50 protein-coding genes and 1 pseudogene (2 of these 51 cut by a window edge) are annotated in these 57,051 nt (G+C 71.6%); 19 read left to right on the top strand and 32 right to left on the bottom strand.

Translation table 11 applies throughout. The features are described 5' to 3' along the window. On the top strand, positions 1–6 hold the 3' portion of the coding sequence (locus ABD208_RS01120; RefSeq protein ID WP_344098824.1) for a YceI family protein. Its footprint begins 552 nt before the window's first position; the window shows 6 of its 558 coding nt (coding positions 553–558); its start codon lies off the left edge, out of view; its stop codon occupies positions 4–6. A 34-nt stretch (positions 7–40) separates the two neighbouring features. On the opposite strand, the gene ABD208_RS01115 is transcribed toward ABD208_RS01120, so the two are convergent. Further along, positions 41–850 (bottom strand): HAD family hydrolase, encoded by an 810-nt coding sequence (locus ABD208_RS01115; RefSeq protein ID WP_344098823.1) that lies wholly within the window; start codon positions 848–850, stop codon positions 41–43. A gap of 126 nt (positions 851–976) precedes the next feature. Here ABD208_RS01115 and ABD208_RS01110 point away from each other — a divergent pair, with 126 nt between their 5' ends. Both ABD208_RS01110 and ABD208_RS01105 read left to right on the top strand, forming a co-directional pair. Continuing rightward, positions 977–1,231, top strand: a complete 255-nt coding sequence (locus ABD208_RS01110; protein WP_344098822.1) for a glutaredoxin family protein — start codon at positions 977–979, stop codon at positions 1,229–1,231. A 124-nt stretch (positions 1,232–1,355) separates the two neighbouring features. Beyond that, on the top strand, positions 1,356–2,006 hold the full coding sequence (locus ABD208_RS01105; protein WP_344098821.1) for a redox-sensing transcriptional repressor Rex: 651 nt from the start codon (positions 1,356–1,358) through the stop codon (positions 2,004–2,006). Between the two features lie 58 nt (positions 2,007–2,064). Here ABD208_RS01105 and ABD208_RS01100 read toward each other — a convergent pair whose 3' ends face one another. Then, on the bottom strand, positions 2,065–2,736 hold the full coding sequence (locus tag ABD208_RS01100) for a potassium channel family protein (RefSeq protein ID WP_344098820.1): 672 nt from the start codon (positions 2,734–2,736) through the stop codon (positions 2,065–2,067). Between the two features lie 66 nt (positions 2,737–2,802). Next, complete coding sequence (locus tag ABD208_RS01095; RefSeq protein ID WP_344098819.1) at positions 2,803–4,218, bottom strand: TrkH family potassium uptake protein; 1,416 nt, start codon at positions 4,216–4,218, stop codon at positions 2,803–2,805. Between the two features lie 228 nt (positions 4,219–4,446). Here ABD208_RS01095 and ABD208_RS01090 point away from each other — a divergent pair, with 228 nt between their 5' ends. After that, positions 4,447–5,625 (top strand): acetoin utilization protein AcuC, encoded by a 1,179-nt coding sequence (locus ABD208_RS01090; protein WP_344098818.1) that lies wholly within the window; start codon positions 4,447–4,449, stop codon positions 5,623–5,625. 199 nt (positions 5,626–5,824) lie between these two features. Continuing rightward, positions 5,825–5,923, top strand: coding sequence for a 30S ribosomal protein bS22 (locus tag ABD208_RS01085; RefSeq protein ID WP_003792170.1), 99 nt, complete (start codon positions 5,825–5,827; stop codon positions 5,921–5,923). Between the two features lie 170 nt (positions 5,924–6,093). On the opposite strand, the gene ABD208_RS01080 is transcribed toward ABD208_RS01085, so the two are convergent. Both ABD208_RS01080 and ABD208_RS20435 read right to left on the bottom strand, forming a co-directional pair. Further along, positions 6,094–6,819, bottom strand: coding sequence for an ABC transporter permease (locus ABD208_RS01080; protein WP_344098817.1), 726 nt, complete (start codon positions 6,817–6,819; stop codon positions 6,094–6,096). 335 nt (positions 6,820–7,154) lie between these two features. Then, a pseudogene (locus ABD208_RS20435) lies at positions 7,155–7,670 on the bottom strand (ABC transporter ATP-binding protein); the annotation flags it as partial. Between the two features lie 145 nt (positions 7,671–7,815). Here ABD208_RS20435 and ABD208_RS01070 point away from each other — a divergent pair. Continuing rightward, a complete protein-coding gene (locus ABD208_RS01070; RefSeq protein ID WP_344098815.1) occupies positions 7,816–8,523 on the top strand; it encodes a hypothetical protein in 708 nt (235 codons plus the stop codon). A gap of 160 nt (positions 8,524–8,683) precedes the next feature. Here ABD208_RS01070 and ABD208_RS01065 read toward each other — a convergent pair whose 3' ends face one another. The 6 genes from ABD208_RS01065 to arfA form a co-directional block, all read right to left on the bottom strand. Beyond that, positions 8,684–9,310: a TetR/AcrR family transcriptional regulator gene (locus tag ABD208_RS01065; RefSeq protein WP_344098814.1), complete on the bottom strand. Its 627-nt coding sequence runs from the start codon at positions 9,308–9,310 to the stop codon at positions 8,684–8,686. A 258-nt stretch (positions 9,311–9,568) separates the two neighbouring features. Continuing rightward, a complete protein-coding gene (gene mmsB / locus ABD208_RS01060; RefSeq protein WP_344098813.1) occupies positions 9,569–10,756 on the bottom strand; it encodes a multiple monosaccharide ABC transporter permease in 1,188 nt (395 codons plus the stop codon). Further along, positions 10,753–12,318, bottom strand: coding sequence for a multiple monosaccharide ABC transporter ATP-binding protein (gene mmsA, locus ABD208_RS01055; protein ID WP_344098812.1), 1,566 nt, complete (start codon positions 12,316–12,318; stop codon positions 10,753–10,755). Before mmsA ends, mmsB begins: the two co-directional genes overlap by 4 nt. Positions 12,319–12,406: 88 nt before the next feature. Beyond that, positions 12,407–13,576 (bottom strand): multiple monosaccharide ABC transporter substrate-binding protein, encoded by a 1,170-nt coding sequence (gene chvE, locus ABD208_RS01050; protein ID WP_344098811.1) that lies wholly within the window; start codon positions 13,574–13,576, stop codon positions 12,407–12,409. A 191-nt stretch (positions 13,577–13,767) separates the two neighbouring features. Further along, positions 13,768–14,847 carry an arabinan endo-1,5-alpha-L-arabinosidase gene (locus tag ABD208_RS01045; RefSeq protein ID WP_344098810.1) on the bottom strand — a complete coding sequence of 360 codons (1,080 nt, stop codon included), beginning with the start codon at positions 14,845–14,847 and terminating at the stop codon, positions 13,768–13,770. Beyond that, positions 14,844–16,355, bottom strand: a complete 1,512-nt coding sequence (arfA, locus tag ABD208_RS01040) for an arabinosylfuranosidase ArfA (protein ID WP_344098809.1) — start codon at positions 16,353–16,355, stop codon at positions 14,844–14,846. Before arfA ends, ABD208_RS01045 begins: the two co-directional genes overlap by 4 nt. 287 nt (positions 16,356–16,642) lie before the next feature. Here arfA and ABD208_RS01035 point away from each other — a divergent pair, with 287 nt between their 5' ends. From ABD208_RS01035 to ABD208_RS01020, 4 genes are read left to right on the top strand one after another with little or no spacing between them, the layout of a single operon-like run. Further along, positions 16,643–17,998, top strand: a complete 1,356-nt coding sequence (locus tag ABD208_RS01035) for an ABC transporter substrate-binding protein (RefSeq protein WP_344098808.1) — start codon at positions 16,643–16,645, stop codon at positions 17,996–17,998. Beyond that, entirely contained in the window at positions 17,998–18,888 is an 891-nt protein-coding gene (locus ABD208_RS01030; protein WP_344098807.1) for a carbohydrate ABC transporter permease, read from the top strand. The genes ABD208_RS01035 and ABD208_RS01030 overlap by 1 nt, the downstream gene beginning before the upstream one ends. 20 nt (positions 18,889–18,908) lie before the next feature. After that, complete coding sequence (locus ABD208_RS01025) at positions 18,909–19,775, top strand: carbohydrate ABC transporter permease (protein ID WP_344098806.1); 867 nt, start codon at positions 18,909–18,911, stop codon at positions 19,773–19,775. Position 19,776: 1 nt separating this feature from the next. Further along, positions 19,777–20,412 carry a YesL family protein gene (locus ABD208_RS01020; RefSeq protein WP_344098805.1) on the top strand — a complete coding sequence of 212 codons (636 nt, stop codon included), beginning with the start codon at positions 19,777–19,779 and terminating at the stop codon, positions 20,410–20,412. A 170-nt stretch (positions 20,413–20,582) separates the two neighbouring features. On the opposite strand, the gene ABD208_RS01015 is transcribed toward ABD208_RS01020, so the two are convergent. From ABD208_RS01015 to ABD208_RS00970, 10 genes are all read right to left on the bottom strand, one after another. Then, positions 20,583–21,677, bottom strand: a complete 1,095-nt coding sequence (locus ABD208_RS01015) for a LacI family DNA-binding transcriptional regulator (protein ID WP_344098804.1) — start codon at positions 21,675–21,677, stop codon at positions 20,583–20,585. 296 nt (positions 21,678–21,973) lie between these two features. Continuing rightward, positions 21,974–25,600, bottom strand: a complete 3,627-nt coding sequence (locus ABD208_RS01010; RefSeq protein ID WP_344098803.1) for an alpha-L-arabinofuranosidase C-terminal domain-containing protein — start codon at positions 25,598–25,600, stop codon at positions 21,974–21,976. A gap of 205 nt (positions 25,601–25,805) precedes the next feature. After that, positions 25,806–26,801, bottom strand: coding sequence for a galactofuranose ABC transporter, permease protein YjfF (gene yjfF / locus ABD208_RS01005; protein ID WP_344098802.1), 996 nt, complete (start codon positions 26,799–26,801; stop codon positions 25,806–25,808). Continuing rightward, positions 26,798–27,925, bottom strand: a complete 1,128-nt coding sequence (locus tag ABD208_RS01000; RefSeq protein WP_344098801.1) for an ABC transporter permease — start codon at positions 27,923–27,925, stop codon at positions 26,798–26,800. Before ABD208_RS01000 ends, yjfF begins: the two co-directional genes overlap by 4 nt. Then, entirely contained in the window at positions 27,922–29,442 is a 1,521-nt protein-coding gene (locus ABD208_RS00995) for a sugar ABC transporter ATP-binding protein (RefSeq protein WP_344098800.1), read from the bottom strand. Before ABD208_RS00995 ends, ABD208_RS01000 begins: the two co-directional genes overlap by 4 nt. A 70-nt stretch (positions 29,443–29,512) precedes the next feature. After that, a complete protein-coding gene (locus tag ABD208_RS00990; protein WP_344098799.1) occupies positions 29,513–30,511 on the bottom strand; it encodes an ABC transporter substrate-binding protein in 999 nt (332 codons plus the stop codon). A gap of 187 nt (positions 30,512–30,698) precedes the next feature. Beyond that, entirely contained in the window at positions 30,699–32,210 is a 1,512-nt protein-coding gene (araA, locus tag ABD208_RS00985; RefSeq protein ID WP_344098798.1) for an L-arabinose isomerase, read from the bottom strand. A gap of 138 nt (positions 32,211–32,348) precedes the next feature. After that, positions 32,349–33,080, bottom strand: coding sequence for an L-ribulose-5-phosphate 4-epimerase (locus ABD208_RS00980; RefSeq protein WP_344098797.1), 732 nt, complete (start codon positions 33,078–33,080; stop codon positions 32,349–32,351). Then, entirely contained in the window at positions 33,077–34,720 is a 1,644-nt protein-coding gene (locus ABD208_RS00975) for a xylulokinase (protein ID WP_344098796.1), read from the bottom strand. The genes ABD208_RS00980 and ABD208_RS00975 overlap by 4 nt, the downstream gene beginning before the upstream one ends. 86 nt (positions 34,721–34,806) lie before the next feature. Then, on the bottom strand, positions 34,807–35,931 hold the full coding sequence (locus tag ABD208_RS00970) for a LacI family DNA-binding transcriptional regulator (protein ID WP_344098795.1): 1,125 nt from the start codon (positions 35,929–35,931) through the stop codon (positions 34,807–34,809). Positions 35,932–36,017: 86 nt separating this feature from the next. Here ABD208_RS00970 and ABD208_RS00965 point away from each other — a divergent pair, with 86 nt between their 5' ends. Next, positions 36,018–37,361, top strand: a complete 1,344-nt coding sequence (locus ABD208_RS00965; RefSeq protein WP_344098794.1) for a hypothetical protein — start codon at positions 36,018–36,020, stop codon at positions 37,359–37,361. A 10-nt stretch (positions 37,362–37,371) separates the two neighbouring features. Here the strand turns inward: ABD208_RS00965 and ABD208_RS00960 are convergent, their stop codons facing one another. The 5 genes from ABD208_RS00960 to ABD208_RS00940 all read right to left on the bottom strand — a co-directional run bounded on the left by ABD208_RS00960 (position 37,372) and on the right by ABD208_RS00940 (position 40,894). Continuing rightward, on the bottom strand, positions 37,372–38,016 hold the full coding sequence (locus ABD208_RS00960; protein ID WP_344098793.1) for a hypothetical protein: 645 nt from the start codon (positions 38,014–38,016) through the stop codon (positions 37,372–37,374). Further along, a complete protein-coding gene (locus tag ABD208_RS00955; RefSeq protein ID WP_344098792.1) occupies positions 38,013–38,624 on the bottom strand; it encodes a hypothetical protein in 612 nt (203 codons plus the stop codon). Before ABD208_RS00955 ends, ABD208_RS00960 begins: the two co-directional genes overlap by 4 nt. Then, entirely contained in the window at positions 38,621–39,295 is a 675-nt protein-coding gene (locus ABD208_RS00950) for a hypothetical protein (RefSeq protein WP_344098791.1), read from the bottom strand. The genes ABD208_RS00955 and ABD208_RS00950 overlap by 4 nt, the downstream gene beginning before the upstream one ends. A 44-nt stretch (positions 39,296–39,339) precedes the next feature. Further along, positions 39,340–40,143: a pyrroline-5-carboxylate reductase gene (gene proC / locus ABD208_RS00945; protein WP_344098790.1), complete on the bottom strand. Its 804-nt coding sequence runs from the start codon at positions 40,141–40,143 to the stop codon at positions 39,340–39,342. 106 nt (positions 40,144–40,249) lie between these two features. Next, positions 40,250–40,894 (bottom strand): hypothetical protein, encoded by a 645-nt coding sequence (locus ABD208_RS00940; protein WP_344098789.1) that lies wholly within the window; start codon positions 40,892–40,894, stop codon positions 40,250–40,252. A 114-nt stretch (positions 40,895–41,008) separates the two neighbouring features. On the opposite strand from ABD208_RS00940, the gene radA reads away from it, so the two are divergent. Beyond that, the gene (radA, locus tag ABD208_RS00935) at positions 41,009–42,487 is read left to right on the top strand and encodes a DNA repair protein RadA (RefSeq protein ID WP_344098788.1); all 1,479 of its coding nucleotides are present in this window, start codon (positions 41,009–41,011) and stop codon (positions 42,485–42,487) included. Between the two features lie 94 nt (positions 42,488–42,581). After that, positions 42,582–43,658 carry a DNA integrity scanning diadenylate cyclase DisA gene (gene disA / locus ABD208_RS00930; protein ID WP_344098787.1) on the top strand — a complete coding sequence of 359 codons (1,077 nt, stop codon included), beginning with the start codon at positions 42,582–42,584 and terminating at the stop codon, positions 43,656–43,658. Between the two features lie 42 nt (positions 43,659–43,700). Here disA and ABD208_RS00925 read toward each other — a convergent pair whose 3' ends face one another. Further along, on the bottom strand, positions 43,701–44,468 hold the full coding sequence (locus ABD208_RS00925) for a DUF4232 domain-containing protein (protein WP_344098786.1): 768 nt from the start codon (positions 44,466–44,468) through the stop codon (positions 43,701–43,703). A gap of 211 nt (positions 44,469–44,679) precedes the next feature. Between ABD208_RS00925 and ABD208_RS00920 the strand changes: the two genes are divergently transcribed. Next, entirely contained in the window at positions 44,680–45,612 is a 933-nt protein-coding gene (locus ABD208_RS00920) for an HhH-GPD family protein (protein ID WP_344098785.1), read from the top strand. A gap of 70 nt (positions 45,613–45,682) precedes the next feature. Further along, entirely contained in the window at positions 45,683–46,888 is a 1,206-nt protein-coding gene (locus ABD208_RS00915; RefSeq protein WP_344098784.1) for a Fic family protein, read from the top strand. Positions 46,889–46,891: 3 nt separating this feature from the next. Here ABD208_RS00915 and ABD208_RS00910 read toward each other — a convergent pair whose 3' ends face one another. Beyond that, on the bottom strand, positions 46,892–47,488 hold the full coding sequence (locus ABD208_RS00910) for an amino-acid N-acetyltransferase (protein WP_344098783.1): 597 nt from the start codon (positions 47,486–47,488) through the stop codon (positions 46,892–46,894). Between the two features lie 61 nt (positions 47,489–47,549). On the opposite strand from ABD208_RS00910, the gene ABD208_RS00905 reads away from it, so the two are divergent. Beyond that, the gene (locus tag ABD208_RS00905; protein WP_344098782.1) at positions 47,550–49,310 is read left to right on the top strand and encodes a glycerol-3-phosphate dehydrogenase/oxidase; all 1,761 of its coding nucleotides are present in this window, start codon (positions 47,550–47,552) and stop codon (positions 49,308–49,310) included. A gap of 8 nt (positions 49,311–49,318) precedes the next feature. Here the strand turns inward: ABD208_RS00905 and ABD208_RS00900 are convergent, their stop codons facing one another. Together ABD208_RS00900 and ABD208_RS00895 are read right to left on the bottom strand one after the other, a co-directional pair. Next, positions 49,319–50,071, bottom strand: a complete 753-nt coding sequence (locus ABD208_RS00900) for a hypothetical protein (RefSeq protein ID WP_344098781.1) — start codon at positions 50,069–50,071, stop codon at positions 49,319–49,321. 17 nt (positions 50,072–50,088) lie between these two features. Further along, entirely contained in the window at positions 50,089–51,585 is a 1,497-nt protein-coding gene (locus ABD208_RS00895; protein WP_344098780.1) for a helix-turn-helix domain-containing protein, read from the bottom strand. Positions 51,586–51,856: 271 nt separating this feature from the next. On the opposite strand from ABD208_RS00895, the gene ABD208_RS00890 reads away from it, so the two are divergent. The 3 genes from ABD208_RS00890 (at position 51,857) to ABD208_RS00880 (ending at position 55,539) form a co-directional block, all read left to right on the top strand. Beyond that, positions 51,857–53,713, top strand: a complete 1,857-nt coding sequence (locus ABD208_RS00890) for a phosphoenolpyruvate carboxykinase (GTP) (RefSeq protein ID WP_425561066.1) — start codon at positions 51,857–51,859, stop codon at positions 53,711–53,713. Between the two features lie 297 nt (positions 53,714–54,010). Then, positions 54,011–54,490: a tRNA (cytidine(34)-2'-O)-methyltransferase gene (locus tag ABD208_RS00885; RefSeq protein WP_344099989.1), complete on the top strand. Its 480-nt coding sequence runs from the start codon at positions 54,011–54,013 to the stop codon at positions 54,488–54,490. A 56-nt stretch (positions 54,491–54,546) separates the two neighbouring features. Further along, positions 54,547–55,539 (top strand): DUF808 domain-containing protein, encoded by a 993-nt coding sequence (locus ABD208_RS00880; RefSeq protein ID WP_344098778.1) that lies wholly within the window; start codon positions 54,547–54,549, stop codon positions 55,537–55,539. Positions 55,540–55,627: 88 nt separating this feature from the next. Here the strand turns inward: ABD208_RS00880 and ABD208_RS00875 are convergent, their stop codons facing one another. Both ABD208_RS00875 and ABD208_RS00870 read right to left on the bottom strand, forming a co-directional pair. Beyond that, positions 55,628–56,440 carry a MerR family transcriptional regulator gene (locus ABD208_RS00875; RefSeq protein WP_344098777.1) on the bottom strand — a complete coding sequence of 271 codons (813 nt, stop codon included), beginning with the start codon at positions 56,438–56,440 and terminating at the stop codon, positions 55,628–55,630. 189 nt (positions 56,441–56,629) lie between these two features. After that, positions 56,630–57,051, bottom strand: partial view of an NAD(P)/FAD-dependent oxidoreductase gene (locus ABD208_RS00870; protein ID WP_344098776.1) — the end only. 910 nt of this gene lie beyond the right edge of the window; 422 of the gene's 1,332 nt are visible here — the last part of the coding sequence; the start codon falls outside the window, past its right edge; it ends in the stop codon at positions 56,630–56,632.

Genomic DNA, 57,051 nt, shown 5'->3' with positions numbered 1-57,051 from the left:
GGCTGACCCGGCCCCTTCGACGAGGGCTGGGCCGGCCGGCTCAGCCCTCGTCGAGGATCTTGCCCCGGATGCGGCGGCGCAGGGCCCGGATGACCAGGCCGAAGACCCACGCCGCACCGGCCCAGCTCGCCGTGCGGAAGCCGCGGCCCGCCAGCCGCTTCCGGCGGCCCCGGAACTCCCGGATGGGCCACCCCACCTCCTGCGCGTGCCGGCGCAGGCGGATGTCCGGGTTGATCGGGCACGGGTGACCCACCGCGTGCATCATCGGCAGATCGTTCATCGAGTCGCCGTACGCGTAGCTCGACGCCAGGTCGATCCCCTCGGTCTCCGCGAGCCCCTTGACCGCGTCCGCCTTGGCCGCCCCGTGCATGAGGTCGCCGACCAGACGTCCCGTGTAGAACCCGTCCTCGTGCGCGGTCACCGTGCCCAGCGCGCCGGTCGCGCCGAGGCGGCGCGCGATGAGCGAGGCGATCTCCATGGGCGTCGCCGTGATCAGCCAGACCTGGTGCCCCGCCGCGAGGTGCTCCTCCAGCAGGCGGCGCGTGCCGGGAAAGATGCGCAGCGAGAGAACCGTGTCGTAGACCTCCTCGCCGAGCGTCGTCAGCTCGGCGACCGTGCGCCCCGCGATCAGCTCCAGGGCGCGGTTGCGCACCTCGTTGATCTGCTCCCGGTCCTCGCCGAACATCAGGTAGCGGGCCTGGACCACGCCGAACCGCACGAGGTCCCGGGTCTTGAAGAACCCCCGCTGGTACGCCGCCCGCGCCAGGTGGAACGAGCTCGCGCCGCGGACGATCGTGTTGTCGACGTCGAAGAACGCCGCGGTAGCGGATCCGGGTTGCGTCGACGACATGCGCCTCACTCTATCCGCGCTCGCACCCTCCGACGCGCAGGTGCGCGCGCCCGCCGGAAGCGCGCGCGAGGCCGGCCGCCGGCCGCGGTCACCGCCCGCCGGCGGCCGCCGTCGTAGGCTCTGCTCGTGACCGGATCCGAACCACGCGTCGTCCTGTACACCCGCCCGGACTGCCACCTGTGCGCCACGGCCCGCGAGGTCGTGGAGTCGGTCGCGGGCCAGGCCGGCACCGGATGGACCGAGGTGGACATCACCGCCGGCCCGGGGGCGGCCGCGCTGACGGAGAAGTACGGGGAGTACGTGCCGGTCGTGGAGGTGGATGGTGTACAGCAGGGCTTCTGGCGCATAGACCCGGCGCGGCTGGCCCGTTTGCTGGCATGATCTGACACGACGACGACGCACGCGGTGCCCGCGGCCGAGCCCGAGCAACGGCAGCGATGGCGCTGACGACCGGAACAGCGAGCCCGCCGGACGATGCGGTCCGCGCGGGGAAGGAGCGAGCTGCATGGCCGAACCCAGTGAGAACGCGGTCCCTGCGGCGACGGTCGGTCGCCTGCCCTACTACCTGCGCGCCCTGCGGGACATGGCCGACGAGGGCGTCCTGCTCACGTCGTCGTCCGAGCTCGCGGAGCGCGCCGGCGTGGGGTCGGCGCAGCTGCGCAAGGACCTGTCGTTCCTGGGCTCGTTCGGCACGCGCGGCGTCGGGTACGACGTCGGGTCGCTCGCGGAGTACATCAAGGCCGCCCTCGGCCTGGAGTCGGAGCACCGGCTGGCGATCGTCGGCATCGGCAACCTCGGCCACGCCCTCGCCAACTACTCGGGCTACGCCCAGCGCGGCTTCACCGTGCGGGCGCTGCTGGACGCCTCGCCGGACGTCGTCGGCACCGAGGTCGCCGGTCTCGTCGTGGACGACGTCGCCGACCTCGAGCACGTGATCACCGCGCGCGACGTGTCCATGGTGGTCCTGGCGACCCCGGGCGCCGTCGCCCAGGGCATCGCGGAGCAGGTGGTCGCGGCGGGCGTCCGGGAGATCCTCAACTTCGCCCCGACGGCGCTGCAGGTCCCGGACGACGTCGTCGTGCGATCGGTCGACGTCGGCGGCGAGCTGCAGATCCTCGCCTTCCACGCCGCGGCCCGCGCCGCGGGCGCGTCCTGACGGGGCGCTTCCCGACCGGGCGCGTCCCGCCCCGGCGCGGCCCCGGCCGCGCGGCGGGTCAGGGGCGCGCCGCGAAGCGCTCCAGGAGTTCCGCGTGCCCGGAGCAGACCAGCAGGTCGTTCTGCGCGACGCGGGTCTCCGGCGTCGCGTACACGAACTCCTGGCCGGGGCTCTTGACGCCCATGACCGTGATGCCGTACTTCCGCCGGATGTTGGACTGCGCCAGCGTGAAGCCCTGCACCTCCTTCGGCGGGCGCATCTTGACGATGGTGAACCCGTCCTCGACCTCGATGTAGTCGAGCAGCTTGCCGCTGACCAGGTGCGCCACGCGCGCGCCGGCGTCGGCCTCGGGGAAGACGACGTGGTGGGCGCCGATCCGCGTGAGGATGCGGCCGTGCTCGGCCGAGACCGCCTTGGCCCAGATCTGCGGGGTGCCGAGGTCGACCAGGTTGCCGAGGATCAGCACCGACTGCTCGAGCGACGAGCCGACGCCCACCACCGCGGCGCCGAACTCCTTCGCGCCGAGCTGGTCGAGCGCGTCCGGGTTCGACGCGTCGGCCTCGACGAGCGGGATCCGGCCGGTCCACTGCGCCACGAGGGCGGGGTCCTTCTCCACGGCGAGCACGTCCTCGCCGAGCCGGTCCATCGTCGTCGCGAGCGCCGACCCGAACCGGCCCAGCCCGATCACGAGCACGCCGCCCTCGCGGCCCGGCTCCCTCTTCTCAGCCACTTTCTCTCCCTCGATGTCGCCGGGCACGATGCCGCCCGGCCGGATGTCCCGGCTGCCGCCCGGTGCTCATCCGATGATCGGACGTTCCTCCGGGAAGCGTACGATGCGGCGCCGGTCCCGGAGGGCCAGCGCCGCCGCGAACGTGATGCCGCCGGTGCGCCCCACGAACATGAGCGCGCTCAGCAGATACTTCGCCGCGTCCGGCAGGTCGGCCGTGATGCCGGTGGACAGACCCACCGTCGCGTACGCGGACAGCGACTCGAACAGGACCTGGCTCAGCGGGAAGTCGGTGATCTGCAGCAGCACCACGCTGGTCAGCATCACCACGGTCGCGCCGAAGAACGTCACGCCCAGGGCCAGCCGCAGCACGTCCGGCGGGATCCGGCGGCCGTACGCGTCGATGTCCTGGTCGCCGCGCGCCTCCGCGACGATCGCCAGGAGGATGACGGCGAGGGTGGTCACCTTGATGCCGCCCGCGGTCGACGCCGACCCGCCGCCCACGAACATCAGCGCGTCGGTGATCAGCCAGGTCGACTCCTCCATGGCCCCGATGTCCACCGTGCTGAACCCGCCCGACCGCGGGTTCACCCCGGCGAACAGCGCCGCGAGGATCTTGGCGGGCCAGTCCAGCGGGCCGAAGGTCTCGGGGTTGTCCCACTCCAGCAGGGCGATCGCCACGGAGCCGAGGAGCAGCAGCGCGGCGCTCGTCGCGAGCGTGAGCTTGGTGTGCAGCGTCAGCCGCAGGGACCACCGGCGCCCGACGCCGCGCTCGCGGCGCGAGCGGCCCTCCCGCAGCGCGCGGTACAGGTTGAGGATGACCGGGAAGCCGAGGGAGCCCAGGAACACGCCCAGCCCGATCGGCAGCACCAGGCCCCAGTCGCCGACGTGCGGGAGCAGGCCCTCGGTCGTCGGGACGAAACCCGCGTTGTTGAACGCCATGACGCCGTAGAACACCGAGTGCCAGGCCGCCGTGCCGGGGTCCCCCTCGAGCGCGAGGAACCGCGGGAACAGCATGGCCGCGATGGCCAGCTCGAGGGTCGTAGCGGCCACGATGACGGTGCGCACGAGGGAGCCGACGTCGCCGAGCCGGCCCGTCTTCTGCTCCGACGCCGTGAGGATGCGCTGGGTGAGGCCGATCTTGCGGGACACGATCATCCCGATGATCGAGGCGACGGTCATGATCCCGAACCCGCCGACCTTGACCCCGGCGAGGATCACGACCTGCCCGTACATCGACCAGTAGGTGGCGGTGTCCTGCACGGCCAGGCCGGTGACGCACACCGCGGACACCGCGGTGAAGACCGCGTCGACCAGGCGGGCCGAACCCTCCCCGGCCGTCGCCCAGGGTGCCATCAGCAGGAGGGTGAAGAGGGCGACCACCGCGGCGAACACCACGACCGCGAGCCGGGCCGGACTGCGCCGGGCGGCGGCGTCGGCCCACTCCCGGAACGCGAACGGCACGTCGCGAATCCGCCACCGCATCGTCCCGCCTCCTGTTCCGTCCGTCGTCCGAATGCCAGCAGGACTGTATCCCGCGCCGGCTCGTCCCGCGGACCGCCCCGCGGGCGGCCCCTGCGGTCAGCACGCGCGGTCGGCCCTCACGGGCGCCGGGCGCGGGCGCGGCGCGCGCCGCGCACATCCCGGGCCACCCAACGCACGGGAGCGAACACCCCGCTCGGCCCGTCGTCGATCTCCATTACGGTGTTGCCCGTGCATCATGCCCGCCTGGCCTGGAGCCCGGAGCTCCTGCGCTACGACTTCGGACCCGGCCATCCGATGGCTCCCGTCCGGCTCGACCTGACCATGCGGCTCATCCGGGCGTTCGGCCTCCCGGACCTGCCGGGGCTCGACGTCGTCGGCGCCGAGGAGGCCTCCGGCGCGATGCTGCGCACGGTGCACGACGCCGCGTACATCGAGGCGGTCCGGCGCGCCTCCACCGCCCTGGAACCCGATCCGGCGCGCGGCCTGGGCACCGACGACGACCCGATCTTCCCGGGCATGCACGATGCCGCCGCCCGCCAGGTGGGCGGCTCGGTGGCGCTCGCCGAGGCGATCTGGCGGGGCGAGGTCGCCCACGGCGTGAACGTCGCGGGCGGCATGCACCACGCGCAGCGCGGGGCGGCGTCGGGATTCTGCGTCTACAACGACGCCGCGATCGCGATCCAGCGCTTCCTGGACCTGGGCGCGGAACGCGTCGCGTACGTCGACCTGGACGCCCACCACGGCGACGGCGTCGAGGCGATCTTCTGGGACGACCCGCGGGTGCTGACCGTCTCGGTGCACCAGGACGGGCGCACCCTGTTCCCCGGGACGGGCTTCCCGGGCGACGTGGGCGGGCCGGGGGCCGCCGAGGGGACGGCGGTGAACGTGCCCCTGCCGCCCGGGACGGACGGCCCGAGGTGGCTGCGGGCGGTCGACGCGGTGGTCCCCGCCGTCGTGCGCGAGCACCGGCCGGACGTGATCGTCTCGCAGCACGGCTGCGACGCGCACGGCAACGACCCGCTGTCGCACCTGAACGTGGACGTCGACGCCCAGCGGACCGCGCAGCAGTGGGTGCACGCCCTGGCGCACGAGCTGAGCCAGGGCCGCTGGCTGGCGCTCGGGGGCGGCGGGTACGCGGTGGTCGACGTCGTCCCGCTGGCCTGGGCCTCCCTGACGGCCGAGGCCGCGCACGCGCCGCTGGCCGGCGGGATGCCGCTGCCCGCGGACTGGCGGGCGATCGCGCTGGAGATCTCGGAGATCGAGCCCGCGCAGACACTGGGTTCGGCGGTGCCGGTGGCGTGGCGGCCGTGGGCGGACGGGTGGGACCCGGAGGATCCGGTGGACCGTGCGGTGCAGGCCACGCGGCGCGCGGTGTTCCCGTTCCTGGGGCTGGACCCGTCCTACTGACCCTGGCGCCGACCCCCGGCCGCCGATCTCACACCGGTGCCGGACGGTCTCGATTACGGATGTGGCGGGATCTGCCGTTACCCTGGTGGGCAGACTCTTTCTCGTGTTGGTCGGCGCATGTCCGCGGAACCAACCGTGGATCATGTCAGCCGCGGTCCGTCGTCGGGCCGCCCGACCATCACAGACAAGCGAGGACCACATGGGCTCCGTGATCAAGAAGCGCCGCAAGCGCATGGCGAAGAAGAAGCACCGGAAGCTGCTTCGCAAGACGCGTCACCAGCGCCGCAACAAGAAGTGACTCGCGGGGCCCGGCCGGATCGGCCGGGCCCTCGTCGTTTCCCCGCACGGGGTCGTTTCCGCGCACGCGGTCGTCTCCGCGCACGCGGTCGTCTCCGCGCACGGCGTCGCGGGCGTCCGGCGTCGTCGTCCGCAGGCGGTACGACGCCGCCGTCGGGCCGTCCGACGCCGTCAGGCCGTCCGGCGACGCAGCGTCAGCACCCCCAGCACGACCGCGCCCACGATGAACAGGGCGATCACGCCCACCGAACCGCGCACGCCCGCCCACCCCTCGCCGGCGGCGAGATCCTGCATCGCCTCGACGGCGTAGGTCAGCGGCAGCACGTCCGAGATCCACTCCAGGACCTCCGGCATCTGGTCCCGCGGCATGAGCAGCCCGCACGTGATGAGCTGCGGCAGGATGATCGCGGGCATCATCTGCACGGCCTGGAACTCGGTCCGCGCGAGCGCCGACGCCGCGAGCCCCAGCGTGCACCCGAGGATCGCCACCAGCAGCGCGACGAGGAACACCAGCCACAGCGGGCCCTCGACGTCCATCCCGAGCCACAACGCCCAGCTGACGACGACGAGCGCCTGCAGCAGCGCCAGCACCGCGAACGCGAGCGCGTAGCCGGCCACGAGGTCGCCCTTGCGGATGGGCGTGGTCATCAGCCGTTCCAGCGTCCCGGACTGCCGCTCCCGCAGCGTCGCGACGCTGGTCACCAGGAACATCACGATCAGCGGGAAGATCCCCACGAGCACGGGCCCGAACGAGTCGAGCACGCCCGGGACGTCGTCGAACATCCACGCGATCAGCCCGATGAGCAGGCACGGCAGCACCACGATCAGCGCGATGGTCCGCTTGTCGGCGCGCAGCTGCGCGAGCACGCGCCCGGCGGTGGCGAAGGTCAGGTTCATCGCGGGCCCTCCTCCTCGGGGACGACGGCGGCCGGGGCGGGATCGGTCCGGGGCGCGGCGCCGGTGCTCGCCGGGGCGGCCGGGTCCGCGCCGCCGGCCCGGGCATCCGAACGCGCCTGCTCGATCAGGGCGAGGAACGCGCGCTCGGCGTCGGGCGCCCCGGTGGTCTCCAGCAGTTCGGCGGGCGTCGTGTCCGCCACGAGCCCGCCCTCGCGCATCAGGAGGAGCCGGTCGCACTGCGTCGCCTCGTCCATCACGTGCGACGACACGAGCAGCGACTTCCCCGACGCCGCGAGCTGCCGGAACGTCGCCCACAGGTCGCGCCGGAGCACGGGGTCCAGCCCGACGGTCGGCTCGTCGAGCACGAGCAGCTCCGGATCGCCGACGAGCGCCGCGGCCAGCGAGACCCGGGACCGCTCGCCGCCGGACAAGGTCCGTACCCGCTGTTTCTCGTGCCCGCCGAGATCGACGGTCGACACGGCCCCGGCGACAGCTTCCCTGCGCCGTCGCGGCGAGATCCCGGCAAGCGTGGCGAAGTAATCGAGGTTCTGCGCGACGGTGAGATCCGCGTACACACTCGCATCCTGGGTGACGTACCCGACCCGCCGCCGCAGCGGAGCGGACCCGGCGGGCTCACCGAGCACCTCGACGGTCCCGGACACCTTGTCCTGCACCCCGACGATGGCCCGCATCAGCGTCGTCTTGCCCGACCCGGACGGCCCGAGCAACCCGACGACGGACCCCGCGGGCACGTCGACATCGAACCCGGAGATGATCGCGCGGCCCCCGCGCACGACCCGCAACCCCGCAACCCTGACGGCCGCGGTCCCCGCCTCGGAGTTTTTCCCCATGCGATGAATTATGCGCCCAGCACGTCGGCACCACAAGCACCACCTGGGATACTTGCGCCGGTCGTCAAGATCCATCTAAGAGCATTTATTATTGCGTATGCGCACAGAAGATGCGATCTAGCTAGATTGCTATGAAAATCGTCTGGTGACGGCAACGGCAACAGACCTCCACGCTGCAGGCTCGCACCTCGAACAAGGCAACCAACCGCGGCAGCCAGGTGACAAGGGCTATCGCTCTCCCCGGCAACTTGCCGCGCTCGCCACTCTCGGCGATCCACCGGTCGACCCGCACAGGGCCCGAGCGCTCAAGAAGAGCGACAATCCAGCCCTTCACGCAGAGGCCGACGCCTACTGGCAGAGTCGGCGGAGGCTCCTTGGCGTCGAGTTCGTCGACGCGCTATGCCGACGAGCTGAACCGGAACGCCTCACACCACATGAGATCACGTTTCTGGAGCGCTTCCTTGACCTCGGCCACCGCGTGCGGTGGATCGTTCGCGACTCAGCATCTCTTCGCTCGACCAACGACTTCTTCTGGGGAGAAGAGGAACCCATCGCCTGCGAGCTGAAGACCACAGGCACAAAGCTCTCCACGATCACAGACCGGATCGTCGACGCTGTCAGCAAGGCAAGGGGCCACAACGTCACCAAAGAAAATTTCCTCATCGACCTCGGAGATCGGGACTTGACGCCAAGCGTCGCCGAGCGACTTACAAACTTCAATCGGAAGCGACTCGAGTTGTTCGAAAACGCGACCCATGATGAGCGCGCTCGCTACGTCGGCAGTGCGCCGTATGCAATCGCGCGCCTCTGGATCATGTCCCGAGGAATGCTGCGAGAGATCGACCTCGCGTGAGAATTGACGTAGGGCGCGATCCTCCGCGTTCAGTCGGCCTATTATTTCAAGGCTGGCGAGAGGTGCGCCCTACGAGTCCCACGGTAGCACCACCCGATGTCGTCGGCCACCGCGATAACGACTGCAGGGGTGCATGCCTCAGCGTTCAGTCGGCCTCTTTCTACAGCTTGCCGGTGAGGTATCGCTGCAGGTTGGGAGCCACTGCAGCGACGACGCCGTCCGCCGGTAGCGACGCGATCGGTTCCAGGCCGACGACGTAACGAGCCATGGCGAGGCCGATCATCTGGCTTCCCAGGAGGCTCGTGCGGAGCGCCGCATCTTCGGATGGCAGGTTGCGCGCAATCGGGCCGAGGACCTCGGCGAGCAAGAACTGCGGCATGAGCGATCGCAGCTCGGGACTGCCGAGCACTGCGGGTAGGGCGACGCGCATGAGGTCAGGTCCGGCGTCATCCCATACCTTCAGCGCCACGCGGACCAGCCGCTCCCCCAGGCGGTCGAGCGGACCGTCGACGACCTGCTTCACGATCTCGTGCGGCGAGACCTCGGCGAGACCGAGCGCAGCGGGCAGCAACGCGGACTTCTCGGGAAACCAGTGCCGCACCGTCCCGGGATCGACGCCGGCCCGCCGGGCGACGGATCTCATGGAGGCGCCGTCGTAACCCTGCTCCGCGAACTCCATGCGTGCAGCCTCGAGAATCGCGCCCCGCGCGTCCTGCCCGGCAGGCCGCCTCCCTCGTCGCGCCACGCGCTCCGCTCCTCCACCTGGACCCACAGAAGGCTCGACCATCCCCCCATTCTCGCGAGGCCCTACCGCAAAGCGCGAAAGCCCGATCTCGCGCTCCTGGGTTCTACCGCAGACGCGAGGGGACTACCTCGGGTACACGGAACTTATAACGAACTTGTTCTCGCGCACCTCAGCGCAGAAGAAGTTCGTCAAAACCCAGCAGGATTCTCGCAGCCAGCCCGATGACGCGAGCAAAGAACGGCGGCTGACACTGCGAGACGTCGATGACATCTTCGCAGGTCAGCCGCCGTTCCCAGAGCGTCAGCCGGCGCGGGCGCCGCTGCGCTTCTTGTTCCAGATGTCGTAGCCGACCGCCAGGAGCAGGACCAGGCCCTTGACGATCTGCTGGGTCGACTGGTCGATGCCCAGGATCGACATGCCGTTCGACATGACGGCCATGATCAGGCCGCCGATCATCGCGCCCGGGATCGTGCCGATACCGCCGGTCACCGCCGCGCCGCCGATGAAGCAGGCCGCGATGGCGTCCAGCTCGAACATGTTGCCGGCCGCGGGTTGCGCCGTGTTGGAGCGCGAGGAGAACACGATGCCCGCGATCGAGGCGAGGAAGCCCATGTTCAGGAACATCAGGAAGTTGACCCGCTTCACGCGGACACCCGAGAGCTGGGCCGCCGCGAGGTTGCCGCCGATCGCGTAGACGTGCCGCCCGAAGATGCTGTGCTTGGTGATCATCGTGTAGGCGATGATGAGCGCCGCCAGGACGATCAGCACGATCGGCAGGCCACGGCTGGTGGCGAGCTGCCAGGCGAACCACATCACGACGGCGCCGATCAGGACGATCTTCAGGAAGAACACCGGGACGGACTCGACGGCCTGGTTGTACTCGATCTTCGCCGCGCGGGTCCGCCAGCCGGCCCACGCGTAGCCGACGACGGCGATGCCGAAGACCAGCAGCGTGAACGTGTCGTACCCGTACCCGCCCAGCAGGCCGTTCAGGAAGCCGCGGCCGACCTGGCCGTACTCCATCGGGAACGGCGACAGCGAGCGGCTGTCGAGCACCAGCAGCGTCAGGCCGCGGAACAGGAGCATGCCCGCCAGCGTCACGATGAAGGCCGGGATGCCGACGTACGCCACCCAGAAGCCCTGCCACGCGCCGATCGCCAGGCCGGTCGCGATCGCGGCGAGGATGCCGACCCACCAGGGCGCGCCCATCTTGACGGTCGTGATCGCCGCGATCGCGCCGGTCAGGGCGACGACCGAGCCCACGGACAGGTCGATGTGCCCGCCCACGATGATGATCAGCATGCCGATCGCGAGGATCAGGATGTAGGCGTACTGCAGCACCAGGTTGGTGAGGTTGGTCGGGCTGAGCAGCATCCCGTCCGTGAGGATCGCGAACAGCGCCACGATCAGGACGAACGCGAACGCGATGCCGCCCGTCCGCAGGTTGCGGGAGATCGCACCCTGAATGTTTGCCAGTGCGGTGCTCATGCGTCGGCCTCCTGTGTCATGAGAGACATCAGTCCTTCCTGGGTGGCCGACGCGACGTCGACCTCGCCGGTGATGCGTCCGGCGGCGAGGGTGTAGATGCGGTCGCAGATCCCCAGGAGCTCGGGGAGCTCCGAGGAGATCACCAGGACGGCCTTGCCGTCGGCGACCATCTTGTTGATCAGGGTGTAGATCTCGTACTTCGCGCCGACGTCGATACCGCGCGTCGGCTCGTCGAGGATGAGGACCTCGGGGTCCGTGTAGATCCACTTGGAGAGGGCGACCTTCTGCTGGTTGCCCCCGGACAGGGTGCCCACCGGGACCAGGACGCTCGGCGTCCGCGTGCCCATGGACTGGCGGTACTGCTCGGCGACCCGGAGCTCCTCGTTCTCGTTCACCCAGCCCGCGCGGGACAGCTTCGGCAGACCGGCCGCCGAGGTGTTGCGCCGGATGTCCTCGATGAGGTTGAGCCCGAGCTGCTTGCGGTCCTCCGACACGTAGGCCAGCCCGGCGTCGATGGCGCCGGGCACGTCCTTCACCGAGACCTCGCGGCCGTGGATGAGAACGCGGCCGGAGATCCCGCGGCCGTACGAGTGCCCGAACACCGACATGGCGAGCTCGGTGCGCCCGGCTCCCATGAGCCCGGCGATGCCGACCACTTCTCCCGCGCGCACGTTGAGGTTCGCGGAGTCGACCATCACGCGGCCCGGCTGCGTCGGGTGGTGCACGGTCCAGTTCTCGACGCGCAGCACCTCCTCGCCGATGACCGGGTTCCGGTCCGGGAAGCGGTTGTCGAGCGAGCGGCCGACCATGCCGCGGATGATCCGCTCCTGGGTGCTGTCCGGCTCGGACATGACGAGCGTCTCGACGGACTGGCCGTCGCGGATGATCGTCGTCCGGTCCGCGATGTCGGCGATCTCACCGAGCTTGTGGGAGATGATGATGCAGGTCACGCCCTCCTCGCGGAGGCGGCGCAGGATGCCGAGCAGGTGCTCGGAGTCCTGGTCGTTGAGGGCCGCCGTCGGCTCGTCGAGGATGAGCAGGCGCACCTCCTTGGACAGCGCCTTGGCGATCTCGACCAGCTGCTGCTTGCCGACGCCGAGCGTCGAGACGGGCTGCGTCGGGGACTCGTCGAGCCCCACCCGGGTGAGCAGCTCGGCCGCGGCCGTGTTGGTGCGGTTCCAGTCGATGAACTCGCCGGCCCGCCGCTGCTCGTTGCCGAGGAAGATGTTCTCGGCGATCGACAGGTGGGGAACGAGGGCGAGCTCCTGGTGGATGATGACGACGCCACGCGCCTCGGAGTCGTTGATCGTCCGGAACGCGGCGGGTTCGCCGTCGAGCACGATCTCGCCGTCGTACGTGCCGTACGGGTAGACCCCTGACAGCACCTTCATGAGGGTGGACTTGCCGGCGCCGTTCTCGCCGCAGATCGCGTGGATCTCGCCGCGGGCTACCGACAGGTTGACGTTCGACAGGGCCTTGACGCCCGGGAACGTCTTGGTGATGTCCCGCATCTCGAGGATGGGGCCGTCACCCTGGGCAGGTGACGTGAGAGATTCAGACATGCGCTGACCTAGTTTCTGTCCTGGACACGGCCGCCGAGCCGGCGCCCTGGAACCTCCAGGACGCCGGCCCGGCAGATGGAGTGACGGGTCACTCCTCCTCGGCGACGCCCGACTCGACCTCTTCCGCGGTCCAGTACTCGGTCTCGACGAGCTCGGACTCGATGTTGTCCTCGTAGATCGTCACCACCGGGAGCAGGTACGCCGGCACGACCTTCACGCCGTTGTCGTAGTCCTCGGTGTTGTTCGCCTCGGGCTCCTCGCCGGCCAGCAGGGCCTCGGCGGCGACGACAGCCTGCTCGGCGAGCAGACGCGTGTCCTTGAAGATCGTCGAGTGCTGCACGCCGTCGGCGATCAGCTTGACCGACGCGATCTCGGCGTCCTGGCCGGTGATGACGGGCATCTCGTCATCCTTGTAGCCGGCGGAACGGAGCGCCTCGATGATGCCGCGCGACAGGCCGTCGTACGGGGCGAGCACGCCGTCGACCTTCTCGCCGCCACCGTAGTTGGCGGTCAGGAGGTCCTCCATGCGGCTCTGCGCCTTCTCCTGGAGCCAGCGCTGGGTCGCGGTCTGCTCGATGTCCGTCTGCTCGGACGGGACCACGAGCGTGCCGTCCTCGATGTACGGCTCGAGGATCGACATCGCGCCGTCCCAGAAGAAGTGCGCGTTGTTGTCGTCCAGCGAGCCGGCGAACAGCTCGACGTTGAACGGGCCCTTGGGCGCGTCCTCGACGGGCTCGCCCTCCTCGTCGACCAGGCCGAGGCCGACCAGCAGCGCGTTCGCCTGGGCGACGCCCACCTGGAAGTTGTCGAAGGAGACGTAGAAGTCGACGTTCTCCGAGTCGCGGATCAGGCGGTCGTAGGAGATCACCGGGATCTCGGCGGCAGCGGCGGCCTCGAGCTGCGGGGCCAGCGCGGTGCCGTCGATCGCGGCGATGACGAGCGCCTCGGCGCCCGCGTTGATCATCGCGTCGATCTGCTGCTGCTGGGTGGGGATGTCGTCGCCCGCGAACTGCAGGTCGACCTCGTAACCGGCCTCCTCGAGGCCCGACTGCACGGCGTCGCCGTCGGCGATCCACCGCTCGGAGGTCTCGGTCGGCATCGCGACGCCGACCAGGCCGCCCTCGGCGTCGTCCTCAGCGCCGCCGCCGGCACCGGCGCCACCGCCGGCACCTTCGCCACCGCAGGCGGCAAGTGTGAATGCCAGGGCACCGGCCGCCACCGCGGCGGTCGCCCGGCTGAACCAGAGCTTGTTTGCCATGAGAAGTGCTCCTCTTCGAGAGGCACCGGATCCATGCGCCCGGCACCACTCGGAGATGTTAACGCTCACAACAACCCACTCCAAAGCGAGTCAGTCACGATCCCATCACAACCCACCGGCGTCAAAGTATCAACCGGCTCAGGCCCGGGCAAGCGGGGCGCCAACCCGCACATCGGCGCCCCATCGTACGTTCAGGATTCACCCAAGCGGACGCTCGGCCACCCCTCCTCGTCCCACTCGATCTCCCGGACCGCCAACGTGGGCGAACCGGCGTTGTCGCCGTCGTAGAAGTGAAAGGCGAGGTAGTACGAGGAATCGGCCGATCCCCGCTCCCCCACCACCGAGACGGTCTGCCCGCCGGGCCCGATCATCCGCCCCTGCGTCCCGGCCACCGGCGTCCCGCCGCCGAGAAGCATGTCCTTCCCGTCCGCGTCGAGGTACGGCCCGGTCACCTCCCGGGACCGCCCCACCACGATCCGATACGTGGAATCCACACCGCTGCAGCACTTGTCCCACGAGACGAACAGGTAGTACCACCCGTCCCGCTCCACCACGAACGGCGCCTCGATCATGTTCTCGGCCAGGCCCGCCCGCGACGCGATCCGCACGGGCTCGGCGCCGCCGGGCACCTTGCCCGACGGCCACTCGAGCGGCACCACCTGGATCCCGCCCCAGAACGACCCGAAGAACAGCCACGGCCGCCCGTCCCGGTCCTCGACGACGCCCGGGTCGATCGCGTTCCAGTTCGTCTCGCCCGGCACGGACCGCACGACGACCCCCTGGTCCGCCCACCCGTAGGCGGGATCCGCGGGATCCAGCGTCTTGCCGGTCGCCAGCCCGATCGCCGAGTCGTTCGACCCGAACGTCGAGGCCGAGTAGTACAGGTACCAGGTGTCCCCGTGCCGGTACGCCTCGGGCGCCCAGTAGTTCTCGACCCCGGGCACGCCGCTCCCCGGATCCCGCACCCACTCCGGATCCCCGGCCTGGTCCCACGCCGTCCCGGCATCGGCCCAGGTCACACCGCCGTCGTCGGACCGCAGCACCTGCGGTGCCCCGAACCCCTTGCGGACGTCCCCGGTCCCGTAGACGAACCACGGCTCGCCGTCGCCCCCGGCGACGAGCGCGGGGTCGTGGATGCCCAGCTCGCCGGCCGTCGCGAGGCTCGTGCCCGACGACGGCAGCCCGCCGCGCGCGATCACGAGCGCACCCCCGCCCAGGCCCGCGGCGAGAACGATCCCCGCGAGACCCGCGATGACGGCTCCACGCCTCACGCCCGCACGAGACGGATCATCGACCACGACACGGGCGGCAGCTCCGCGCGCGCCCGGTCGTCGGCCACCTTGGCCGACGCGTTCGGCCGCGGCGCCACGGAGGTGGAGTCCTCGGCGCTCGCCTGCCACGTGTGGTCCGGGTTCGCGAGCGTGACCGCCTCCGCCACGCGCAGGCCCGGGAAGCCGCGCAGGTCGACGTCGAGGCCGATCGCCTCGGTCACGGACCGGTTCACGGCAAAGATCACCACCTCGCCGGTCTCGGCGTCGTGCGTGGCGACGGTGTCGAGCACGGGCACCTCGCCGAACTTCCTCGTCTCCTCGACCGGCGAGTCCACGGCGAGCCGCAGCACCTCGCCCGCGGCGTTCGCCGACGTGAGCGCGAACGGGTGGAACGTCGTCTGCCTCCAGGCCGGGCCCTCGGGCTCGGTCATGATCGGCGCGATGACGTTGACGAGCTGCGCGAGGGAGGCCGCGTGCACGCGGTCCGTGTTGCGCAGCAGGGAGATGAGCAGCGAGCCGACGACGACGGCGTCGGCCACGTTGTACCTGTCCTCCAGCAGCACGGGGGCCACGGGCCAGTCGTCGCCGGCGGGCGGCCTCGACTCCGCGCGGTGCTGGTACCAGACGTTCCACTCGTCGAACGAGACGTGGATCTTCTTGTCCAGCTTGCGGGCGGCCCGCACCTGGTCGGCGGTGGCGGCCACGGCCGCGACGAAGTGGTCCATGTCCACGCTGCTGGCGAGGAAGGAGGCGAGGTCGCCGTCCTCCTCCCAGTAGTAGGCGTGCGCGGACACGTAGTCGACGTGCTCGTACGTCTCGGTCAGGACGGTGCGCTCCCACTCGCCGAACGTCGGCATCTGCGAGCCGGAGGAACCGCAGACCACGAGCTCCAGGTCCGGGTCCATCATCCGCATGGCGCGCGCGGTCTCCGCGGCGACGCGGGCGTACTCCGCGGCCGTCTTGTGGCCGATCTGCCACGGGCCGTCCATCTCGTTGCCCAGGCACCACATCTTGATGCGGTACGGCTCCTCGACGCCGTTCTCGCGGCGCTTGTCCGCCCAGAACGCGCCGCCCGGCACGTTGCAGTACTCCAGCAGGTCCAAGGCCTCCTGGATGCCGCGCGTGCCAAGGTTGACGGCCATCATCGGCTCGACGCCGGAGGCCTGGGCCCACCGCATGAACTCGTCGACGCCGAACGTGTTGGGCTCGGCCGAGTGCCACGCCAGGTCGAGGCGGCGGGGGCGCCGGTCGACCGGCCCCACGCCGTCCTCCCAGCGGTAACCGGACACGAAGTTGCCGCCCGGGTAGCGCACGGTGGAGACCCCGAGCTCACGGGTCAGCTCCAGGACGTCACCGCGGAAGCCGTCGGCGTCGGCGGTCTCGTGCCCCGGCTCGAAGATGCCGGTGTACACGCACCGGCCGAGGTGCTCGACGAACGTGCCGAAGGTGCGGCGGCGTACGGGGCCGACGACGAAGGCCGGGTCGACGGTGACGGAGGCGGCGTGCATGGAGGGTCCTTCCGGAGCAGGTCACGGGCTGCGGCACATCCCGCGGCAACTTGTACATCGTTGTAGACACGGAAATGGTGCACACCCGATCGCCCATCGGTCAAGCCCGTTTCCATCGTTGCACTCCCGTGACCCCCGCCACTTGACCAACCCGCTGGGTTCATGCCACCGTTTCCCGGTCGATGGTTCTCCATCGATGTAAAGCGCGGCGGGACGGTCCCGGGGAGAGAATCTCCCGGGCGGGCATCCCCGGCCGGCGCATCAGGCAGACCCGAGAGGAACCCGTGATGAGGAAGTCACGACTGGCCACCGGCATCGTTGCCGTGGCGGTCCTGGCCGGAACGGCTGCGTGCAGCGCCGGCTCGAGCACCGACGACGACGGCAAGCTCACCTTCATGTTCCGCGGCGGCGAGGACGAGAAGGCCGCCTACCAGGAGGCCATCGACCGGTTCAGCGAGGAGACCGGCGTCGAGGTCGAGGTCATCGTGACCGACGCCGACCAGTACGCCACCAAGCTCCAGGCCGCGATCTCGGGCAACAACGTCCCCGACGTCTTCTACATCGAGCAGGCCAGCCTGCAGTCGTACGTGACGTCCGGGGTGCTGCTCGACATCACGACGTACGTCGAGGACTCCGGCGTCGACCTGGACAACATCTGGGAGTACGGCGTCGACTCCTACCGCTTCGACGGCAAGCTGCAGGGCACGCCCGACGGCGCCCTGTACGGCCTGCCGAAGGACGTCGGCCCGTTCGCGATGGGCTACAACAAGACCATGCTCGAGCAGGAGGGCATCGAGCTCCCCGACGAGGACGAGCCCCTGACGTGGGACGAGTGGCTGGACATCCTCAAGGACGTCACCAAGGACACCGACGGCGACGGCGAGCTGGACCAGTGGGGCACCGGCCTCAACGTGCAGTGGAACATGCAGGGTTTCGCGTGGTCCAACGGCGCCGACTGGACCAACGAGGACAAGACCCAGGTCACGGTCGACACCCCCGAGATGGCCGAGGCGATGCAGTTCGTCGCGGACCTGACCACGAAGCACGAGGTCTCGCCGTCGGCCGAGCAGGCCGCCACGCTCGACACCTACCAGCGCTGGATGGAGGGCGAGCTCGCCTTCTTCCCCGTGGGCCCGTGGGACGTGCCCGTCTACAACGAGCTCGACTTCGAGTACGACCTCATGCCCTTCCCGGCCGGATCCACGGGCGAGCCCGCCACGTGGATCGGCTCGCTCGGGATCGGTGTCTCGGGGACGACGGCGATGCCCGAGGAGGCCGCCAAGCTCGTCACCTACCTGTCCGCCGACGAGACCGCCCAGCAGACGCTGGTCGACGCCGGCATCCAGGTGCCGAACCTGAAGGACGTGGCCACCGAGTGGGCCGCCGAGGAGGACGCCGAGCCGGCGAACCGCCAGGAGTTCCTGGAGATCATCGAGGAGTACGGCCGCCCGATGCCGGCCGCGACCACCTACGGCGCCGCGTGGTACGACGAGATGTGGACCAACATCCAGCCGGTCATCGACGGCAAGCAGACAGCGGCGGAGTACCTCGAGGAGGTCCAGCCGCGCATGCAGCAGCTGCTCGACGAGGCCAACACCCAGGCGGAGCAGGCGGCAGCGGCGAACGCGGGCGCGGAGGGCTGATGGCTCAGGCCTCGCGGCTGCACAGGGCCGAGCACCGGTGGGCGCTGGCGTTCGTCGCCGCGCCGGTGCTCGGCTTCCTGTTCTTCACCGCCTACCCCGTCGGCTTCGCGCTCTACACCTCCCTGACCCGCTGGAACGGCCTGGGCAGGATGCAGTTCGTGGGCCTGGACAACTACGTCCGCCTGTTCGGCGACCAGTACTTCTGGCAGACGCTGGGCAACACCGTCTTCTACATGATCGGCATCCCGGTCGGCCTGGCGCTGTCGCTGCTGCTGGCCATCGGCATGAACCGCGCCATCCCGCTGCGGTCGGTGCTGCGGACCGTCTACTACATCCCCGTGATCTCGTCGCTCGCCGCGATCGCGATCCTGTGGCAGTGGGCGTACAACGGTGACTTCGGCCTCGTGAACCAGGCCCTGTCCCTGGTCGGGATCGAGGGCCCGAACTGGCTCGCGGACACCACCTGGGCCAAGCCCGCGATCGTCGTCATGATGATCTGGAAGGGCCTGGGGTACTCGATGATCCTGTACCTGGCCGCCATCCAGTCGGTGCCGCGCTCGCTCTACGAGGCGGCCGAGCTCGACGGCGCGGGCGCCTGGCAGAAGTTCTGGACCATCACGTTCCCGATGGTGCGGCCCGTGACGTTCTTCCTGGTGGTCACGAACATCATCGGCGGATCCCAGATCTTCACGGAGATCAACATCATGACGCCGACCGGCGGGCCGGAGTACGCGACGGCGTCGTCCGTGTTCCAGATCTGGCGGCAGGCGTTCAAGTACCAGGACATGGGCTACGGCACCGCCATGGCGATCATGCTGGGCGTCCTGATCCTGGTCATCACGCTCGTCCAGTTCCAGCTGAACCGGCGCAACAGCTTCGTGATCGACTGAGGGACCCGGAGGAGTTGAGAATGACTGAGAAATCGGGACGCGGCCTCGGCCGCCGGGCCACCGGGAAGATCGCGGACTGGATCACCTTCGCGGTGCTCGCCGTGGGCGGGATCGTGATGGTCGCGCCGCTGCTCTGGATGGTGTCGACGTCGCTGAAGACCAAGGGCGAGGTCTTCGCCCTGCCGCCGGTGTGGATCCCCGAGGCCCCGCAGTGGGACACCTACGTACGGATGTGGGAGAACTCCTACGTCCTGAGCGGTATCGGGAACAGCCTGATCGTGGCGACGTCGGTGACCGTGCTCGGCACGCTGGTCTGCTCGCTGGCGGCGTTCGCCCTGGCGAAGATGCGGCTGCCGGGACGGGACGCGATCTTCATCGGACTGCTGAGCGGCGTGATGATCCCGTTCCCGACGCTGATGATCCCGCAGTTCGTGATGTTCTCGAACCTGGGCTGGGTGGACACGCTGCTGCCGCTGATCGTCCCGGCGATCTTCGGCAACATCATCGTGATCTTCTTCCTGCGGCAGTACCTCGAGAACGTGCCGAACTCGATCATCGAGGCCGCGAAGATCGACGGCGCGAACTACTGGCAGATCTTCTGGCGGCTGATCTTCCCGATCATCCGCCCGGCCGTCTCGGCGCAGTTCATCCTGTGGTTCATGACGGTGTGGAACGACTACCTCGCACCGATCCTGTACCTCAACACGCCCGAGCGGCAGACCCTCCAGGTGGTCATCGCCAACATGAACGTGCAGTACGCGACGCAGCGGGACTACCCGCTGATCATGGGCGCGTCGTTCGTGGCGCTGGTCCCGATCCTCGTCGTGTTCCTGGTGTTCCAGCGCCAGATCATCGAGTCGGTCGCCCTGACGGGCACGAAGGGCTGAGATGCCCGCGCCGATGGACGACGACGGCGGCGCCCGCTGGCGGTCCAACGACGGGCCCGGCTGGGCCGGGAGCGTCATGGCCGTGCTGCGGTTCCTCACCCGGCTGGTCGAGGTCAACCTGCTCGTGGTGGCGGGCACGCTGGCGGGCGGCGTCGTCCTCGGCCTGGGGCCGGCCCTCAAGGCCGGCTCCGCGGTCCTGCACGACCCCGCCCTGAGCCTGACGCCGTGGGCCGGCTTCTGGGGCGCCTGGCGCGCGGGATGGCGTCGGTCGAACCTGTTGTTCGCCCCGTTCTGGCCGGTCGGGGCGCTGCTGGCGGCCGACGCCGTCGTCGTCGGCCAGTCGTCCGGCGCGTTCCGCGCCGTGCTCCTGGGCGGCCTCACCCTGGTGACGGCGTGGACCGTCGTGACGCTGTCGTGGTGGCCCCGGATCGCCGTCAGGTACGACGACGCCGCGCCGGCCGTCTGGCGCTACCTCCTGCTGACGCCGCTGATGGCCCCGGGGACCGCCCTGGGCATCCTGGTCACCGTGGCCGCGACGACGGCGGCAGCTCTGGGGGTCCCGCTCGTGGCCCTGCTGGCAGCCGCATCCTTCCCCCTCTGGGCCACGGGCCTGCTGATCGACCGCCGCCTCATTTAGGGCAACGAGGTTGCCAGCCGCACCACGAGGTTCGTGTTCGCCCGCCCTGGGGCGATACGACACAACCTCGTGGTGCGGACGGCAACCTCGTGGTCGCCAGCCCCGTGGCTGTCTCAACCCCGTGGTCGTCTCAACCTCGTGGCCGTCGACTGGTCAGGGGGCAGCCGGGGTCAGGCTGAGACCCGGAGCCCGTCGGGCTCGATCGGTTCCTCGCCGCCCTGCTGGACGGCGACCTGTTTCTCGTCGGCACCCTCCGGGACGTCGCCCGTGGACTCGCGGCCGATGACGCGGGAGTCGGGGATGACGCGGCGGAAGGGGCCCGTCTCCTTGCCCGTGATGCGGTCCACCAGGAGGTCCACGGCCGTGCGGGCGATCTGCTCGCGGCCCGGGTCCACCGAGGAGAGGGTCGGGGAGGAGTAGCGGGCGTCGTCGACGTCGTCGAACCCGATGACGGCGACCTGGCCGGGGACGTCCACCCGGCGGGAGTGGAGCGCGTGGAGGGCGCCGAGGGCCAGGGCGTCGTTGAGGGCGAAGACGCCGTCGACCTCGATGCCCGCGTCCAGGAGGCGGCCCATGGCCTCCGAACCCGTGGAGCGGTGCCAGAGGCCCGCCTCGGCGACGAGCTCGGGGTCGTAGGGGAGGTTCGCCTCCTTGAGGGCGTCGCGGTAGCCGCGCGTGCGCAGGGCGGCGGAGCCGACCTGCTCGCCCTCGTGGCCGCCGATGACGGCGATCCGCCTGCGTCCCAGGGAGGCGAGGTGCAGCGTGGCGGCCTTGGCGGCCTCCACGTTGTTCATGGTGACGTGGTCGGCGGGCGCGCCGAAGACTCGCTCGCCGAGGACGACGAGCGGGAAGTCGACGTCGAACAGGCCGATGTCCTCCGGGCCGAGCTCGAGCGGCGAGAAGATCAGGCCGTCGGTCATGTTGCGGCGCTTGCCGGTCAGGACGTCGACCTCGCGGTCGCGGCCGTGGCTGGTCTGCTCGATGAGGACGGTGAGGCCGCGGGCCTCGGCGGCCTGGATGACGGAGTCCGCGAGCTCCGCGAAGTACGGGAGGGAGAGCTCCGGGACCGCGAGCGTGATCATGTCGGTGCGGCGGGTGCGGAGGCTGCGAGCGGTCTCGTTGATCCGGTAGCCGAGGTGGCCGATCGCCTCCTCGACCCGCGCCCGCGTGGCCGGGCGGATGTGCGGGTAGCCGTTGACCACGTTCGACACCGTCTTGATGGAGACGCCGGCTCGCGCCGCAACGTCCTGCATGGTCACAGCCACGAGTCTTCTCCTCCTGCCGTTGGCGTCCGGGCCGGCGCCGGCCCGTTCCGCCTCGTCACCCCCACAGCGTATGGCAAGGTGCCGCGCGCGCCCCGGGAAAGCCCGTGGTCACGTGCGGGAGCGGTTCGCCGCCGAGCAGTCTATAACGATAGAATCCGTGGCCGCCCAGGGCTCGCGAGCGGCCGGCCGCCCGGGGCCGGGAACGGCGGAGGCCGGGCCCGCGGGGGTTGCCCCCGCGGGCCCGGCCTCCTGGATCAGCCCTCCCGGATCACTTCTCCTGCACCGATCCTCCTGGGTCAGTCCTCCTGCAGCCGGAGGAACGTGATCGAGTGCGGCGCGAAGTCGTACGTGAACTCGTTCGACGCCGCGTCCCACTCCGACTCGACCGGGACGACGCGTTCCGGGCGGGTCTTCGTGTTGGCGGCGGCCGGGTCGCCCGTCATCGAGATGACCTCGGCCTCCGGCGCCACGGAGTAGCCCCGCACCGACACGTCCGTGCGCGCCACCGACGCGTACGGGTTGACGATCTTGACCAGCAGGTCGCCGGTCTCCTCGTCCGTGGTGACCACCTGGTACAGCGACTGCGTCACCGGCTCCGTGTACGTCATCTGGAGCTCGCCGTCGAGGTACATCCTGATGGTGCGGCCCTCCACCACGATCTTGAGGTGGTAGTCCTGACCGGTCACCAGCGAGTGCCCCTCCTTCGCGGCCACCTCACCCTGACGTGCGCCGGCGGCGCGCTCCAGGGCCTGGCGCGAGTTGCCCCAGCCGCCGAGGTTCCACCAGTAGAACTTGTCCGGCGCACCGGCCGCGAAGCCGACCAGGAAGCCCTCCCCGCCGCCCAGCTTCCGGGCGTCGAGCTCCAGGGTGTAGTTGCTCCAGTCCCTCGCGTAGGCGTCCGGGATCAGCGAGCGCGCGTCCTCCACGCTCGTGCTCGACTGCACGTACTCCCCGTCCGCCACGGCCCACGAGCCGCGGATGGCGTCCCAGGTCGCCCCGGCCGAGAAGTCGTCCGAGTACAGCACCTCACCGGACGCGTTGTCGGTCACCGTGACGTCGTCGTACGCCGCCGACGTGAGCCACGTCGACAGGAACACCCCGCCGGACAGGCCCGGCGCCGATGCCTCGGGGCCGGTGTGCCGGGACGGGACGACCTCGTCGCCCGTGTTCGTCATGAACATCCGCTGCGTGTAGTACGACGTCGACCCCCACGACTGGTCGTTGTCGAACCACATCATGTCCGGGGACCACTGCACGTAGTCCTCGTTGGCGAACATCGGCGCGTAGCTGGCCAGCTTCACCAGATCGGCGTTGCGCTCCAGACCCGTCATGTAGGAGGCCTCGGCCAGCGCGTTGCCCCAGGTGTTGCCGCGCGAGGCGTACTCACCGAGGAACACGTCCGGGCCGTTGCGGTCGTACGAGTCGTAGCGGTCGTTGTTCGCGAGGAACCAGGCCGGGTCGTTGTAGTAGTGCTCGTCGACCATGGCCACGTCCTGCTGCCGGTTGAACTCCCAGAGCTCGTCGAAACGGGCGCCGGTGTCGTCCGGGCCGGAGTTCGAGATCACCGTGACGTCCGGGTACCTCGCCTCGATCGCGTCGCGGAACCGCGGGAAGTTGGCCTCGAACGTGCGGGTGTTCTCCTCGTTGCCGAGCCCGATGTACCTCAGGCCGAACGGCTCGGGGTGGCCGAGCGCCGCGCGCCGCGCGCCCCACTCGGAGTCCACCGGCCCGTTCGCGAACTCGATGAGGTCCACCGTGTCCTGCACCCAGCGGTCGATGCGGGCGTCGTCGGTCATCTCGGGGATGCGCGAACCGCAGCCGTTGGCGCCCACCGACAGCACGGGCAGCGGCGTGGCGCCCAGGTCCTCGGCGAACTCGAAGTACTCGAGGTACCCGATGCCGTACGACTGGTTGTAGCCCCAGAAGTTCCAGTTGGCGGGCCGCTCCTCGACCGGCCCGATGGTCTCCTTCCACTGGTACGTCCGGCGGCGGTCGGCGCCGTCGGACTCCAGGTACGTGTCGAACGTGCCCACGTTCGTGACGCAGCCGCCCGGGAACCGCAGGAAGCTCGGCTCGAGCTCGGCGACCTTCTCGGCGAGGTCCTTGCGCAGCGGGGACCTCCCGTTGACCGGCCCCACCCAGGTGTCGCGCGGGAAGAGCGAGACCATGTCCAGGCGCACCGTCCCGGCCTTGCCGGTGGTCACGACCAGGCGCGCGTCGTTCACCGTGGCGTTCGACGTGAGCTTGGCGCGCAGCTTCTTCCAGGTGTCGTCGCCCGCCACGTTGACCGTGGTGCGCGCGTACGTCGTCGCGCCGTCGGCCGACTCCAGGCCGACGGTCAGCCGCTGGCCGCGCGCCGTCCGGGCGAACACCGAGAAGTCGTACTTCGCGTTCTTCTCGAGGGCGACGCCCTCGTTGTAGCTCGAGTTGGACACGCCCACGCCGGGACCGTTCGCGTCGATCCTCAGGTAGGCGCGGTTGGAGTCGTTGAGCCAGCCGGTGCGGTCGTCGCCGACGACGGCGGCCGTGCCGGATCCGCCCCGCTGCACGACGTCCCAGCCCGTCATCCCCGTGAAGCTCGCGTTGTCCGCCGCGGCGAACTCGAAGGACCGGTTGCGGACCAGCTCGGCGTACAGGCCGCCGTCGGCCGCGTAGTTGATGTCCTCGTAGAAGATGCCGTACAGCTCGTCGCTCATCTCGGTGCGCGGGGCGTCCGCGTCGATCGTGAGGGTGTGCTGCTGCACCGCGGGCTCCGCCGCCGGGTACGCCGCGAGCAGGGCCTGCCGCTCGGCCTCGGTGACCGGGATGACGCTGCCGTGGCGCGGGCTCGCGGGGAGCTCGGCGTCCAGGTTGGACCGCCACTCGCCGCTCGCCAGGCTGTCCGACTCGAAGAGCAGGTAGCCCTGGCCGCCGTGGTACGACGGCTGGTCGATCATCATGTACCAGCGCTCGTCCGTCAGGGACGGGAACACGGTGGCGCCCTCACCCTGCTGGAACGTGCCGCCCCACGGGTTCGGCTGGCCCGCCCCGACGCGCTCCGCGACGAGATTCCAGCCGTCCCCCTCGGTCACGCCCTGGGTGCGCCGCAGGTCCGCCGAGGACTCCTGGCGGACGGTGAAGTCCGCCTCGTCCTTGGTGAACCGGTGGAAGACGCCGTCCTCCTCGGCCACGGTCGAGTCGATCATGCCCCGGCCGTCGCCGCGCTTCTGGTCGATCCAGGGCTTCGGCTCCGAGAACGTCTCGAAGTCGGTAGTGGTCGCGTACAGCATGCGCTGATAGGAGTCGGCGATGTCGCGCTCGGCGGGCGGCAGGTCGGCCGGGTAGAGGGCGGAGGCCCAGTACACGAGGTACTCGCCCGACGCCTCGTCGTAGTACGCCTCCGGCGCCCACAGGTTCCCGGCGTTCTCGGGGGCGAGCACGACCTCGCGCTGCTCGGACCAGTTCACCAGGTCCGGCGACTCCCAGATCATGATCGACCGGCTGCCGGTCTCCTGGGCGTCGCCGAAGTTGCCGCCGCCCGCGATCTTGAGGTCGGTGGCGAGCATGACGAACCCGGAGCCGTCGGCCTTGCGCATGACGAACGGGTCGCGCAGGCCCTGAGTCCCGAGCTCGCTGGCGAGCACGGGCCGGTCGCCGTTCAGCGTGGTCCAGTCCAGGGGGTCCGGGCCGTTGCTGACCGCGAACGAGATCTTCTCGCCGTCGGCCGTGGACTCGCCGGTGAAGTACGGGAAGAAGTAGCCGGCGTACTCGGCGCCGGCGGCGGTGGTAGTGCTGGTGGTGGAGCCGGACGACGTCGTCGTCCCTCCCGGATCGGCGGCGGCCGCCGCATCGGCCGTCGCGGCCGCGGCCGGGGCTGCGAGCCCCAGCGCCAGAGCGCCGGCGAGCAGTACCCGCCGGGATCGCCCGAAGGTGTGGTCATACATCGATGTACTCCCCTTCCATGTCCTCACATCGTTGTAAAGATCAGCGATATGCGGTTGTCGTTCGTTCGCGGCGCCGGGGGGCGGCGCTGCGATGTGAGCGTTAACACCATGCGTCACGCCGTGAGGTGCCGCGGTTGTTGGTACCGGGCCGCCGGCCGACCCGGGAGGGAGTAGCGGCCGGCGGCCCGGGGTACTGGGGTTGCGGTTACGTCTTGCGGAGGGTCAGCACCCGCTGGAGCACGACGAAGACGAGCAGCAGGACGCCGATCACGATCTTGGTCCACCAGGAGCTCAGGTTGCCCTCGAACTGGATGATGGTCTGGATCGCGCCCAGCGTCAGCACGCCGAGCACCGAACCGAGCACGAAGCCGGTACCGCCGGTCAGCAGCGTGCCGCCGATGACCACCGCGGCGATCGCGTCGAGCTCCATGGCCACGCCGCTCAGCGCGTACCCGGAGCTGCTGAACATCGCGAACAGCACGCCGCCCAGCGCCGCGCACGTCCCGCTCACCACGTAGACGAGCACCTTCGTGCGCGCCACCGGCAGGCCCATCAGGAGCGCCGACTGCTCGCCGCCGCCCACCGCGTAGACCGTGCGCCCGAACCGCGTGTAGTGCAGCACCACGAACGCGATCCCGGCCACGACCAGCGCGATCACGACGGCCATCGTCACCCGGAAGTACCCGATCCAGGAGTCCCAGCCCGCGATCGCCTTGAACGAGGCGTCGCCGATCGAGATCGACTCGGGCGCGATGACGAAGCACAGCCCGCGCGCGAAGAACATCCCCGCGAGCGTGGCCACGAACGGTTGCACGCCGAAGCCCTGGATCATCACGCCGTGCGCCAGCCCGATCAGCGCCCCGGCCAGCACGGCCACCACGAGCACCACGCCGGTGGGCAGCCCGGCCTGCAGCAGCGACGCGATGATCACCGTGGACAAGGCCAGCACCGAACCGACCGACAGGTCGATCCCGCCGGTGAGGATGACGAACGTCATGCCCACGGCCAGCGCGATCAGGTGCGCGTTGTTGATGAACAGGTTGGAGAAGACCGTCGGGGTCAGGAAGTTCTCGTGCCGCGTCCCGCCGATGACCAGCATCAGCGCGAGCACCACGAACGTGCCCGCGACGGGCAGGTACCGCCGGTCGAGGCGGAACGACGGCGCCCTGCGGGCGACCGTCCCGGCTGTCGTCGCGGTCATCGCACGACCTCCTTCTCGTCGGGCAGGTTCTCGTCGGACGACGACGGCGCGGCGTCGGCGGGCACCGGGACCGGTGCCGCGGCGCCGTCGTCGGGCACCACGACCGGGGTCGCCGTGCCCGTGCGGCGGCGGAGCGCCGCGACGGCGAACCGCTCGCGGACGCGCGGGGACTGCAGCAGCGTCACGACCACCACGACCAGGGCCATGAACAGCGGCGTGACGTGCGGCGAGATGCCGAGCACCGTGACCGTGCGGTCGAGCGTGGCGATGACGAGCACGCCCACGAACGTGCCGGACAGGTTGAACTTGCCGCCGCTGAGCGCCGTGCCGCCGATCACGACCGCGAGGATCGCGTCGAGCTCGACGAAGATGCCGGCGTTGTTGGCGTCGGCGGCCATCGTGTCGGCGCTGACCAGGATGCCGGCGAGGCCCGCGAGCAGGCCGCAGGCGGTGTAGACGGTCCAGGTGATCGTGCGGGACCGGACGCCGGCGAGGCGGCTCGCGGCCGGGTTGATGCCCGTGGCCTCCAGCAGCATGCCGAGCGCCGTGCGGCGCACGGCGACCGCCACGAGGGCGAAGATCGCGACCGAGATCCACACCGCCGCGGGCAGCCCCAGGAGGTACCCGGAGTTCAGGCCCTTGTAGGGGGCGCTGTTCACGGTGGTGATGAACCCGCCGGTGATCAGCATCGCGACGCCGCGGCCCGCGGTCATGAGGATCAGCGTCGCGATGATCGGCTGGATGCCGAGCACCGTCACGAGGAACCCGTTCCACAGCCCGAGGACCAGCGAGAGGACGAGCGCGATCGCGACCGCGGCGAACACGGTCCCGGGGCTCTCCGGGTTCGCGCTGGTGCTGATGTACTCCAGCGCGACGGCGCCGGAGACCGCCACGACCGCGCCGACCGACAGGTCGATGCCGCGCGTGGCGATGACCAGGGTCATGCCGAGCGCGATGAGCAGCAGCGGGGCGGCGGCGCGCAGGATGTCGACCGGCGCGCCGAACAGGTGGCCGTCCGCGAACGACACCGCGAGGAACGACGGCCGGGCGACCGTGTTCGCCACGACGAGCGCGACGAGGGCCACGACCGGCCAGAACAGATGATGTCTGACAGCCTGTCTCATGACGGCTCACCTCCCGCGATCAGTGCGACGACCTGGTCGCTCGTCGTGCCCTCGGCGTCGAGGGTCGCCACGACCTTGCGGTCGCGCAGCACCGCGATGCGGTGGCTGAGTCGCAGCACCTCCTCGAGCTCCGAGGAGATGAAGACGACCGACATGCCGTCGCGGCCGAGGTCCGCGACCACCTTCTGGATCTCGGCCTTGGCGCCGACGTCGATGCCGCGCGTCGGCTCGTCCAGGACCAGCAGCCGGGGCGCCGTGGCGAGCCAGCGGGCCAGCAGCACCTTCTGCTGGTTGCCGCCGGACAGGTTGCGCATGAGCGCATCCGGGTTCGCGGGGCGGATGCCGAGCTGCTCGATGTACTTGTCCACGATCTCGTCGACCTGCTTGCGCGGCAGCGGGCGCACCCAGCCGCGCTCGGCCTGCAGGGCCAGCACGATGTTCTCCCGCACGGTGAGGCCGCCGACGACGCCCTCCCCCTTGCGGTCCTCCGACGTGAACGCGATACCGTTCGCCAGCCCGGCGCGCGGGGTGGTGAGCCGGACCTGCTTGCCCTCGACGCTCGTCGTGCCGGAGTCCGCGCGGTCCGCGCCCGTCAGCAGGCGCGCCAGCTCCGAGCGGCCCGAGCCGAGCAGGCCGGCCAGGCCGACCACCTCGCCGGGGTACACGTCGAGGTCGTAGGGCTGGATGGAGCCCTTGCGGCCCAGGCCCAGGGCCTGCAGCCGGGGCGTGCCGCTCGCGGACGGCGCCGCGGCGTCGTGCACGCGCTCGACCGTCTCCAGCAGCTCGGCCGACCGGCCGATCATGTGCGGGACGAGCTCGCCGGCCGGGAGGTCCCTGGTGAACCACTCGCCGACCAGGCCGCCGTTGCGCAGCACGGTCATGCGGTCCGAGACCTCGTAGACCTGGTCGAGGAAGTGCGACACGAAGAGGATGGCCACGCCGTCGTCGCGCAGCTTGCGCATGACGGCGAACAGGCTCGCGACCTCGTCGGCGTCGAGGCTGGAGGTGGGCTCGTCGAGGATGAGCACCTTGCAGTCGCCGACGGTGGCGCGGCAGATCGCCACGAGCTGCTGCACGGCCAGGGAGTGCGAGTCGAGGCTCGAGCCCGGGTCGATGTCCAGGCCCATGCGCTCGAGGTGCGCGGCGGCGAGCTTGCGCATGCGGCGCCAGTGCAGGGCGCCGAGGAAGCGGGGCTCGGCGGCGCCGAGCATGATGTTCTCCGCGACCGTGAGGTTCCCGCAGAGGTTGACCTCCTGGAACACGGTGCTGATGCCGTGGGCGCGGGCGTCGCCCGGGCCGGTGAAGCTCTGCTCGGCGCCGTCGACGGTGATGGTGCCTGCGGCCGTCTGGTAGACGCCGGTCAGGGCCTTGATGAGCGTGGACTTGCCCGCCCCGTTCTCGCCCATGAGGGCGTGGATCTCCCCGGGGAACAACCGGAAGTCCACCCCGGCGAGCGCGGTGACCGGCGGGAACTCGACCGTGATCCCGGTGAGCTCCACGACTGGTTGCGTCGTCACGTTGAACCTTTCGCGTTCCGCGGGCCGGCGCCCTGGCGTGGGCCAGGGCGCCGGGCCCGCGATCACCGGATCAGTACTGGCGGTCCGGAAGGGCGGCCACGGCGGCCTCCTGGTCGAACGCCTCGTCCTTGACGACGATGCGCTCCTCGACCGGCTCGCCGGCCACGGTCGCCTTGATGACCTCGGCCAGGTCCGGGCCGAGCAGCGGGTTGCACTCGACGATGTAGTTGATCTTGCCGTCGGCGAGGGCCTGCATGCCGTCCTTGACGGCGTCGATCGTGATGATCTTGATGTCCTCGCCCGGCGTCTTGCCCGCGGCCTCGATGGCCTCGATGGCGCCCAGGCCCATGTCGTCGTTGTGGGCGAAGACGACGTCGATGTCGTCGTGCGCGGTCAGGAAGCCCTCCATGACCTTCTTGCCGCCGTCCCGCGTGAAGTCACCGGTCTGGGAGTCGATGATCTCCAGGTCGGTGCCCTCGATGGCGGACGCGAAGCCCTCCTTGCGGTCGATGGCCGGGGCCGAGCCTGTGGTGCCCTGCAGCTCCACGACCTTGTAGCCCTCGCCGTCGTACTCCTCGGCGGCCCACTCGCCGGCCATCTCGCCTTCCTTGACGAAGTCCGAGCCGATGAAGGACACGTAGGCGTCCTCGACCTCGGTCTCCACGGCGCGGTCCGTCAGGACGACGGGGATGTTCGCGGCCTTGGCCTCCTCGAGCACGGCGTCCCAGCCGGTCTCGACGACCGGGGAGAAGGCCAGCACGTCGACGCCCTGCGCGATGTAGTTGCGCAGCGCGGAGATCTGGTTCTCCTGCTTCTGCTGGGCGTCGGAGAAGCTCAGCTCGAAGCCGTTCTCCTCCGTAATGGTGTCCTGGATGGACTTGGTGTTCGCCGCACGCCAGCCGGATTCGGCGCCGACCTGCGAGAAGCCGACGCTGATCAGCTCGTCACCACCGCCTGCGGCCTCGCCACCCTCCGCGGCCGGCGGCTCGGAGCTGCACGCGGTGAGCGTGAGAAGTGCCGCCGCCGAGAGCGCGGCGAGCCCGGTGCGGGCGATCGAGTGTCGTGCCATGTCTCCTCCTTGAGCACCCCGGACGGCCTCGACCGGGGGATGGTGCACTGGGCGGGCACTTGCCCGCCCGATCGATGTTAGCGCTCACATTATCCGAGCGGAAGCCCTCCGAGTCACGGTCCCGTAACAACGCCGCAAAGGTGGAACCCCGAGGTGGCGGACTGCCACCCCGGGGTTCCCGGTGGGGTCAGAGGCCCCGGGCCAGGCGGTAGTAGGCCTGGTTGAAGCGGACCTGGTCGGCGAAGCCGCGGCGCGTCGTCGACTCGTCGATCACCAGCAGCTCCGTGGCGGTGATCTGCGCGAACATCTCGAACGCCTCGATGCCGGCGGCCGTGGACATCACCGTGTGGTGCGCCCCGCCCGCGGTCAGCCACGCCTCGGCCGACACGTCGAACGCCGGGCGCGGCTTCCAGACCGCACGCGCCACGGGCAGGTGCGGCAGGTCGGCGGGCGGCACCACGGTGTCCACCACGTTGGCCGTGAGCCGGAACCGGTCGCGCATGTCGGCGAGCGAGACGACGACGGCGCCGGAGACGGCGTCGGCGTTGAACACCATCCGCACCGGGTCCTCCTTGCCGCCGATGCCGAGCGGGTGGATCTCCACGCGCGGCTTCGACGTCGTCAGGCTCGGGCAGATCTCCAGCATGTGCGCGCCGAGGATGAGCTCCTCGCCGGGCGTGAGGTCGTAGGTGTAGTCCTCCATGAGCGAGGCGCCGCCGGGCAGGCCCTGGCCCATCACCTTCGCGGCCCGCACCAGGACCGCCGTCTTCCAGTCGCCCTCGGCGCCGAACCCGTAGCCGTCCGCCATGAGCCGCTGCACCGCGAGCCCGGGCAGCTGCCGCAGCCCGCCGAGGTCCTCGAAGTTGGTGGTGAACGCCTTGGCGCCCAGGCCCTCCAGGAAGTGGCGCAGGGCGATCTCCTGGCGCGCGGCGTAGCGCAGGGACTCGTGCCGCTCGGCGCCCTTGCGCAGCTCGCCGACGACGTCGTACAGCTCCTCGTACTCCGCGACCAGCGCGTCCACGTCGCTCTCGGACACCGCGTCGACCGCGGCGACCAGGTCGTTCACGCCCCAGGTGTTCACGGACACGCCGAACACCAGCTCGGCCTCGGTCTTGTCGCCCTCGGTGACCGCGACGTTGCGCATGTTGTCGCCGAACCGCGCGAGCTTCAGCCCGCGCACGGCCGCGGCGCCCGCGGCGGCCCGCACCCAGGTGCCCACGCGCCCGGTCACGGCCGGGTTCGACACGTGCCCCACCACGGTGGTGCGCGCCGCGCCGATCCGGGTCGCCAGGTAGGCATACTCGCGGTCGCCGTGCGCGGCCTGGTTGAGGTTCATGAAGTCGAAGTCGATGGTGTCCCACGGCAGCGCGACGTTCGCCTGCGTGTGCAGGTGCAGCAGCGGCTTGGTCAGCGCGTTCAGGCCCTGGATCCACATCTTGGCGGGGCTGAACGTGTGCATCCAGGTGATCACGCCCAGCACGCGCTCGTCGGAGTTCGCCTCGAGCATCGCGCGGCGGATCGAGTCCGAGTCCTTCAGGACCGGCTTCCACACGATGCGCGCCGGCACGTCACCGGACGCGTCCAGGGCGGTGGCGACCTCCTGCGACTGCGTCGCGACCTGCTCGAGCGTCTCGGGACCATACAGGTCCTGGCTCCCGGTGAAGAACCAGACCTCCCGGCCGGTGTAAGGCTTCGTCATTGAACTGCTTCCTTTCTCTGGACGACGGCGGTACGGCAGGCCGGGTCATCGGTCGTCCGGTGAGTCGTCGGCGGGCCGATCCGCCAATAATTCACCGAATAAACAATCATTCTAGCGGCGCGCACCCCGTCGCCGTGCCTACTTCTGGCCGTAGACGTTCTGGTAGCGGTCGTAGAGGGAGTCGACGTGCTTCTGGTCGATCGGCAGCGGGTCACCCAGCTGGCGCGAGATGTGTACCGCGCGGGCGACCTCCTCGCACATCACCGCGGCCTTGACCGCGGCCCGGGCGTCCTTGCCGATGGTGAACGGCCCGTGGTTCGCCATGAGCACGGCCGGGCTGCGCGAGTCCCTGAGGGTCTCCACGATGCCGCGCCCGATCGAGTCGTCGCCGATGATCGCGAACGGCCCGACGGGGATCGGCCCGCCGAACTCGTCGGCCATCATCGTCAGCACGCAGGGCACCTCCTCGCCGCGGGCCGCCCAGGCGCACGCGTAGGTCGAGTGGGTGTGCACGACGCCGCCGACGCGATCCAGGTGCCGGTACGTGTAGGCGTGCGCGGCGGTGTCCGACGACGGCTTGTGCGGGGACTCGTGGACCATCGTGCCCTCGAGGTCGCACACCACCATCTTCTCCGGCGTCAGCTCGTCGTAGGAGACCCCCGACGGCTTGATGACCAGCAGGTCCGCGCTGCCGTCGTCCGCCCCGCCGAGCGCCGCGGGGATCCGCACGCGCTGGGAGACGTTGCCGGCCGTCCACACGACGAGGTTGTTGCGGGGCAGCTCGGCGTGCAGGTCGGACACGATCTGGCGGGTACGGGCGATCTCGGCCCGCACCTCGGGGGCGTAGGCGCCGAATTCCTCGTGGGTCATGCGTCGGTCTCCTCAGGTTGGGGCAGGGCCACCACGGCGGCCCGCTCGGCGGCCAGCCCGGCCGTGTAGCGCTCGAGATAGGCGGCGAAGCCGGCGACGTCGTCGGCGTCGGGCTCGACGACGTCGACGGCCGCGCCCGCGAAGACCTCCTGGGCGAGGTACTCGTCCAGGCTTCGGCCGGCACCCGAGCGCAGGTACGCGCCCAGGACGGCCATGCCCCAGGCACCGCCCTCGCCCGCCGCGGCGCCGACGCCGACCGGTGCGCCGATGGCCGCCGCCAGCATCCGCTGCGCGACGCCGGCGGTGCGGAACACGCCGCCGTGGCCGTACATCGTTTCGATGGCGACGTTCTCCTCCGCGAGCACCCGCATGCCGAGGCTGAGCGTCGCGAACACGCCGTAGATCTGCGTGCGCATGAGGTTGGCGAGAGTCAGGCGGCTGCCCGGGGTACGGATGATCGAGGGGCGGCCCTCGGTGAGGCCCGCGATCGGCTCGCCGGACAGGTGGTTGTAGGCCAGCAGGCCACCGCCGTCGGGCTCGCCGTCGAGCGCCGCGCGGAACAGCGCCTCGAAGACGGTGTCGGCGTCGGACGGGCCGCCGACGGCGGCCGACAGCTCGCGGAAGACCTCCGCCCACGCCCCGAGCTCGCTGGCGCCGTTGTTGCAGTGCACCATCGCGACGAGGTCGCCCGCGGGGGTGGTGACGAGGTCGAGCTCCTCGTGGTGGCGCGCGAGCGCGCCCTCCAGGACGACCATCGCGAAGATGCTCGTGCCGGCGCTGATGTTGCCGGTGCGGGGCCTCACGGCGTTGGTGGCGACCATGCCGGTGCCGGCGTCGCCCTCGGGCGGGGCGAGCGGGATGCCCGGCTGGAGAGTGCCGGTCGGGTCGAGGAAGGCGGCGCCCTGGGGGGTGAGCGTGCCGGCGTCGGCGCCCGCGGGGAGGACCTCGGGGAGCAGGTCCGCCAGGGGCGTGCCGAGGGCGGCCGGGCGCGGCAGGGCGTCGAACTTCGCCAGCATCCCGGCGTCGTAGCCGCCCGTGGCCGGGTCGACCGGGAACATGCCGGAGGCGTCGCCCACGCCGAGCACGTCGCGGCCCGTGAGCCGCCGGTGGACGTAGCCGGCCAGCGTGGTCAGCGACGCGGTCCGGGCGACGTGCGGCTCGTCGTCGAGCATCGCCTGGTAGTGGTGCGCGACCGACCAGCGCAGGGGGATGTTGTAGCCGAACAGCTCCGTCAGTTCCGCGGCCGCCGGGCCCGTCGTGGTGTCCCGCCAGGTGCGGAACGGCACCAGGAGCTCGCCGGCGTCGTCGAACGCGAGGTAGCCGTGCATCATCGCGGACACGCCGATGGCGCCGAAAGTGCGCGGGCGAGTTCCGTGCCGCCGCTCGACGTCGTCGGACAGCGCCGCGAAACAGGCCCGCAGCCCCTCGGCGACGGCGTCCAGCGAGTAGGTCCAGTGGCCGTCGGCCAGCGTGTTCTCCCAGTCGTGCCCGCCGGACGCGACCGGCGTATGGTCGGGACCGATGAGCACCGCCTTGATCCGGGTGGAACCCAGCTCGATGCCGAGACTCGTCGTACCTTGTTCGATGGCGTCCCGGATCGCTTCCGGGCGCCCTGTCACACCATCGTGTTCCTGCGCCATACGGCCATGTTAGCGCTCACACTTCCAACGATGGAAATCGAGGCGGGACAGGCCCCTCGACCAGGTGCGGGCTCCCCCGGCTGAGGTTACCGGCGCCGCGCACGGGGCGGCGCCGTGGACGAGCGCACGATCAGTTCGGGCGGGATCAGCGCACCCTGCGGGGACCCGCCCGCCACCGCCTCGAACAGCAGCTCCACGCTGCGGCGGCCCAGCTCGGCGAACGGCTGGCGCACCGTGGTCAGGGGCGGGATGAACTGCCCCGCGCCCTCGACGTCGTCGAACCCGACGAGCGAGACGTCCTCGGGGATGCGCACCCCGGCCTCCCAGAAGGCGCGGACGAGGCCGAGGGCGAGCTGGTCGTTGGCGGCGAACACCGCCGTCGGCCCGTGACCGGCCGCGATACGCTCCACGAGCTCGCGGCCGATCTCGTGGCCGCGGTCCGCGGACCAGTCCGCGATCACCGGATCGGGGACCGGGGCGCCGTGGTCCGTCAGCGCGGCGCGCCAGCCCGCGAGCCGCTGCTGCGCGTCGAACCAGTCCTGCGGGCCGGCGACGTGCAGCACCGACTCGTGGCCCAGCTCCAGCAGGTGCTCGACGACGAGGGCGGCGCCCGCCGCGTGGTCGACGGCGAGCGGGATCGTGCGCTCCACCGTGGACTCGCGCGCCGCGATGAGCACCACCGGGATGGGCGCGTCGAAGGCGTCGATCGCCCGGCCCACGTCCTCCTGCGGCGCGATGACCACCACGCCCTCGACGGCCTGGCTCATGAAGTGCTCCAGGACGTGGTGCACGGCCTCGGCGTCGTACGTGCCGATCGCGGCGACCGACGTGAACCAGCCCTGCTCGCGCGCCGCCTCCTCGACGGCGATGAGGGTGCTGGTGGGGCCGTAGAGCACCGACGAGCTGGTGATCACCCCCAGCGTGGCCGAACGGGCGGTGACGAGGGCGCGCGCCGCGACGTTCCGGCGGTAGCCCAGGTCGCGGATGGCCTGGACCACCCGCTCGCGGGTGTCGGGGGCGACGCGCGGGCTGCCGTTGAGCACCCGGGAAACGGTCTGGTGCGAGACCCCGGCGCGCGCGGCGACGTCGGCCATGGCGGGCCTCCGCGGGGAGCGCGGCTCGGAGGCGGGCGCCGCGGCGGGTGCCGTGGATTTTCTCGCGGCGGACGACTCAGCGGCGAGCGTGTCCGGAGTGGATGGATCGACAGTCACGCCCCGATCATGACCGATCATCCTGACGATCCGCGCATCGGGCCCGCTTTGCGCGGGAATATCACCCCACGCCAAGATGTGCTCCCATGAGGATCCTCCTGACCGCCGGACGACTGCTCGCGGCACACTGGCCGGCGCTGCTCGCGCTCGGCTTCCTCGGCGTCGCCGTGCGGGGAGCGGCCTTCTGGGGTGCCATCGAGGTGAGCAAGTGGAACGGGATGGTCGCGCAGATCGTCCTGCTCGCGCTGCCGCTCGGCATCCTGCTCCCGGTGATCGTCATGCTCCGGGTCTGCTACCCGTCGCTGCCGAACCTGGCCCGTTCGAGCCACGGCGGCGGGGCCGGCTGGGGCAAGTACGCGGCGCCGGCGCCCTACACGGCGGGCGGGCTCCCGGCGTCGTCGTACGACGAGCCGGTACCGGTCGAGGCGCCCAGGGCGCGGCTGGTGGACGTCGCGTTGTCGCTGCTCGTGCCGTTCCTCACCGTGTACGCGGTGGACGGGACCATGGACGCCGACCACGCCCGCTTCCGGAACGACGTCACCGCGGACGAGATGTTCAGCACGGACATGTTCACCGGGGACCTCGACTTCAGCGCCCGGATCGGGCTGCTCACCGGGACGACGCTGCTGCTCGTCGTCGCCGGGCTGATCGTGCTGCGGTGGGCGCTGGGGCTGCTGGAGCGCAGGGTGCACTTCCTGGGGATCTCGCTGCTGGCCGTCGCGGTCGAGACGTTCTGGAGCACGCAGGCCGCGTACGACGTGGAACAGCTGATCAACAGCGCCCTGGTCTCGATCGGGGACCTCGCGTTGATCGACTGGTCGGTCGGGACGTACACCGCGGCGACCGAGGCCGGGCAGGGGCAGGTCGTCGCGGAGGCCGGGTCCGCCGCCGCCGAGTGGGTCGTGACGGTGGCCGAGTCGCTCGACGAGGTGATCATCGCGCCACTGGGCTGGCTCGCGATCGGGACCGTGGTGCTCGGGCGGCAGCTCATGGCGCCGCCGTCGACGCGGCATCCCGTGCTCGACCAGATGAACATGCCGGGCGGCCTGCGCGCGGTGCTCGCGGCGGCGACGCAGGAGGTGCGCAACCGGTTCTCCGCGCTGTGGCAGGGCCTGAAGATGATCCGGCACGGCGGGGTGGGCACGATGATGGTGTTCTGCCTGGCCTACCTGGTGGTGATGCGGGCCCCGCTGGCGGTGGGCTGGCTGGTGCGGGCGATCACCGGGCCGGTCGAGACCGGGCTGTGGCTGTATGTGATCTCGCCGTGGGAGCTGGCGGCGGGCTCGGCGATCGGGCTGGCGCTGGCCGGGGCGCTGATCGCGGCCGCGGTGGACACCATGGCGGGTCGCGGCCTGGCCGTGGAGGGCGAGCACGACGGCGAGCTGAGCGACGGCGAGGGCGCCATCCCGGGCACCCTCGCCGCGCGGTAGGGCCCCGGGATCAGGCGGCCGGGGCGGCGAGCGTGACGTAGCGCCCGCCGCCGAAGGTGAACCAGATCGTCTCGACGGTCTCGCCCTCGCGGGTCAGGACGACCGTGGAGACCTTCCAGGTGCCCGCCTCGGGGGCCACGCTCTCGTAGTCGTCGGCCGGCAGGCAGGGGGTGTCGTGGCCGAGGGGATCGCTGCCGAAGGCGCCGTCGTCGCCGTAGCGGGTCCCGTCCGGCGTCACGAGGATCACGTCGCAGCCGAGCAGGTCGGTGCCGGGCTCGGCGGCCAGCTCCAGGTCGACCCGCCAGGCGGCGGCACCCTGCGGGATCGCGGTGACGTCGGCGGTCGGGGCCGGTCTCACCTGCTCGACCGGCTCGACGCCGAGCACCCTGACGTCGACCTCGCGGTGCACCCAGGTGTTCGCGAGCGCCGGGTCGTCGAGCCCGAGGGCGTCGAAGTAGTCCTCCGCGAAGTGCGCGACCTCGCCCGGGCCGGCGTCGTCGACCCTCTCGACGGGACCCATGCTGTGCCGGTAGATGTTCACGAACCGGAACGACCAGGCGGCCGCGGCCAGCGCGACCACCAGGGGCAGCACGAGGAGCCACACCACGTTCCTGCGCCACCATCCGCGCCGCGCCGTCCGGATGACCGTCGTCATGCCGTTCCCTCCTGCGTCGCCGCCGGGTCCGCCGGGCCCGGCAGCCGGATCGTCATCGGTTTCTCGGCCGTGCCCTCGACCGGCGCCTCGCCGAGCGGCCCGAGGTCGACGACGGCGACCGCGTCGCGACGCTGGTACGAGCCCTCCTCGCCGTCCCCGCCCCGGCCGAGCCGGAGCACCAGGCCGTCGTCGAGCAGGTCCTGCGACACGTCGAAGCAGTAGGTGACGCGCATCGGGAAGGCGGGATCGGCGCCCGCCCCGATCGGGCAGCCGCCGCGGGACGTCGCCTGGTGCGAGCGGTCCTGCGCGTCGACCAGTTCGGCGCCCCCGATCGCGAGGTGCCCGTCCCGCGCGTGCCACTCGGCGTCGACGACGACGAACACCCCGCCCGCCACCGCCCCGCTGGTCGCGTACAGGGCCTCGGCGAGCCGCACGCCGGTGACCGTGACCTCGGCGTACTCGACGTCGACGGTCTCCCCGACCGCGCCCTCGACCTCGAACGAGTCCTCGACGAACGCGATCTGCGGGACGACGGTCACCAGCCAGGTCCCGGCCGAGAGACCGGCCAGCACGAGGATCGCCTTGAGCCAGCGCGGCACGCGCCTCATGCGCCGGGCTCCTTCGGGGGTTCGACGGCGAACGAGCCGCTGTGCGTGACCTCGTCGGTGGCCAGCCAGTACTGGCTCATCAGGCCCGAGAACCCCTCCTCGATCCAGGTCAGCCCGGCCAGCCGCACGTCCGCCTCGGCCGGATCGCCGGCGCCGGTGCGGTCCCAGACCAGCGCGAGCCGGTAGCTGAGGTCCGGGTTGATGACATCGATGCTCGCGGAGTCGTCGATGTTGAAGATGCGCGGCGTCGGCCGCTCCCCCGGTGGCACGTCGTCCGGGACGGGTCTGCCGTCGACGTCGACGATCCCCGCGCCGGCCGGCGCGGGCACGACGTCGCCGAGGGTGGCCGGAATGCCCGGCGTATCGGAGACGTTCTTCACCTCGACGACCACGATGAGCAGCTTGTTCTTCTCGTCCAGCGCGGTGACGTCCCCGAGCGTCCTCGCCGCGACGACCTTCTCGACCGCGACCTCGTAGGGCCCGGCCTCGACGACCTGCCCGGCGGTGAGCGGGATCGCGTCGTCGGCGACGGCGTTCCAGGCGCCGAACGGTGACGCGCCGACGACGAGGACGACGCCGGCGGCGATCGCCTTCCCGGTCGGGCCCAGGGAGGCGAAGACGTTCTGCGCCACGCCGATGATCCCGGGCGCGGCATTGCGGGCGTGCTTCATGGCCCCCGATCGTAGCGGCCCACAACCGACAAAATTCCCCCGGGTCAGGCGCCCAGCTGTTCCGAGCGGGTCCGGGCCGCGGCGATCGCCGCCAGGAACGCGGCGCGCACGCCGGCGTCCTCCAGGGCTCGGAGGCCCGCGGCCGTGGTGCCCGCCGGGGACGTGACCTTCTCGCGGAGGATCGCCGGGTGCTCGCCCGATTCCACGGTCAGGCGGGCCGCGCCCAGGACCGTCTGCTGCGCCAGGCGGGCGGCGACGTCGCGGGTCAGGCCCGCGTGGACGCCGGCCTCCGTCATCGCCTCGATCACCAGGAAGACGTAGGCCGGGCCGCCGCCGGACAGCGCGGTGACCGCGTCCATGTCCTTCTCCGCGACGCGGACGACGTCGCCGGTGCCGCCGAGGAATCGCTCGACGAGGGCCAGGTGGGCGTCCGTCGCGGCCGTCCCCGGGGCGACCGCCGTGATGCCGGCGCCGATCTGCGCCGGGGTGTTCGGCATGGTCCGCACGACGGGCGTGCCCGCGGGCAGCTCGCTCTCCATGGCCGGCGTCGTCACGCCCGCCGCGACGCTGACGACGACGGCGCCGTCGGCCAGCGAGCGCCCGATCTCGCCGAGCAGCGCCGGGACGCCCTTGGGCTTGACCGCGACGACCACCAGCGCGGCGCCGGCCACGGCGGCGGCGTTGTCCGTGAGCGTGACGACGCCGAACCGCTCGCGCAGCGCGGCCCCGCGCTCCGAGGCGCGCACCGTCGCGACGATCTCGCCGGGCGACCAGCCCGCGCCGAGCGCCCCGGCGAGGATCGCCTCGCCCATGTTGCCGGTACCCAGGATCGCCACGCGTTCGGTCATGCCCTCATCCTCCCAGCCGGAGCGGGTGCGGCCCGCAGGACGGCCGCGTGGATCGCGTGCCGTGGGGCGGGACGCACCTGGCGACGGGCGTCGTCGTCGGACCTGATCAGAGGGGGAAGGCCTGGTAGAACGCGACGATCGCGTCGGCCGGGCCCGTGGCCCGGAAGACCGCCGTGCCGTTGCGCCAGGTGATGGTGCGGCGGCCGTCGGCGGCCGCCGTGAGCGTGTACCCGCCGACGACGTCCTTGCCGACCTTCACGTCACCGGTGCGCTCGGCCTCGCCGGCGTCCTTCGCCAGCGCCTCGGCGGCGGGTCTCGACTCGTCCGAGCTCGCCCACTGGGCCGCCTCCACCTTGATCTTCTTGCTGCCGCCGTCCGAGTAGGTGGCGAGCCAGCCCTCCGTCGCGCCGTGGTCGGCGGCGGCCTCGGTGCCGCCCATCTCGGTCAGCGCGAACTGCAGCACCGCGGACGGCAGCGCCTCCTGGAAGGCCGTCTCGTCGTCGGACCGTTTCATCGCCTTGATCGTCGGCTTCGGCGCGGGCGCCGTCACCGTGACGGTCGGCACGGGCTCGGGTTCCCGGGCGTGCAGGAAGCCGGGCCACACCAGCCCGGCGAAGCCCAGGACGAGCAGCAGCACCACGACCGCGAGCGCCGCCACGGCGATGCGCCGCCGGCGATACATCACGGCGGGGGTCACCCTCGGCCCGGGCCGCTTCGGCCCCCGGCCCGATCGCTCGCGCACGTCCGTCATGACCTTCTCCCCCGTGGTGCTCGCGCCGTCCCCCGGCGACGAGCAAACTCTAGGCCGGGTCACCGACACGGCGGCGATGCCACGCTGCCAGGCCGTGGATGACTCCGTGTGTCGATGTCAGAGGGTCCACGTAACGTTCCCTCCGTGGCGACGACGACCAAGAGGGCCAAGCCCGCGTACACGTGCGGCGAGTGCGGCTGGACCACCGCGAAGTGGGTGGGCCGGTGCGGGGAGTGCCAGACGTGGGGCTCGGTGACGGATTCCGTGCCCGCGCAGGTAGGCCCACGGACCACGGCGGTGCTGCCGACCCGCTCGGCGGCGTTGCCGATCTCGGAGATCGACGTCGACACGGCGCGCGCGACGCCGACGGGCGTGGACGAGCTGGACCGGGTGCTGGGCGGCGGGCTCGTGCCGGGTGCGGTGGTGCTGCTCGCGGGCGAGCCGGGGGTCGGCAAGTCGACGCTGCTGCTGTCGGTGGCGAGCAACTTCGCGCGGGGCGTGACGGCCCCGGCGACGCGGGCCGGCGGGCCGCCGGGGCCGGCCGGGGAAGCGCGCACCGTGCTGTACGTGACGGGCGAGGAGTCGGCCGGGCAGGTCCGGCTCCGGGCCGAACGGATCGGGGCGCTCGCGCCGGGCCTGCTGCTCGCGTCGGAGACCGATCTCGCCACCGTGCTGGGACACATCGACGTGGCGGCGCCGGAGATGCTGGTCGTGGACAGCGTCCAGACGATCGCGTCGGCCCAGGTCGAGGGCGCTCCGGGCGGGGTCACCCAAGTCCGCGAGGTGGCGGGCGCGCTGATCGCCGTGGCCAAGGCGCGCGGCGTCCCGGTGATCCTCGTGGGGCACGTGACGAAGGACGGCACGATCGCGGGCCCGCGCACGCTGGAGCACCTGGTCGACGTCGTGTGCCAGTTCGAGGGCGACCGGCACTCCCGGCTGCGGATGGTGCGGGCGGTGAAGAACCGGTACGGCCCGACCGACGAGGTGGGCTGCTTCGACCTGTCGGAGCACGGGATCGAGGGCCTCTCCGATCCGTCGGGGCTGTTCCTGTCCCACGGCGGCGCGGCGGCGCCCGGGAGCTGCGTCACGGTCACGGTCGAGGGCCGGCGGCCGCTCGCCGTCGAGCTCCAGTCGCTGGTGGCGCCGAGCCCGCTGGCCAACCCGCGGCGAGCGACGAGCGGCGTGGACTCCAGCAGGCTGGCGATGATCCTCGCGGTGCTGCACCGGCACGCCGGGCTCCGGGTCGCGGACCAGGACGTCTACGTCTCCACGGTGGGCGGCGCGAAGGTCACCGAACCCGCCGCGGACCTCGCCGCGGCGCTCGCCCTGGTCTCGGCCCGGTCGGAACGCGCGCTGCCGCCGGCCATGATCGCCGTCGGCGAGGTGGGGCTGGCGGGCGACATCCGGCCGGTGACGGGACTCGACCGGCGGCTGGGCGAGGCGGCGCGGCTGGGGTATCAGCGCGCGGTGATCCCGGCGGGGACGGGCGTGACCGCGCCCGAGGGGATGATCCTGCTGGAGGCCGAGCACATCCGGGACGCCATCGCGCTCGCCGTGGGCGCGGAGGCCGAGCGGCAGAGCGGGAGCAGGTGAGCGTGCGGCAGGCTGAACGATGGCCCGCGGTCGGTAACGGCTTTGAAACAATGGGCTCCCAGGACACCACTCAACGTAGGATTTCTCCGTGGCCATGACACCGACGGATGACGAGACCCTCCTCCGCGAGACCTTGGCCGCCGTCGCGCCCGGAACCGAGCTGCGGGACGGACTCGAGCGCATTCTGCGGGGCCGCACCGGCGCCCTCATCGTGTTCGGGCTCGACCCCGTCGTCGAGGAGATGTGCTCCGGGGGCTTCGAGCTGGACGTCGAGTTCTCGGCGACCCGCCTGCGCGAGCTGTCGAAGATGGACGGCGCCGTCGTCCTCGACCATCACGCCGGGCGCATCCGCCGCGCCGCGGTCCAGCTCCTGCCGGACCCGACCATCGAGACCTCCGAGTCCGGCACCCGCCACCGCACCGCCCAGCGCGTGTCCAAGCAGAGCGGCTTCCCGGTCATCTCGGTGAGCCAGTCGATGCGGATCGTCGCGCTCTACGTCGGCGGCAAGCGCCACGTCCTGGAGGACTCCGACACCATCCTCGGCCGCGCGAACCAGGCGCTCGCCACGCTGGAGCGGTACCGCGCCCGCCTCGACGAGGTGTCCGGCACGCTCTCCGCGCTCGAGATCGAGGACCTGGTCACGGTCCGCGACGTCTGCTCGGTGGTGCAGCGGCTCGAGATGGTGGGCCGCATCTCCGACGAGATCAAGGGCTACGTGATCGAGCTCGGCGTCGACGGCCGCCTGCTCGCGCTGCAGCTCGACGAGCTGATCGGGGACGTCGGCTCCGACCGCGAGTTCGTGATCCGCGACTACGTGCTGGGCCGCAAGGGCCGCACCCTGGCCGACGTGCAGCAGGCGCTCGCCTCGCTCACCTTCCAGGAGCTGCTGGACCTCTCGCAGATCGGCCGCGTCCTGGACCTGCCCGGCGGGGGCGACGCGCTCGACGCCGCCGTCGCGCCCCACGGCTACCGGCTGCTGTCCAAGGTGCCGCGCCTGCCGAACGCCACCATCGAGCGGCTCGTCGGGCACTTCAGCAGCCTGCAGAAGCTGCTCGCGGCCAGCGTCGACGACCTCATGTCGGTCGACGGCGTCGGCGACCAGCGCGCCCGCGCCATCCGTGAGGGCCTGTCCCGCATGGCCGAGTCCAGCATCCTGGAACGCTACGTCTGACGCGAGCTCGCGCGGCCCGTCGCCGGTGACCGGCCGGCGGCGCTAGCCCCTCGGCGACGGGGTTGCCTGCCGGTGCTCCGGCGTCGGCCTCGCGTCCGGCTCGGACGAGTCCGAGGTCGCGTCGTCTCCCGGCGCGCCGGCGCTCCCCTTCTCCGGTGACGCGCTCGGTTCCCTGTCCCGGTCCTTCGCCTTCTTCGACGGCTCCGGGCTCGGCTCCGGCGGTTCGAGGCGGTCGAGCTCCACGACGCCGCTGGCCGCGCCCCCGGCGCCGGACACCCGCACCTGCGCGCTGTAACCGCCGGGCGCGAGCTTCCCGTCGACGTCCTCGCACTCCGGGGCGGAGAGCTCGCCGGACCACCGGACCTTCCCGCTGTCGGTGAACCCGGGCCCGAGCAGCAGCATCCGCTCGCCCTCGGCGCAGTCCGCGGAGGACCAGACCGGCTCGGCCTCTCCCGGCTCCCCGGCCCACACGATCACCGGCCGGTGGGCGTCCGCACCGTCGACCAGACACGGCACGGCGCCCGTGTTCGTGAGGCTCACCGTGAACGTGACCGCCTCGTCCTCGGTGAACTGCGCTCGGTCCGCCGTGAGCCCCACCTCGAGCGTCTCCGCGGAACAAGCCTCCACGTCCTGGCCGGGATCGGTGGGCGCCGGCGGATGCTCCTTGGCGTCGCTCACGATCGGTGCCGGCGGATCCGGCCACGCAGCAGCAGCCACGAGCCCTGCCACCACCCCCACCACACCGAGCAACGCCACGAGCACGGCGATCCGGCCCCACCGGATCCGCACCCGTTCCTGGACGTGCACCACCGCTCCACTCCACGATCCGGACCGAACGCCACCCACGGTAGCCACCTCGTCCGTGGACCCGGCGGAGCCACGCCGCCGCACCGCCCGGACCACGAGTTCGCCGTCCGGAACCAGGCGGTCGCGTCCCGTCGCCCCAGGGCGGCCGGGCGGAGACCTGGTTCTGCGGCCCGCGATCTCCTGGTCGAGGCCGGCCGGTGGAGAATGGTGCACCGTGACCGCCTCCACCGCCGAACACACCGGCCACGCGCTGCTCCGTGCCGCCGTCACCTCCTGGTTCGACGACGCCGCGCGCGACCTCCCCTGGCGGGCGCCGGACCGCACCCCGTGGGGCGTCCTGGTCAGCGAGGTCATGCTGCAGCAGACGCCGGTCGTCCGGGTCGAGCCCGCCTGGCGGGCCTGGATGGGCCGCTGGCCCCGGCCCGCCGACCTGGCCGCCGCCGAGACCGCCGACGTCCTGCGCGCCTGGGACCGGCTCGGCTACCCGCGTCGCGCCCTGCGCCTGCAGGAGTGCGCCCGCACGATCGTGGAGCGGCACGACGGCGTCGTCCCCCGCGCCGAGGACGACCTGCTCGCCCTGCCCGGCATCGGCGAGTACACCGCGGCCGCGGTGCGCGCCTTCGCCTACGGCCGCCGCGCCGTCGTCGTCGACACGAACGTGCGGCGCGTGCTGGCCCGGGCGGTCGGCGGGACGGCGCTGCCCGCGCCGTCGTACACCGCCGCGGAACGCGCGCTGGCCACGGCGCTCGCGCCGGCCGACGACGACGCCGCCGCGGTCTGGGCCGCCGCCTCCATGGAGCTGGGCGCGCTGATCTGCACGGCCCGGTCGCCCCGCTGCGACGCCTGCCCCGTGGCGGAGCTCTGCGCCTGGCGCGCCGCGGGCTCCCCGCCCGACGAGCACGCGGGCCGGCGCCGCACCCAGGCCTGGCACGGCACGGACCGGCAGTGCCGCGGGCGCGTCATGGCGGCCCTCCGGCAGGCGGACGGCCCGGTGGACCGCGCCGTCCTGGTCGAGGCGTGGGTCGGCCCGGCGCCCGCCGACCGCACCGCCCGCCGCGCCCAGCTCGACCGCGCCGTCGCGGGCCTCATCGAGGACGGCCTGGCCGAACAGACGGCCGACGGCAGCCTGACCCTCCCGGCAACCTGACCGACAGAAACCTGGAACAAGCACCCCGCCTTACTCCAGGTTTCGCCGAAACATGGAGTAACGTCGTTCCATGCTCCAGGTTCCCGCCTTCGGCCGCCAGACCGAGTACTGGGTCGCCGAGACCGACGGCATGACCAGCCGCGCGCGCCTCGCGGAGGCCTCGGGCGAGTATCAGTCCACGATCCCGCCCCGCATCGCCGGATGGGCGCCGAGCGTCCCGGCCGGCCTGATGGCCGACACCGAGGAGGCCGCTGCCGCACTCGGACGTTTCGACTCGTACGCGCGCGGGGTGCTCGGCGACGGGAGCCCTTCGCTCGGCCCCATGAGCTCGATCCTCCTGCGCACGGAGTCGACGTCGTCGTCCCAGATCGAGAATCTGACCGTCGGCGCACGTCAACTTGCTCTCGCGGAGATCGACCAGTCGAAGTCGGAGAACGCACGGACCGTCGTGGCGAACGTCCGGGCGATGGAAGCGGCCCTCGCCCTGGCCGACCGGCTCGATCCGGACGCCGTCCTGGAGATGCATCGCGCGCTCCTCTCCGGCCAGGCGGGATGGGAGGACCACGCCGGTCGCTGGCGCGACTCGCTGATCTGGGTCGGACGGAGTTCCGTGAGCCCCCGCGGCGCATCGCACGTCGCGCCGCAGGCGAACCTGGTTCCCGCGGCCATGGACGACCTGATGGAGTTCATCCGGCGCGACGATCTTCCCGTCGTCGTCCAGGCTGCGGTCGCGCACGCGCAGTTCGAGAACATCCACCCCTTCTCCGACGGCAACGGCCGTACCGGCCGCGCGCTCGTGCACTCGATGCTGCGAGCGAAGGCTCTGGTCACCAGTACGACGGCGCCTGTGTCCGCAGGGCTGCTCAAGGACACCGAGCACTACTTCGAGGCCCTGACGGCATACCGCGACGGCGACGCGCGGCCCATCGTGGAACAGTTCGCCGCGGCCGCCCGGTTCGCGGCGCACGCGGGATCCGATCTGGTCGATCAGCTGTCGGGCCAGATCGACGGCGCCCGCGCCCGGATGAGCGGCCTGCGACCGCAGGCGGCAGGCTGGAAGGTCCTTCCCCACCTGCTCTCCCAACCCGTGATCAGCACGAACTACCTGACGGTCAACGCCGGGATGGGACACCAGACCGCGCAGAACGCGCTCGCTCAGCTGGTCGAAGCGGGCGTGCTCGAAGAACGCACCGGACTCCGCCGGAACCGCGTCTGGCAGCACTCCGGCATCATCGCCGTGCTGGACCACTTCGCGCAGAGCCTGATCCGCCGTTGAGCGTCACAGCTCCAGGAGCATGCGGGAGTTGCCCAGGGTGTTGGGTTTGACGCGGGCCAGGTCCAGGAACTCGGCGACGCCGTCGTCGTGCGAGCGCAGCAGCTCGGCGTAGACGTCGGGGCTGACCGGGGTGCTGTCGATCTCCTCGAAGCCGTGCTTGCGGAAGAACTCGACCTCGAAGGTGAGGCAGAAGACCCGGTTCAGGCCGAGGGAGCGCGCGCGGTCCAGGAGCGCCTCGACGAGCCGATGGCCCAGCCGCTGCCCGCGGAAGCCCGGGTGGACCGCCAGGGTGCGGATCTCGGCGAGGTCCTCCCACATGACGTGCAGGGCTCCGCAGCCGACGACGGCGGGTTCCACCGGCTCCGCGGCCGCGGATCCGGGCGCGCCCCCGCCGCCCGCACGGTCCGCGAGCCGCGCGCCGTCGTCGTCGGACATCGCCTCGGGACCGCCCGGTGATTCCGCGACGAGGAACTCCTGCACCGCCTCGTAGTACCCGACCCATTCCTTGGCCAGCAGGATCCGGCGCTCCGCATACGGTTCGACGAGTGCCCTGATGGCGCGCACGTCGGCGGGCAGGGCCGGCCGGATGTTCACCGTCACGCCGCCCACAGTACGCGCGTACCTCTTGCATCTGCCCACACCACGTGGTGGGTTGGGGAACATGGCATCGACTCGGCTGACAGCGGAATCCCGGGAACAGGCACTGGCGACCCTCGCGGCGAGCACGGAGATCGCCACGGAACTCGACGTGCTGGTGATCGGCGGTGGCGTCACAGGCGCCGGCATCGCCCTCGACGCGGTGACGCGTGGTCTGTCGACCGCGCTCGTCGAGGCACAGGACTGGGCGCAGGGCACCTCCAGTCGCAGCAGCAAACTGGTCCACGGCGGCCTGCGCTACCTGCAGATGCTCGACTTCGAGCTGGTCCACGAGGCCCTCACCGAACGCGACCTGCTGCTGCGCGAGCTCGCGCCGCACCTGGTCCGGCCCGTGCCGTTCCTCTACCCGCTGGAGCACCGGGTCTGGGAGCGGGCGTACGTGGGCGCCGGCATCGCGATGTACGACATCCTCGCCACCCTCACGCCGGGCCGCCGGCCCATGCCGTTCCACCGGCACCTCACGAAGGGCCAGATGGAGGCGAAGTTCCCGGACCTGGCGCACGACGCCGCCGTCGGCGCCGTGCAGTACTGGGACGCGTCGGTGGACGACGCGCGCCTGGTGACCACGCTGGTGCGGACCGCGGCGTCGTACGGCGCCTACGTCGCGAGCCGCACCCAGGTCGTGTCGCTGACGCAGGGCAGCACGGGCGCGGTGAACGGCGCCGTCGTCGTCGACCTGGAGACCGGGCGGGAGATCACCGTGCGGGCGCGGGCGGTGATCAACGCGACCGGGGTCTGGACCGAGGAGACGCAGGAGCTGGCGGGGCAGCCGGACAGCCCGGCCGGCGGGCTGCGGGTGCTGGCGTCGAAGGGGATCCACCTGGTGGTGCCGCGCGACCGGATCCGGGGCCACGTGGGCCTGATCCTGCAGACCGAGAAGTCGGTGCTGTTCGTGATCCCCTGGTCGCGGTACTGGATCATCGGGACCACCGACACGCCGTGGCGGCTCCAGCCCGAGAAGCCGGTCGCCACCAGCGCGGACGTCGACTACGTGCTGGAGCACGCCAACGCGGTGCTCGCCCATCCGCTGACGCGCGAGGACATCATCGGCACGTACGCGGGGCTGCGGCCGCTGCTGCAGCCGGGCACCAAGGCGGGCACGTCCAGCGCGAAGGTCTCGCGGGAGCACACCGTCGCGTCGCCGACGGCGGGGCTGACCGTGATCGCCGGGGGCAAGCTGACCACGTACCGGGTCATGGCCAAGGACGCCGTGGACTTCGCGATCGGGCAGCGGGCGGCAGCCCTGCCGAGCATCACCCACCAGATCCCGCTGACCGGCGCGATCGGGCTGAAGGCGGTGCAGCGGCAGGCGCGGGCGTGGTCCAAGAGGTTCGGGTGGAGGCCGCCGATGGTGGATCACCTGCTGCACCGGTACGGGTCCAACCTGACCGACCTGGTGGAGCTGTGCGAGGCCGATCCGGGGCTGGCGGCGCCGCTGGCGAACGCGCCCGCGTACCTGCGGGCCGAGGTGCACCACGCGGTGTCGCACGAGGGCGCGCTGCACCTGGAGGACGTGCTGGCGCACCGCACGCGGCTGATCTACGAGGTGCAGGACAGGGGCGTCGCCGCGGCACAGGAGGTCGCCGACATCGTCGGGCCGCTGCTGGGCTGGGACGACGCGACCCGCGAGCGGGAGATCGAGACGTGGCACAGCCGCGTCGAGGCGGAACTCGAGGCGCTGCGGGCCCCGGACGACGAGACGGCGGAGCACCTGATGGAGGAGGCGGAGGAGGTCGCGCCGATGCGGCCGCTCGGTCAGGCGTGACGCCGCGCTCAGGCCGGCAGCAGCGAAGGCAGCGACGCCACCAGGTACGTGTTCGCGGCCACGACGTTCCCGACCGCGAGGCGCGGCTCCCCCGCGGGCACGCACAGCGTGATCTCGAACCCGTCGGTCCGCACCTGGGCCGCCGTGAACTCCTGCCCGGTCCGCTCCACCCGGCGCGCGGCCACGTCCAGCACGGTCCCGTTCACCCGCGCCACGGCGTCGGCCTGCATGGTGAACGCGCCGTCCGGGCTGAAGCTCTCCGGCTCGAACCGCATCGGCTCGCCCCCGTCGTCGACGTCGTCGTCCCCCGCGAACGTCATGAGGCTGGCGTCCGACGCCAGGAACTCGTCCGCCCCGGCGAAGACCTCCACGGACCGCCCCAGCCCCACGATGCAGGCGTCCCCCGGCGGCACGTCCTCGGCGTCGCCCAGCAGCTGCAGTTCCTCCAGCTCGCACGCCAGCCCCGCGAGGATGTCGCCGTCGGCGTCGACGATCTCCGCGATCGCGAGGCCGCCGTCGGCGGCCCGCACGTCGGCCAGGCGTGCGCCGAGCGGTCCCGCGTACGACGTCGTCACGGCGCGGACCAGATCACCCTCGGTGGTGATGACGAGCCGCGCGCCGCTCGCGTCGGTCCAGACCTGGAGCCGGACACCCCCTTCCTCGGCGATCACCTTGGCCTCGGGCAGCGCGCCCTGCACCAGGTCCCGGAACCCGCTCCGGGTCCGCACATCCAGTCCGACGCATGCGAGATTCGTGGCCACAGCGACAAACTACCTGTTCATTCCGAGGGATCGTCACTCGGCGCATGGCGGTCCAGGAAGGCGTAGACCTCCGCGTCGTCCACGCCCGGGAAGGCGCCGCGCGGGAGGGCCGCGAGGACCTGCTGGTGCATGCGGGCGGACGGCCAGGCCGCGCCGGACCAGCGTTCGGCCAGTTCCGGCGCGGGGCGCGAGCAGCACGCCGGGTCCGGGCAGGTGGACACCTTGCGCACCTGGGTGTCGCGTCCGCGGAACCACTTCGCGTGGGCGTACGGCACGCCCACGGTGATGGAGAAGGCGCCCGTGTCGCCGGAGCCGGTCTGGGTGGAGCACCAGTACGTCCCCGCGGGGGTGTCCGTGTACTGGTAGTACTCCGTGGCGACGTCGCGCCGGGCGAACGCCTCGCGGGCCGCCCAGCGGCGGCAGACCAGCTGCCCCTCGATGGCGCCCGTGGCGTCGCGCGGGAAGCGCAGCCCGTCGTTCTCGTACCCGCGGAACAGCGCGCCGTCGTCCCCCACGCGCAGGAAGTGCAGCGGGACGCCGAGCTTGACCGTGGCGAGGTTGGTCAGCCGCATCGCGGCGGCCTCGTGCGTGACGCCGAAGGCGTCGCGGAAGTCCTCGACCGCGAGGTCCCGCTCGCGCTTGCGCTCGGCGAGGAACGGCACCGCCGCGGACTGCGGCACCAGGCACGCGGCCGCGAAGTACGTGATCTCGACCCGCTGCCGCAGGAACTCCGCATAGGTGCGCGGCCGCTCGTGCTCGAGCACGCGGTGCGCGATCGCCTGCAGCGCCAGCGAGCGCAGCCCGTGACCGCCCGGCACCGACGCCAGGGGCAGGTAGATGCGGCCGCTGTGCAGGTCGGTGACCGTACGCGCGGACCGCGGCAGGTCGCTGACGTGCAGGATCGTGAAGCCGAGGCGCTCGGCGAGCACCGCGACCGTGCGGTGCGTGAGCGCCCCGCCCGCGTAGCCGGCGCCGCGCACCAGCTCCTCCGCGAGGGTCTCGAACTGCGGGAAGTAGTTGTCGCGCGCCTGCCGCTCCAGCCGCAGCTCGGTGTTGGCGCGGCGCGCCTCCTCGGGGGTGGCGATGGCCTCCTGGGCGCGCCGGGCGATCTCCTCGTGCAGCCCGACGAGCTGTTCCAGCACCGGCGTCGGCAGCTTCTGCGACGGCTTGACCGCGGGCAGCCCCAGCCCCGCGAAGAGCGGCCCGCGCTGCGCGCGGTCCAGCGCGATCTCCAGGGCCGCGCGGCGCGACGGCGGTTCGGGGTCGAGCAGGTCGTTCAGCGACAGGCCCAGTGCGGCGGCGATCGACTTCAGCAGGGAGAGCTTCGGCTCCCGGCGCCCGTTCTCGATCAGGCTCAGCAGGCTCGCCGCCGCGCCGACCTGCTCGCCCAGCCGGTCCAGCGTCAGCCCGGCCGCGCCGCGCGCGTGCCGCACGCGGCGGCCGAGGGTGATGAGGTCGGTCTCGTCGTCGTCGGCGGTGCCCGTGATGTCGGACGACGACGCCTGGTTCCGCATACGTACCCTCCCTCTCCGTTGCCGACCGTTCCATGCCGGTGTGCCCCAGATCACTCCCGCAGGAGCGCTCGGCTTCATCATATGTAAAGATCGGCCGATCTTGACAACGGATCCGATGGTAAATCGGACCACAGCACGCGCATGCTGGAAACCCAGCCAGTTGTTGCAGATGGGAGCCAGCATGTTCCTCGCGAACCCGCGCCGTACCCGCCTTGTCGCCGAGCTCGTCTCGGAGACCTCCGAGGCCGGTGCCTCCTTCGGCGCCGGTGCCATGCCCCAGGCCGCTCCCGCCGCCGGGTCCCCGTCCGGCTCCGCCGCCCCCGGCCTCGCCGGGCAGCCACTCGACCTGCGCGCCTGGGTCAACGACATCGCCGCGCTCACCCAGCCCGACCGCGTCGTCTGGTGCGACGGCTCCGCCGCGGAGAAGCAGCGCCTCGTCGACGAGATGGTCGAGGCGGGCACGCTGATCAAGCTGAACGAGGCGAAGCGGCCCGGCTCCTACCTCGCCCGCTCCGACCCGTCCGACGTCGCGCGGGTCGAGTCCCGCACGTTCATCTGCTCCGAGCGCGAGGACGACGCCGGCCCCACCAACAACTGGGTCGCGCCCGCCGCGATGCGCGCCGAGCTGGACGAGGTCTTCGCGGGCGCCATGCGCGGCCGCACCATGTACGTGGTGCCGTTCTCGATGGGCCCGGTCGGCGGGCCGATCTCGCAGGTGGGGATCGAGATCACGGACTCGCCCTACGTCGTCGTCTCCATGCACGTCATGACGCGCGTGTCGGGTGCCGTGGTCGACCTCATCGACGCGGGGGCGCAGTGGGTCCCGGCCGTGCACTCGGTCGGGGCGCCGCTGGCGGACGACGTCGCTGATGTTGCCTGGCCCTGCAACGACACGAAGTACATCGTGCACTACCCCGAGACCCGCGAGATCTGGTCCTACGGCTCCGGCTACGGCGGCAACGCGCTGCTCGGCAAGAAGTGCTTCGCGCTGCGGATCGCCTCGGCGATGGCGCGCGACGAGGGCTGGCTGGCCGAGCACATGCTCCTGATCCGCGCCACGTCGCCGGCGGGCAGGCAGTTCCACCTGGCCGCCGCGTTCCCGAGCGCCTGCGGCAAGACGAACCTCGCGATGCTGCAGCCCACGATCCCGGGCTGGAAGGTCGAGACGCTCGGCGACGACATCGTGTGGATGCGGCCGGGGCCGGACGGGTCGCTGCGGGCGATCAACCCGGAGGCCGGCTTCTTCGGCGTCGCACCCGGCACGGGCGAGAGCACGAACCCCGTGGCCGTCCGCACGTTCGACCACGACACGATCTTCACCAACGTCGCGCTGACCCACGACGGCGACGTCTGGTGGGAGGGCCTGACCGACGAGCCGCCCGCCCACCTGACCGACTGGCGCGGCCGGGACTGGACGCCGGACTCGGACGAGCCCGCCGCGCACCCGAACTCACGGTTCACGGTCTCGGCGGCGCAGTGCCCGACCATCGCCGACACCTGGGAGGACCCGGCGGGCGTGCCCGTGGACGCGATCGTCTTCGGCGGGCGCCGCGCGTCGAACGTCCCGCTGGTGACGCAGTCGCTGGGCTGGGAGCACGGCGTGTTCCTGGGCGCGACGATCTCCTCGGAGCGCACGGCCGCCGCGGAGGGCACCGTGGGCGAGCTGCGGCGCGACCCGTTCGCGATGATGCCGTTCTGCGGCTACAACATGGCCGACCACTGGGCGCACTGGCTGCGCGTGGGCGACCTCGTCGAGGAGGCCAGGCGCCCGCTGATCTTCCAGGTCAACTGGTTCCGCAAGGGCGCCGACGGGTCGTTCCTGTGGCCCGGGTTCGGCGAGAACTCGCGGGTGATCGAGTGGATCGCCGGGCAGGTCGCCGCCGCACGCGGCGAGGGCGAGGACCGGTCGGTGGCGTCCGCCGTCGGACGCGTTCCGGCCGACGGCGCGCTGAACGTGGACGGGCTGGACCTCCCGGCGCCGGTCCTCGAGGCGCTGTTCGACGTGCCCGCCGGGCCGTGGCTCACGGAGACGGACCTGACCGAGGAGTTCTTCGGGCAGTTCGGCAACCGCGTGCCCGCCGCGCTGCACAAGCAGCTCGCGAACCTCCGCGACCGCCTGGACGGCTGAATCCGCCACCAGACTCCCGGCAGGCCCCGCTCGGCGGTGACCTGACCCCCAGATCCGCCGATCGGGCCTGCCTGGACCAGCACCACCCCACGAACTCCCGGCCGGGAAATTGAGGCAGACCGGCCGGGCCCCTCACTCGGAGGGATACCTGGGCCGGGGCAGCAGGCTCCACAAGAACCCCTGCTGCCCCGGCCTTTCCCGTGCGCCGGGGCGCTCGGGAGGCGCGGATCGGGGAGAATCGACGTCGTGCCCGACGCCGAACCACCCGACCTGCCGCAGACGCCGCTCCTCCACGTCATGTACCTCGAGCCACGGATTCCCGGGAACACCGGCTCCGCGATCCGGCTCGCGGCGGTCACCGGCGCCCGGCTGCACCTGATCGAGCCGCTCGGCTTCGACCTGTCCGAGGCGAAGCTGAGGCGCGCGGGCCTCGACTACCACGACCTCGCGGTGATGCAGGTCCACGAGTCGTTCGACGCCGCGCTGGCCACCCTCCCGGGCTCCCGCGTCTTCGCCTTCACCACCCGCGGCACCACCCGCTACACCGACGTCGCCTACCGCCCGGACGACATCCTCCTGTTCGGCCCGGAACCCACCGGTCTGCCGGCGGAGGTCCTGGCCCACCCCCGCGTCACGGACCAGCTCACCATCCCGATGCTCCCCGGCCGCCGCTCCCTCAACCTCACCAACGCCGCCTCGATCGCGACGTACGAGGCCTGGCGCCAGCACGACTTCGCGGGGCAGCAGCCGGAGGATTCACCCAGCCGGTTCCCGTAGGCTGCAGCCATGCCTGCTGCGCACCCTGCTGCCCCTCGCACGCCGGAGACGAGCCGATGAGCGCCGGACTTCTCGGGCTGCTCGACGACGTCGCCGCGCTCGCCAAGCTCGCGGCCGCCTCCATCGACGACGTCGGCGCCGCCGCCGGCAAGGCCACCGCCAAGGCGGCCGGCGTCGTCATCGACGACACCGCCGTCACGCCGCAGTACGTGCACGGCGTCACCGCCGACCGCGAGCTGCCGATCGTCAAGAAGATCGCGATCGGCTCGATCCGCAACAAGCTGCTGTTCATCCTGCCGATCGCGCTGATCCTGTCGCAGTGGGCGCCGTGGGCGCTCACGCCGATCCTCATGATCGGCGGTACGTACCTCGCGTTCGAGGGCACGGAGAAGATCCTCGGCTGGTTCGGCCACGGCGGGAACCACGCGAAGCCCGCCGCCGTCAAGGGACCCGACGCCGAGAAGACCGTCGTCGCGGGCGCGATCCGCACCGACCTGATCCTGTCCGCCGAGATCATGGTCATCGCCCTCAACGAGGTGGCGGACCAGAGCTTCTGGTTCCGCCTGGGCGCGCTCGTCGTCGTCGCGGTCTTCATCACGATCGCCGTCTACGGCGTGGTCGGTCTCATCGTGAAGATGGACGACGTCGGGCTGCTGCTGGCGCAGCGCGAGTCCCCGGGCGCGCAGCGGTTCGGCAGGGCCCTCGTCGCGGGCATGCCGCGGGTGCTGAGCGTGATCTCCGTCGTGGGGACCATCGCGATGCTCTGGGTCGGCGGGCACCTGCTGCTGGTGGGCGCGGACGAGCTGGGCTGGCACGCCCCGTACGGCTGGGTGCACGGCGTGGAGGAGGCCATCCACCACGCGGTCCCGGTGGCGGGCGCCGTCCTGGCGTGGCTCTTCAACACCCTGTGCTCGGCGATCGCGGGCGTGATCGTGGGCGGCGTCGTCGTCGGCGTGCTGCACGTGCTCCCCTTCGGCAAGAAGGACGACCACACCCCCGCCGACGCCGCCGCGGCGGACACCCACCAGGACCACCCGGAACCTGCCTGACCGCAGCCGCAGGCGGAGCGCCCGCGAAGCGTCACGGCCTCCCTGGGATCAGGCGTGACGCGTCGCGGGCACTCGATGGTCGGCGGCCCTACCGCGCGCGGGTGACCGGCTGCTGGATCTCCGTGACCCAGTCGGACTGGTCCTCGCCCTCGGCGCGGAGGTAGACCTCCCGGCCCGGCGCGGACGGCGCGAACCCCCGCGCCGTGAGCTCCGTGTGCAGCGCCTGCCAGGTGCCGCCGATCCCGGCCATCGAGCCCAGGTGGACGGTGCAGAACGCCTCGTCCACGGCGGGCAGCTCGGCGATCTCGAAGCCGTCGAGCACCTCGCCGCCGTACTCGAAGCCGACGACGGCGGTGATGCCGTCCTCGACCATCGTGTACGTCGCCATCGGGATCCCGAGCCGCCCGGGCCCGTGCGCGGCGGTCACGGCGTCGGCGACGGCGTCGAACGCCGGGCCGACGAGCGGGCCGATCTCCGGCTGCTCGGCGACCGTGAAGGTCCGGGCGGCCATCCGGACGGCGGGCAGCTTCTTGGTGACGATCTCGATGCCAGGCATGGTCTTCTCCTCTGCGATGAAGCGGAGCCGCCGTTCCACGTCGAACAGACGCGCGGTCGCCAGCGCGTGCTCCCGCTCCAGTTCCCCGCGCCGCTCCGACAGGAGCCCGGCGAGCCGGTCCGGCCCGACGCCCTCGGCCAGCAGGGCCGAGATGTCGTCGAGCCCGAACCCGAGCGCGCGGAGCGCCACGATCCGGTGCAGCCGGTCGAGCTGGGACGGGTCGTACGAGCGGTAACCGTTGAACTCGTCGACGTGGGCGGGCACGAGCAGCCCGGCCTGGTCCCAGTGCCGCAGCATGCGGTGGGTCACCTGGCCGATCTGCGCGAACGCTCCGATGGACAACATGGTCCAGTTCTCCCGCCTACCACGGTGTCAGTGTCAACCCCGCCACCCCCATCCCCATCCGGCCGGCCGGAGAGGACCGGCCAGCGACCATGTCATCTCGGCCGGTGGAAGCGTTGCCATCGACCGAGATGACATGGTCGCCGGTGGGCGGCGGCCGCGGCTGCTCGGACGGGGGGTCAGGGTCAGGGGTCAGGCCCGGAGGGCGCCGCGTACCGCCGCCTTCAGGACGTGGCTGATGCCGACCGAACCCTCGTCGAACATCATCGACGTGACCGTGGCCATCGCCGACTGGTCCCTGCCGACCGAGTGGATCGTGAACCGGGCCCAGCGCGGCGACCGCATGAGCCGCTGGCCCAGGCCGCAGGTGCGGTGGTGGCGCGTGAACCGCCTGGTGAACGCCCGCTCGAACGAGCGCACGGTCTGCAGGACCCCCGTGCCGCGCAGCGCGTCGTCCCCGCCGCTCGCCCGGGCCGCCGCCAGGTGCTCCGCCAGCTGCACGCCCGCCGCCATCGCGTAGAAGATGCCCTCGCCGGACAGCGTGTTGATGGTCGCCGCCGCGTCCCCGATCAGCACCACCGGGTACGGGCCCGCGGTCATCGCCTGCCGCGCCC

This window comes from Myceligenerans crystallogenes (genome assembly GCF_039529775.1).
In the GTDB taxonomy this organism is placed as follows: domain Bacteria; phylum Actinomycetota; class Actinomycetes; order Actinomycetales; family Cellulomonadaceae; genus Myceligenerans; species Myceligenerans crystallogenes.
This window is presented reverse-complemented; position numbering and strand designations above follow the sequence as displayed.

What these genes read in the sequence shown, in the direction of transcription:
- ABD208_RS01115 (WP_344098823.1), bottom strand. Translation starts at nt 850, where the DNA reads ATGTCGTCGACGCAACCCGGATCCGCTACCGCGGCGTTCTTCGACGTC.
- ABD208_RS01105 (WP_344098821.1), top strand. Translation starts at nt 1,356, where the DNA reads ATGGCCGAACCCAGTGAGAACGCGGTCCCTGCGGCGACGGTCGGTCGC.
- ABD208_RS01095 (WP_344098819.1), bottom strand. Translation starts at nt 4,218, where the DNA reads ATGCGGTGGCGGATTCGCGACGTGCCGTTCGCGTTCCGGGAGTGGGCC.
- ABD208_RS01085 (WP_003792170.1), top strand. Translation starts at nt 5,825, where the DNA reads ATGGGCTCCGTGATCAAGAAGCGCCGCAAGCGCATGGCGAAGAAGAAG.
- ABD208_RS01080 (WP_344098817.1), bottom strand. Translation starts at nt 6,819, where the DNA reads ATGAACCTGACCTTCGCCACCGCCGGGCGCGTGCTCGCGCAGCTGCGC.
- ABD208_RS01065 (WP_344098814.1), bottom strand. Translation starts at nt 9,310, where the DNA reads ATGGTCGAGCCTTCTGTGGGTCCAGGTGGAGGAGCGGAGCGCGTGGCG.
- mmsB (WP_344098813.1), bottom strand. Translation starts at nt 10,756, where the DNA reads ATGAGCACCGCACTGGCAAACATTCAGGGTGCGATCTCCCGCAACCTG.
- mmsA (WP_344098812.1), bottom strand. Translation starts at nt 12,318, where the DNA reads ATGTCTGAATCTCTCACGTCACCTGCCCAGGGTGACGGCCCCATCCTC.
- chvE (WP_344098811.1), bottom strand. Translation starts at nt 13,576, where the DNA reads ATGGCAAACAAGCTCTGGTTCAGCCGGGCGACCGCCGCGGTGGCGGCC.
- arfA (WP_344098809.1), bottom strand. Translation starts at nt 16,355, where the DNA reads ATGCACGCCGCCTCCGTCACCGTCGACCCGGCCTTCGTCGTCGGCCCC.
- ABD208_RS01035 (WP_344098808.1), top strand. Translation starts at nt 16,643, where the DNA reads ATGAGGAAGTCACGACTGGCCACCGGCATCGTTGCCGTGGCGGTCCTG.
- ABD208_RS01030 (WP_344098807.1), top strand. Translation starts at nt 17,998, where the DNA reads ATGGCTCAGGCCTCGCGGCTGCACAGGGCCGAGCACCGGTGGGCGCTG.
- ABD208_RS01025 (WP_344098806.1), top strand. Translation starts at nt 18,909, where the DNA reads ATGACTGAGAAATCGGGACGCGGCCTCGGCCGCCGGGCCACCGGGAAG.
- ABD208_RS01020 (WP_344098805.1), top strand. Translation starts at nt 19,777, where the DNA reads ATGCCCGCGCCGATGGACGACGACGGCGGCGCCCGCTGGCGGTCCAAC.
- ABD208_RS01010 (WP_344098803.1), bottom strand. Translation starts at nt 25,600, where the DNA reads ATGTATGACCACACCTTCGGGCGATCCCGGCGGGTACTGCTCGCCGGC.
- yjfF (WP_344098802.1), bottom strand. Translation starts at nt 26,801, where the DNA reads ATGACCGCGACGACAGCCGGGACGGTCGCCCGCAGGGCGCCGTCGTTC.
- ABD208_RS01000 (WP_344098801.1), bottom strand. Translation starts at nt 27,925, where the DNA reads ATGAGACAGGCTGTCAGACATCATCTGTTCTGGCCGGTCGTGGCCCTC.
- ABD208_RS00990 (WP_344098799.1), bottom strand. Translation starts at nt 30,511, where the DNA reads ATGGCACGACACTCGATCGCCCGCACCGGGCTCGCCGCGCTCTCGGCG.
- araA (WP_344098798.1), bottom strand. Translation starts at nt 32,210, where the DNA reads ATGACGAAGCCTTACACCGGCCGGGAGGTCTGGTTCTTCACCGGGAGC.
- ABD208_RS00980 (WP_344098797.1), bottom strand. Translation starts at nt 33,080, where the DNA reads ATGACCCACGAGGAATTCGGCGCCTACGCCCCCGAGGTGCGGGCCGAG.
- ABD208_RS00975 (WP_344098796.1), bottom strand. Translation starts at nt 34,720, where the DNA reads ATGGCGCAGGAACACGATGGTGTGACAGGGCGCCCGGAAGCGATCCGG.
- ABD208_RS00965 (WP_344098794.1), top strand. Translation starts at nt 36,018, where the DNA reads ATGAGGATCCTCCTGACCGCCGGACGACTGCTCGCGGCACACTGGCCG.
- ABD208_RS00960 (WP_344098793.1), bottom strand. Translation starts at nt 38,016, where the DNA reads ATGACGACGGTCATCCGGACGGCGCGGCGCGGATGGTGGCGCAGGAAC.
- ABD208_RS00955 (WP_344098792.1), bottom strand. Translation starts at nt 38,624, where the DNA reads ATGAGGCGCGTGCCGCGCTGGCTCAAGGCGATCCTCGTGCTGGCCGGT.
- ABD208_RS00950 (WP_344098791.1), bottom strand. Translation starts at nt 39,295, where the DNA reads ATGAAGCACGCCCGCAATGCCGCGCCCGGGATCATCGGCGTGGCGCAG.
- proC (WP_344098790.1), bottom strand. Translation starts at nt 40,143, where the DNA reads ATGACCGAACGCGTGGCGATCCTGGGTACCGGCAACATGGGCGAGGCG.
- ABD208_RS00940 (WP_344098789.1), bottom strand. Translation starts at nt 40,894, where the DNA reads ATGACGGACGTGCGCGAGCGATCGGGCCGGGGGCCGAAGCGGCCCGGG.
- radA (WP_344098788.1), top strand. Translation starts at nt 41,009, where the DNA reads ATGTCAGAGGGTCCACGTAACGTTCCCTCCGTGGCGACGACGACCAAG.
- disA (WP_344098787.1), top strand. Translation starts at nt 42,582, where the DNA reads ATGACACCGACGGATGACGAGACCCTCCTCCGCGAGACCTTGGCCGCC.
- ABD208_RS00915 (WP_344098784.1), top strand. Translation starts at nt 45,683, where the DNA reads ATGCTCCAGGTTCCCGCCTTCGGCCGCCAGACCGAGTACTGGGTCGCC.
- ABD208_RS00905 (WP_344098782.1), top strand. Translation starts at nt 47,550, where the DNA reads ATGGCATCGACTCGGCTGACAGCGGAATCCCGGGAACAGGCACTGGCG.
- ABD208_RS00895 (WP_344098780.1), bottom strand. Translation starts at nt 51,585, where the DNA reads ATGCGGAACCAGGCGTCGTCGTCCGACATCACGGGCACCGCCGACGAC.
- ABD208_RS00890 (WP_425561066.1), top strand. Translation starts at nt 51,857, where the DNA reads ATGCCCCAGGCCGCTCCCGCCGCCGGGTCCCCGTCCGGCTCCGCCGCC.
- ABD208_RS00885 (WP_344099989.1), top strand. Translation starts at nt 54,011, where the DNA reads ATGTACCTCGAGCCACGGATTCCCGGGAACACCGGCTCCGCGATCCGG.
- ABD208_RS00880 (WP_344098778.1), top strand. Translation starts at nt 54,547, where the DNA reads ATGAGCGCCGGACTTCTCGGGCTGCTCGACGACGTCGCCGCGCTCGCC.
- ABD208_RS00875 (WP_344098777.1), bottom strand. Translation starts at nt 56,440, where the DNA reads ATGTTGTCCATCGGAGCGTTCGCGCAGATCGGCCAGGTGACCCACCGC.